This is a genomic window from Gardnerella sp. 2492, assembly GCF_050320365.1.
Lineage (GTDB): Bacteria > Actinomycetota > Actinomycetes > Actinomycetales > Bifidobacteriaceae > Bifidobacterium.
The window spans coordinates 1211102-1268772 of sequence record NZ_CP186952.1 but is presented as its reverse complement, the minus strand read 5'-3'; the positions used below and the strand labels follow the sequence as shown (position 1 = coordinate 1268772).

The 57671-nt window shown below is 43.5% G+C and carries 45 protein-coding genes, 4 tRNA genes and 2 pseudogenes (2 of these 51 running past the window's edge); 13 read left to right on the top strand and 38 right to left on the bottom strand.

What is annotated here, in order from left to right; all coding sequences use genetic code 11:
* The 7 genes from ACPFYS_RS04980 to pgi all read right to left on the bottom strand — a co-directional run.
* Window positions 1-358: the 5' portion of a ribonuclease HII gene (locus ACPFYS_RS04980; protein ID WP_427876368.1), read on the bottom strand. It extends 350 nt beyond the left edge of the window; only the first 358 of its 708 coding nucleotides appear in the window; it begins with the start codon at window positions 356-358; its stop codon lies beyond the left edge, outside the window.
* 11 nt (window positions 359-369) lie between these two features.
* A complete protein-coding gene (gene lepB, locus ACPFYS_RS04975; protein ID WP_427876366.1) occupies window positions 370-1152 on the bottom strand; it encodes a signal peptidase I in 783 nt (260 codons plus the stop codon).
* A gap of 81 nt (window positions 1153-1233) precedes the next feature.
* Window positions 1234-1599, bottom strand: coding sequence for a 50S ribosomal protein L19 (gene rplS, locus ACPFYS_RS04970; RefSeq protein ID WP_004105329.1), 366 nt, complete (start codon window positions 1597-1599; stop codon window positions 1234-1236).
* A 241-nt stretch (window positions 1600-1840) separates the two neighbouring features.
* Window positions 1841-3355: an ATP-binding cassette domain-containing protein gene (locus ACPFYS_RS04965; protein ID WP_427877667.1), complete on the bottom strand. Its 1515-nt coding sequence runs from the start codon at window positions 3353-3355 to the stop codon at window positions 1841-1843.
* 83 nt (window positions 3356-3438) lie between these two features.
* Window positions 3439-5187 (bottom strand): ABC transporter permease, encoded by a 1749-nt coding sequence (locus tag ACPFYS_RS04960; protein ID WP_427876363.1) that lies wholly within the window; start codon window positions 5185-5187, stop codon window positions 3439-3441.
* 188 nt (window positions 5188-5375) lie between these two features.
* Complete coding sequence (locus ACPFYS_RS04955; protein WP_427876361.1) at window positions 5376-5504, bottom strand: hypothetical protein; 129 nt, start codon at window positions 5502-5504, stop codon at window positions 5376-5378.
* Between the two features lie 157 nt (window positions 5505-5661).
* A complete protein-coding gene (gene pgi / locus ACPFYS_RS04950; protein ID WP_427877666.1) occupies window positions 5662-7356 on the bottom strand; it encodes a glucose-6-phosphate isomerase in 1695 nt (564 codons plus the stop codon).
* Between the two features lie 274 nt (window positions 7357-7630).
* Here pgi and ACPFYS_RS04945 point away from each other — a divergent pair.
* Together ACPFYS_RS04945 and ACPFYS_RS04940 are read left to right on the top strand one after the other, a co-directional pair.
* Window positions 7631-7703 (top strand) — tRNA-Thr (locus tag ACPFYS_RS04945).
* Window positions 7704-7794: 91 nt separating this feature from the next.
* Window positions 7795-7875: transfer RNA gene (locus tag ACPFYS_RS04940), tRNA-Leu, on the top strand.
* A 117-nt stretch (window positions 7876-7992) separates the two neighbouring features.
* On the opposite strand, the gene ACPFYS_RS04935 is transcribed toward ACPFYS_RS04940, so the two are convergent.
* The 4 genes and pseudogenes from ACPFYS_RS04935 to ACPFYS_RS04920 all read right to left on the bottom strand — a co-directional run.
* Window positions 7993-8676: a non-canonical purine NTP pyrophosphatase gene (locus tag ACPFYS_RS04935; RefSeq protein WP_427876359.1), complete on the bottom strand. Its 684-nt coding sequence runs from the start codon at window positions 8674-8676 to the stop codon at window positions 7993-7995.
* A gap of 22 nt (window positions 8677-8698) precedes the next feature.
* Window positions 8699-9460 carry a ribonuclease PH gene (gene rph, locus ACPFYS_RS04930; RefSeq protein WP_427876357.1) on the bottom strand — a complete coding sequence of 254 codons (762 nt, stop codon included), beginning with the start codon at window positions 9458-9460 and terminating at the stop codon, window positions 8699-8701.
* Window positions 9461-9527: 67 nt separating this feature from the next.
* Window positions 9528-9761, bottom strand: a pseudogene (locus tag ACPFYS_RS04925) (ABC transporter C-terminal domain-containing protein); the annotation flags it as partial.
* Between the two features lie 137 nt (window positions 9762-9898).
* A pseudogene (locus ACPFYS_RS04920) lies at window positions 9899-11666 on the bottom strand (ABC-F family ATP-binding cassette domain-containing protein); the annotation flags it as partial.
* A gap of 149 nt (window positions 11667-11815) precedes the next feature.
* On the opposite strand from ACPFYS_RS04920, the gene rnc reads away from it, so the two are divergent.
* On the top strand, window positions 11816-12733 hold the full coding sequence (gene rnc, locus ACPFYS_RS04915; RefSeq protein WP_427876355.1) for a ribonuclease III: 918 nt from the start codon (window positions 11816-11818) through the stop codon (window positions 12731-12733).
* A gap of 520 nt (window positions 12734-13253) precedes the next feature.
* Here the strand turns inward: rnc and rpmF are convergent.
* The 4 genes from rpmF to coaD form a co-directional block, all read right to left on the bottom strand.
* A complete protein-coding gene (gene rpmF / locus ACPFYS_RS04910; RefSeq protein WP_427876353.1) occupies window positions 13254-13448 on the bottom strand; it encodes a 50S ribosomal protein L32 in 195 nt (64 codons plus the stop codon).
* Between the two features lie 107 nt (window positions 13449-13555).
* Window positions 13556-14188, bottom strand: coding sequence for a YceD family protein (locus ACPFYS_RS04905; protein WP_427876351.1), 633 nt, complete (start codon window positions 14186-14188; stop codon window positions 13556-13558).
* Between the two features lie 42 nt (window positions 14189-14230).
* Window positions 14231-15169, bottom strand: coding sequence for a hypothetical protein (locus ACPFYS_RS04900; protein WP_427876349.1), 939 nt, complete (start codon window positions 15167-15169; stop codon window positions 14231-14233).
* 91 nt (window positions 15170-15260) lie between these two features.
* On the bottom strand, window positions 15261-15821 hold the full coding sequence (coaD, locus tag ACPFYS_RS04895; RefSeq protein ID WP_427876348.1) for a pantetheine-phosphate adenylyltransferase: 561 nt from the start codon (window positions 15819-15821) through the stop codon (window positions 15261-15263).
* Window positions 15822-16186: 365 nt separating this feature from the next.
* Between coaD and ACPFYS_RS04890 the strand changes: the two genes are divergently transcribed.
* Entirely contained in the window at window positions 16187-16471 is a 285-nt protein-coding gene (locus tag ACPFYS_RS04890) for a DUF3039 domain-containing protein (RefSeq protein WP_427877665.1), read from the top strand.
* A 95-nt stretch (window positions 16472-16566) separates the two neighbouring features.
* Here the strand turns inward: ACPFYS_RS04890 and ACPFYS_RS04885 are convergent, their stop codons facing one another.
* Window positions 16567-17934, bottom strand: a complete 1368-nt coding sequence (locus tag ACPFYS_RS04885; RefSeq protein ID WP_427876346.1) for a nicotinate phosphoribosyltransferase — start codon at window positions 17932-17934, stop codon at window positions 16567-16569.
* A gap of 560 nt (window positions 17935-18494) precedes the next feature.
* Between ACPFYS_RS04885 and cysS the strand changes: the two genes are divergently transcribed.
* From cysS to ACPFYS_RS04860, 5 genes are all read left to right on the top strand, one after another.
* Window positions 18495-20105, top strand: coding sequence for a cysteine--tRNA ligase (cysS, locus tag ACPFYS_RS04880; RefSeq protein ID WP_427876344.1), 1611 nt, complete (start codon window positions 18495-18497; stop codon window positions 20103-20105).
* A gap of 169 nt (window positions 20106-20274) precedes the next feature.
* On the top strand, window positions 20275-21951 hold the full coding sequence (gene ffh, locus ACPFYS_RS04875) for a signal recognition particle protein (protein ID WP_427876342.1): 1677 nt from the start codon (window positions 20275-20277) through the stop codon (window positions 21949-21951).
* Window positions 21948-23096 carry an endonuclease/exonuclease/phosphatase family protein gene (locus ACPFYS_RS04870; RefSeq protein WP_427876340.1) on the top strand — a complete coding sequence of 383 codons (1149 nt, stop codon included), beginning with the start codon at window positions 21948-21950 and terminating at the stop codon, window positions 23094-23096. Before ffh ends, ACPFYS_RS04870 begins: the two co-directional genes overlap by 4 nt.
* 722 nt (window positions 23097-23818) lie before the next feature.
* Complete coding sequence (locus ACPFYS_RS04865) at window positions 23819-25189, top strand: MFS transporter (protein WP_427877664.1); 1371 nt, start codon at window positions 23819-23821, stop codon at window positions 25187-25189.
* A 9-nt stretch (window positions 25190-25198) separates the two neighbouring features.
* Window positions 25199-25780, top strand: a complete 582-nt coding sequence (locus ACPFYS_RS04860; RefSeq protein WP_427876338.1) for an RsmD family RNA methyltransferase — start codon at window positions 25199-25201, stop codon at window positions 25778-25780.
* Between the two features lie 23 nt (window positions 25781-25803).
* Here ACPFYS_RS04860 and trmD read toward each other — a convergent pair whose 3' ends face one another.
* From trmD to rpsP, 4 genes are all read right to left on the bottom strand, one after another.
* Window positions 25804-26670 (bottom strand): tRNA (guanosine(37)-N1)-methyltransferase TrmD, encoded by an 867-nt coding sequence (gene trmD, locus ACPFYS_RS04855; protein ID WP_427877663.1) that lies wholly within the window; start codon window positions 26668-26670, stop codon window positions 25804-25806.
* A 107-nt stretch (window positions 26671-26777) separates the two neighbouring features.
* Entirely contained in the window at window positions 26778-27431 is a 654-nt protein-coding gene (gene rimM, locus ACPFYS_RS04850) for a ribosome maturation factor RimM (RefSeq protein WP_427876336.1), read from the bottom strand.
* 10 nt (window positions 27432-27441) lie between these two features.
* The gene (locus tag ACPFYS_RS04845; protein WP_427876334.1) at window positions 27442-27678 is read right to left on the bottom strand and encodes an RNA-binding protein; all 237 of its coding nucleotides are present in this window, start codon (window positions 27676-27678) and stop codon (window positions 27442-27444) included.
* 2 nt (window positions 27679-27680) lie between these two features.
* A complete protein-coding gene (rpsP, locus tag ACPFYS_RS04840) occupies window positions 27681-28151 on the bottom strand; it encodes a 30S ribosomal protein S16 (protein ID WP_427876332.1) in 471 nt (156 codons plus the stop codon).
* 1784 nt (window positions 28152-29935) lie between these two features.
* On the opposite strand from rpsP, the gene ACPFYS_RS04835 reads away from it, so the two are divergent.
* Complete coding sequence (locus ACPFYS_RS04835) at window positions 29936-31360, top strand: hypothetical protein (protein ID WP_427876330.1); 1425 nt, start codon at window positions 29936-29938, stop codon at window positions 31358-31360.
* 387 nt (window positions 31361-31747) lie between these two features.
* Here the strand turns inward: ACPFYS_RS04835 and ACPFYS_RS04830 are convergent.
* From ACPFYS_RS04830 to mvaD, 5 genes are all read right to left on the bottom strand, one after another.
* Window positions 31748-31820, bottom strand: a tRNA-Arg gene (locus tag ACPFYS_RS04830).
* Between the two features lie 2053 nt (window positions 31821-33873).
* Entirely contained in the window at window positions 33874-35256 is a 1383-nt protein-coding gene (locus ACPFYS_RS04825; protein WP_427876328.1) for a hypothetical protein, read from the bottom strand.
* Window positions 35257-35689: 433 nt separating this feature from the next.
* Window positions 35690-36487: a DeoR/GlpR family DNA-binding transcription regulator gene (locus tag ACPFYS_RS04820; protein WP_427876327.1), complete on the bottom strand. Its 798-nt coding sequence runs from the start codon at window positions 36485-36487 to the stop codon at window positions 35690-35692.
* A gap of 288 nt (window positions 36488-36775) precedes the next feature.
* A complete protein-coding gene (fni, locus tag ACPFYS_RS04815; RefSeq protein ID WP_427876325.1) occupies window positions 36776-39493 on the bottom strand; it encodes a type 2 isopentenyl-diphosphate Delta-isomerase in 2718 nt (905 codons plus the stop codon).
* Window positions 39486-40637 (bottom strand): diphosphomevalonate decarboxylase, encoded by a 1152-nt coding sequence (gene mvaD / locus ACPFYS_RS04810; RefSeq protein ID WP_427876323.1) that lies wholly within the window; start codon window positions 40635-40637, stop codon window positions 39486-39488. Before mvaD ends, fni begins: the two co-directional genes overlap by 8 nt.
* Window positions 40638-40909: 272 nt before the next feature.
* Between mvaD and mvk the strand changes: the two genes are divergently transcribed.
* On the top strand, window positions 40910-42166 hold the full coding sequence (gene mvk / locus ACPFYS_RS04805) for a mevalonate kinase (protein ID WP_427876321.1): 1257 nt from the start codon (window positions 40910-40912) through the stop codon (window positions 42164-42166).
* An 880-nt stretch (window positions 42167-43046) separates the two neighbouring features.
* Here mvk and rplI read toward each other — a convergent pair.
* The 6 genes from rplI to ACPFYS_RS04775 form a co-directional block, all read right to left on the bottom strand.
* The gene (gene rplI / locus ACPFYS_RS04800; protein WP_427876319.1) at window positions 43047-43493 is read right to left on the bottom strand and encodes a 50S ribosomal protein L9; all 447 of its coding nucleotides are present in this window, start codon (window positions 43491-43493) and stop codon (window positions 43047-43049) included.
* A gap of 16 nt (window positions 43494-43509) precedes the next feature.
* A complete protein-coding gene (rpsR, locus tag ACPFYS_RS04795) occupies window positions 43510-43758 on the bottom strand; it encodes a 30S ribosomal protein S18 (protein WP_004105399.1) in 249 nt (82 codons plus the stop codon).
* A gap of 154 nt (window positions 43759-43912) precedes the next feature.
* Entirely contained in the window at window positions 43913-44524 is a 612-nt protein-coding gene (locus ACPFYS_RS04790) for a single-stranded DNA-binding protein (RefSeq protein ID WP_427876316.1), read from the bottom strand.
* A gap of 112 nt (window positions 44525-44636) precedes the next feature.
* Window positions 44637-44933, bottom strand: coding sequence for a 30S ribosomal protein S6 (gene rpsF / locus ACPFYS_RS04785; RefSeq protein WP_427876314.1), 297 nt, complete (start codon window positions 44931-44933; stop codon window positions 44637-44639).
* Window positions 44934-45099: 166 nt separating this feature from the next.
* Complete coding sequence (locus ACPFYS_RS04780; RefSeq protein WP_427876312.1) at window positions 45100-46116, bottom strand: ribose-phosphate diphosphokinase; 1017 nt, start codon at window positions 46114-46116, stop codon at window positions 45100-45102.
* 206 nt (window positions 46117-46322) lie between these two features.
* Window positions 46323-47435, bottom strand: coding sequence for a DMT family transporter (locus ACPFYS_RS04775; RefSeq protein WP_427876310.1), 1113 nt, complete (start codon window positions 47433-47435; stop codon window positions 46323-46325).
* A gap of 254 nt (window positions 47436-47689) precedes the next feature.
* Here ACPFYS_RS04775 and ACPFYS_RS04770 point away from each other — a divergent pair.
* Window positions 47690-47774, top strand: a tRNA-Ser gene (locus tag ACPFYS_RS04770).
* Between the two features lie 82 nt (window positions 47775-47856).
* On the opposite strand, the gene glf is transcribed toward ACPFYS_RS04770, so the two are convergent.
* The 6 genes from glf to ACPFYS_RS04740 form a co-directional block, all read right to left on the bottom strand.
* Complete coding sequence (glf, locus tag ACPFYS_RS04765; RefSeq protein ID WP_427876308.1) at window positions 47857-49116, bottom strand: UDP-galactopyranose mutase; 1260 nt, start codon at window positions 49114-49116, stop codon at window positions 47857-47859.
* A gap of 9 nt (window positions 49117-49125) precedes the next feature.
* Window positions 49126-50229 carry a glycosyltransferase family 2 protein gene (locus ACPFYS_RS04760; protein WP_427876306.1) on the bottom strand — a complete coding sequence of 368 codons (1104 nt, stop codon included), beginning with the start codon at window positions 50227-50229 and terminating at the stop codon, window positions 49126-49128.
* 10 nt (window positions 50230-50239) lie between these two features.
* Window positions 50240-51163, bottom strand: coding sequence for a glycosyltransferase (locus tag ACPFYS_RS04755; RefSeq protein WP_427876304.1), 924 nt, complete (start codon window positions 51161-51163; stop codon window positions 50240-50242).
* 1 nt (window position 51164) lies between these two features.
* Entirely contained in the window at window positions 51165-52262 is a 1098-nt protein-coding gene (locus ACPFYS_RS04750) for an acyltransferase family protein (RefSeq protein ID WP_427876303.1), read from the bottom strand.
* Complete coding sequence (locus ACPFYS_RS04745; protein WP_427876301.1) at window positions 52255-54162, bottom strand: rhamnan synthesis F family protein; 1908 nt, start codon at window positions 54160-54162, stop codon at window positions 52255-52257. Before ACPFYS_RS04745 ends, ACPFYS_RS04750 begins: the two co-directional genes overlap by 8 nt.
* Before the next feature lie 88 nt (window positions 54163-54250).
* The gene (locus tag ACPFYS_RS04740; protein WP_427877662.1) at window positions 54251-55573 is read right to left on the bottom strand and encodes a glycosyltransferase family 2 protein; all 1323 of its coding nucleotides are present in this window, start codon (window positions 55571-55573) and stop codon (window positions 54251-54253) included.
* 163 nt (window positions 55574-55736) lie between these two features.
* Here ACPFYS_RS04740 and ACPFYS_RS04735 point away from each other — a divergent pair, with 163 nt between their 5' ends.
* Window positions 55737-57407 carry a glucosyltransferase domain-containing protein gene (locus ACPFYS_RS04735; RefSeq protein WP_427876299.1) on the top strand — a complete coding sequence of 557 codons (1671 nt, stop codon included), beginning with the start codon at window positions 55737-55739 and terminating at the stop codon, window positions 57405-57407.
* A gap of 86 nt (window positions 57408-57493) precedes the next feature.
* Here ACPFYS_RS04735 and ACPFYS_RS04730 read toward each other — a convergent pair whose 3' ends face one another.
* A protein-coding gene (locus ACPFYS_RS04730) for a glycosyltransferase family 2 protein (RefSeq protein ID WP_427876297.1) crosses the window boundary here: on the bottom strand, window positions 57494-57671 show its 3' portion. Its footprint extends 794 nt past the window's final position; 178 of the gene's 972 nt are visible here — the last part of the coding sequence; the start codon falls outside the window, past its right edge; its stop codon occupies window positions 57494-57496.

The window sequence follows — 57671 nt, the reverse complement described above, 5'->3', positions numbered from 1 at the left end:
TTTCTGCTTCAGAAATTGCTTTAAGAGCTGCAACTCCAAGAGCATAACTTATACCCCACTCATCAATTTCACTATTAGTGCAAGAACCAACAGCCCACGAAGTGCACCAATTTTTTAACGGAGAAATTAGATTTTCACGACGATGCTCAGTAAGAAGTTTTGAATCTGCAAGTCCTTGAGGAATATCTTCTGTCTCAACTTGCTCACTTCCTACAATCGCAGCACCAACCATTACTACGCCCGCTAAAGAACCTCGCCCAACTTCATCGAGACCAATAACAAAATCGTATCCTTCAGCTAACAAATCTCTCTCAAATTGAAGAGAAGGAACTAAAGGAACGTTATCTGAATTTGACATAAAAACCTTAATTATTTAGACGAATTAGGAACATCGTCAAACGCATCAGTGTGATCCTCTAAAATACCAGCTCGGTTCAAAGGCCAGCAACGCACTAACGCAACGCCTTTAATCTTAGAAATAGGAACTAAACCATCGTCACCATCATTCTTATGGTAACGAGAATCTGCAGAATTAGAACGATTATCACCAAGCACAAATACGTGGCCAGGCTTAACTTTTATCTTAAACGGGAACGAACTAGGATCAACACCAGGCTTAATATAAGCAGATTCGTGCACAGCAACGCCATTAACTTTAACTGGCTCACCAGGCCCTTCGCACTCAACAACATCGCCAGGAAGACCAATAAGACGCTTAATTAAATCTTTACTTCCAGCAGCAGCTGACTCACCATTCAACCAGTGAGCAGGATCCTCAAACACTACGATATCTCCACGATGAAGAGGAAACATTCCAGGAGTCAACTTAGAAGTAAGCACATAATCGCCAACTTGAATAGTGTCCATCATAGAGCCGGAAGGAATAACATAAACACCAAAGACGAAAACGCGAAGCAAAATCACTAAAATTACTGGGCAAATAAACCACAGTAGCGAATCAAGAAAAGAAGACTTACGCGACTTTGCATGAAGAGCAGAATTAGAATGACGTGCGCGTAGACCTCTAGGTAGCTGGAAACCGGAAGACACATTAGTATCTTCCGGTTCCGGCGGCACAGGCGAAGGATCAATACCATGGCCAGCCACATTTACAATATGATTATCGCTTAACTGTGTGCCATCGGACGCCATAATAACCTTCAACCTTGTGTAAATAGTTAGGTAAAACTACCTGTGCTTATAGGCTTTACGAAAAAGCTTACGAAACACTGCTTACTTAGCAGAGTTATCGCGACGCTCGGCAATACGAGCAGCCTTACCACGCAAAGCGCGCAAGTAGTAAAGCTTAGCGCGACGAACGCGACCACTACGAACCAGCTTAATCGAATCGATAGCTGGGGAATGAAGTGGGAAGCGACGCTCAACACCAGTGCCGAAGCTAACCTTACGCACAACGAAAGTCTCGCGAACGCCAGCACCCTTACGAGCAATCACCACGCCGGTGAAGGTCTGAATACGAGTGTTGTTGCCTTCCTGAATCTTAACGTTGACATCAACGGTATCGCCAGGACGGAAAGCTGGAATTTCTTCAGCAGCCTTAAGATGCTTAGCATCAAATGCTTCTACAGCATTCACCATAATAATTCCTCCAACGCCGCCGCATACCAGCGCAAGTCACGCCGAAATCAAAACTAATGAAAAATCGGCTATCTATCCCAAAAAGTTTGCTCTTTGGGGGCTTTCGATCCGCGCAATCTCACTAAAAGAAGCGACTAGACATTAAAGATAAAAGAACTATGCGGCATCCTCTTATCGAAAGCATACAAATACCAAATTTATGCTCAATAATGGACATTATTGAGCATTATTCCGCACTATTTCAGCGCACAACTCCATCGAGAGGAGCAGTTTCAACAGTGCGAGTCAGCTCATCATCATCAGCATCATAATCGAACAGCTCACCGTAACGACCCCAGCTAATTGCAATATCGAACTGCTGACGAGCAAGCGCATCAGTATGCTTACTACGCAATAAATCTAAAATCAACTCACCGCGAAGCTTACCATTACGATTACGGCTTAATGCCTGATCAATAGCATGAACTAACGGAGCGTGCTCAATAGCTAAACGTGCAAACACCTGCTTACTGTGCAAAATATCGGCATTATGCCACTCTTCACCCTCCGGAGTAATGGTAATATGGCCGTTATCAGCAGTAAGAAGATTCAACATAGTTCCAGCATCAACCAGAGGGAACAAATCATCGATTTCAAACGACAAATCAGCAGCCAAATCAGCCAAATCAATGCCTTCAGGATTCTCAGAGATCACATCAAGCAAACCAGCCATACCGCCAGGAGTTGCGTTAGGGAGCAAATGCACGGCAACAGGTTCAGGCTTAGTTTCACCTGACTCATCGTCATCCTCATTTTGCTTATCTTCATCTTCATCATCGCGGTGACGTTGAATAAGCATATCTGCAATAGCTGCAGCTTCAGTATCTTCAGTATCTTCTGATTCAGTAGACTGATTCTGACTATTATCCTCACTCACATTCTGGCTTTCCTCTTCCGAAGTGCTATCAGGAGCAGAACCTGTCAAAATAGCGTACAAGTTATCAACCATTGACTCAAATTCAGCACTATGCTTGTCGCGCGGACGAGGCAAATCAACCTCAACATCAGCAATCAAATGACCCGGATGAGAGCCAAGAACAACAACACGGTCAGCCATTTGAACAGCTTCCTCAATATTGTGAGTCACAATAAGAACAGATTTAATATCTCGTTCCTCGCTAGACCAAAGCTTAAGAACTTCCTGACGCAAGTTTTCAGCAGTAAGAACATCAAGAGCAGAGAACGGCTCATCCATGAATAAAGCGTCTGGACGAAGTACTAATGCGCGAGCAATACCAACTCTCTGACGCATACCACCAGAAAGTTCCTTTGGATAAGCGGTTTCAAAGCCGTCCAAACCGATAGCATCGATAGCAGCTAAAGCAAGCTCTGTACGCTTCTCTTTACTAACTCCCCTAGCACGCAATCCAAGCTCCACATTATCTTGCACAGTAAGCCAAGGCATAAGCGCGAAGGTTTGGAACACGATTGCAACCCCAGGATTTGGTCCTGTAAGCTCGCGTCCACGATACGTAACAGTTCCTTCAGTTGGCTGAATTAAACCTGCCATAGTACGAAGGAAAGTTGATTTTCCAGCACCTGAACGGCCTAGAATTGCTACAATCTCGCCTTCTCGTAAAGTAAATGATATATCGTGAAGCACATGCTGGGTAGTTCCACTATCGGATGTAAAACTTTGGCTTATGTGTTTTGCGTCGATAATATCGCCTGTTATTAAAGATGGAGTTTTTACTGCATTGTTCTTGATGGTAGTCATAATATCCGCCGTTCTACTCATTTCATTCAGTAAGTTTATAAATTTAGATTTTTATTTAATACTTTTTAAGATTTATTTAAGATTTATCCCAAAACGTAACGTTTTTCGGAATATTTACGCAAAGGACTCCAGAATAGTCGATTACTTAGCACAACAATCAAGCTCATAACAGTAACGCCAACTAAAGTACGCGTAGAGTCACCAACTGTAGTAGCAGAAGTAATATACGCACCAAGACCCTGAGTTTCCATATGATTTTTGCCATATTCAACAATTTCAGAAACAATCGAGGCGTTCCAAGCACCACCAGCAGCAGTAATACCACCAGTGCACCAAGAACCAAAAATAGCTGGCAAAATCAAAGTCTTCCAACGCAAAACATTACTCAAACGGAAGCTACGAGTCATCTCGCGCAGATCATCAGGAATAGCACTCGCACCAGCAATAACATTGAATAAAATATACCATTGCGTTCCAAGCGCCATCAAAATAATACTTCCCCAACCCAAATCAATATTCCAAGCAAGGAACCACATCATAGCGAATGGGAAAATGAAGTTAGCAGGGAAACTAGCAAGAATCTGCACAATCGGCTGCATAATGCGAGAAATTTTAGGATTCATACCAATCAGCACGCCAACCGGAACCCAAATAATGGAGCTAACCACAATCAAAACAGCCACACGTAAGAAAGTTAAGCCGCCAAAAGCTGCAGCCTTCGCAAACTCCTGCAATCCAGAAGTAACAGCAACAAAATAAAGCAGCTGAGCAGCACCCACAATGACGAGCAGAATCATAACAGCGTTAAAAGCTAAATCTCCAAACTTACGTTGAGAAGCCTTACGAGGCCACTTAGCTCCAGTACGACCAAATGGGCGCGTAATCTTTTCTAACCATTCACGAATCGGAGAAAACAGTTTACTAACAACCTCATCAGCATGAGAATGACGAATCAAAGTTAAAATAGCACTATGACGCTCATCATCCGAAGCGCTCTGGGTAATGCGGAAACGTTCAGCCCAAGCGGTAAGCGGCTTCCAAAGGAAGAAATCAATGGCAAGCACAACAATAATCATTGAAGCGATAGCCCACCAAATATTCCCAAGCTTGTTTTGCGCAGCAGACTGAGCCACAAAACTACCAACTCCAGGAAGAGCATAAGTATGGTTGTTAACAGAAATCATTTCTGAAGCAGTAAGGAAGAACCATCCGCCGCCAACAGACATCATGCAATTCCAAAGAAGAGGAATCATAGCGTTCGGCATATCAAGAACCCAGAAACGCTGCCAATGAGTAAGCTGCAAACTACGCACAGCCTCATCAAGTTCCTTCGGCTCACTGAGCAGTGAACGATGGAAAGAGAACGTCATATTCCAAGCTTGACTTGTAAAAATAGCGAAAATAGACGCAGCCTCAACACCCATCATTGATCCTGGGAAAATTACGAGCCAAATCGTAACTGTAGCAGAAAGGAAGCCAAGAATTGGAACGGACTGCAAAATATCTAGGAGAGGAATAAGAACCTTACCTAGACGACGGCTGCGCGCTGCAAGAGAGCCGTAAATAATAGTAAAAATAAGCGATGCAATAAGCGCAAGCATCATACGGAATACTGATCTAAGAGTGTAATACGGAAGATTAATAAGATCAGTTGATACAGTGGATGGAATCCCCTTCGGACCAATAGGCTGATTGATACGCTGCAAAAGAAATGCTGTTACGCCAAAAACAGCAAGAATACCGATGCAAACAATAATATCGGACCAGAAACGAGTGTTCTCGTCAATCTGTGCACCAGCGGCTTCTTTGCGCGAAGTTGTGAATACGGTCATAATAAAATCCTCGAATAGGCAATAAGTGGGTTCGCCTTCGTCTATTTTGTTTATTTCTGTTTAATTATTTTTATTTAGATTTTTATGCAGCCGTATCACCATTGATCGCATTATAGGCGCAAATAGACAGAACCCACGTCTTTTAATTGCGCAATTTATAATCTTAGAAAGTTATAATTTCCGCAATTTTACAACCTAAATTCGGTGATTGCCGGCTTCATATATTCAGGAGGAACGTCCGAACTACTACTACCAATAGTGTCAGAACCTTCATCAGCACAAGTATTCGAATTATGGCTTTTACTGTCATGTTTCACGGCGAATCACCTCCTTAAGTTCGTGCTAATTATAAAATATCGACAATATCGTGTCAAGCGATAACAAAAGCAGAGAAACAAATAAAAAGCCTCTTGACGAACAGATACGCCAAGAGGCTTATAAATCAGCAATCAAACGAGATTGCTACGCACGCACTTACTTGCGGTGAGCGCGATAGAAACGAATCAAGCTCTGAGTAGAAGCATCCTGAGCTGCCAAAGCTTCATCATCCTTAGAAATTGCAGGAGTAATCTGCTTTGCAAGCTGCTTGCCAAGCTCCACACCCCACTGATCGTAGGAATCCAAGCCCCAAACAGTGCCTTCAACGAAGGTGATGTGCTCGTAGAGAGCAATCAACTCGCCCAAGCTAAATGGAGTCAAAGCATCGCCGAAGATAGAAGTGGTTGGACGGTTGCCTTTGAACACGCGAGCTGGAACAATCTCCTCTGGAGTGCCTTCAGCGCGAACTTCGTCAGCAGTCTTGCCGAAAGCAAGAGCCTTAGTCTGTGCAAGATAGTTGCCCAAGAAGAGCTCGTGCACATCCTGATCGCCATCCTTAGTAGGATTTGGCGTGTTCACGAAAGCAATGAAATCAGCTGGAATAAGCTGAGTGCCCTGGTGAATCAACTGGTAGAAAGCGTGCTGGCCGTTGGTGCCTGGCTCACCCCAGAAGATTTCGCCGGTTTCGCTTGTTACAGGAGTGCCGTCCCAGCGCACAGACTTACCGTTGGATTCCATGGTGAGCTGCTGCAAATAAGCTGGGAAGCGGTGCAAGTACTGATCGTATGGAAGCACAGCGTGAGAAGCAACCTTGTAGAAGTTGCGGTACCAAACGTTGAGCATACCAAGAAGAACCACAACATTCTTCTCGAATGGGGTCTCAGCGAAGTAAGTATCGATTGCGTGGAAGCCCTTCAAGAACTCTTCGAAGCGCTCTGGGCCGAGGACAACAGCCAAAGAAGTACCAACAGCGGAATCTACAGAGTAACGGCCGCCAACCCAGCTCCAGAAGCCAAAAGCGTTGGTTGGGTTGATGCCGAACTCTTCAACCTTCTCAAGGTTGGTGGAAACAGCCACGAAGTGCTTAGCAACAGCTTCAGCCTTCTTTGCGTCGCTTCCGTCAATAGCACCGCACTCCTGAAGCTTGTTAAGCAACCAGGTACGAGCAGTACGAGCATTGGTCAAAGTCTCCAAAGTGGTGAAAGTCTTGGAAACAATGATGAAAAGCGTGGTTTCTGGATCCAAATCCTTGGTCTTTTCTGCCATATCGTTTGGATCAATGTTAGAAACGTAGCGAGCGCTAATTCCAGCGTCAGCGTATGGCTTCAAGGCTTCGTAAACCATGACTGGACCCAAATCAGAGCCGCCGATACCAATGTTTACAACGGTCTTGATGTTCTTGCCGGTAACGCCCTTCCAAGCGCCGGAACGAACTTCGTTAGCAAAATCGTAAATGCGACCCAATACTTCACGAACATCAGCAACGGTATCTTGACCGTCAACGATGAATTTGCCTGCATCCTCTGCAGGACGACGCAAAGCGGTGTGCAACACTGCACGATCTTCGGTATTGTTAATGTGCACGCCGGTGTACATTGCCTTAGTGCGCTCGTCAAGCTTAACTGCCTTTGCAAGGTCGGCGAAAAGCTTAAGCGTTTCAGGCTTAATCAAATTCTTAGAAAGATCGAAGTGGAGATCTCCAGCTTCGAAGCTCAACTTATCCACACGGTTCGCATCTTCAGCGAACCACTTCTTCAGGCAAACGCCTTCAGACTGCAACTGATCGAAATGCTTCTGTAAAGCAGCCCACTCTGGAGTCTTTACGGCGTCAACTGGCGGATTGATGGCCATTTGTTTTGGTCCTTTCATATTCGGTAACGTGACGTGATGTGCGGTTTATGCCGCTACTATGACAGCTTTTGTTTTCACACGTATGAACAATGTGTGTAACGCAACTATCGCATCACAATCATCCACTTCACAAGATACTCACAAAAGAAGACAGAAGTACACGAGATTTACACGAAACATCACTTCTAACACGCCACGCCAATTAGACAAATTGCAAAAAACATGATATGATATTTGATTTGTGCGCGAGTCGCGAATGCGTCTCGGGCTACATGCCACTTTAGCTCAGTCGGTAGAGCGTCTCCCTCGTAATGAGAAGGTCGACAGTTCGATTCTGTCAAGTGGCTCTCTAACCCATTCGGGTGTATAAATGTTCTATTTGTATTGTCCGATAGGTTTTACTTAGCTGATTTGCTTGCTGCTGATTTGCTAACTGACGCGCGAGTGGCGGAATGGTAGACGCGCAGGATTTAGGTTCCTGTGTCTTACGACGTGTGGGTTCAAGTCCCATCTCGCGCACTTTGTGATTTTTAAGCAAATATACACGTTTGTATACTTACGCACGCAAAATTACACATGCAATAAGCAAAATATTTACTGAAACTAAAGTAATTTTATTAGTTTTATCTGATCAAACTATTTCATAAACATAGCTTGCAATTCCGGCAATAAAGCTCTCAAAGCGTATCCGCGATGTGAAATAGCATTTTTCTCGTCAGAAGTAAGCTGCGCGTTAGTAAGGCCTTCCATACGAACACCATCTCGAATAGGCTGCGAATCAGGCACAAACAAAGGATCATAACCAAAACCATTAGTTCCCTGCTCGGCTCGCAAAAGATGTCCAGTCATTTCACCAACACGTACAGTCTCAAAACCATGAGCATGAGACATAACACTACCTTCCGGAACTTCACTACAGTCATCTGGAATAGCTAAAGCTGCAGCACAACGGAAACGAGCTGTACGACACTGATCAGGAATATCAGAAAGCTGACGAAGCAAAAGCGCATTATTCGCATGATCGTCGCCATGAACTCCACTCCAGCGAGCAGAAAGAATGCCAGGAGCAGCACCCAAAATATCAACTATCAAACCAGAATCATCAGCTATCGCAGGATATCCAGTACGTTGAGCTACATCCCTAGCTTTCAACAGTGCGTTCTGTTCAAAAGTAACGCCCGTTTCAACAGGATCAGGTAATCCTAATGAAGCTGCAGTCATAAGCTCAATTTCATCAGCATGATCCGATAACTGTTCGGTTAGAATACGCTTAATTTCAACGAGTTTGCCCTCATTATGCGTTGCCACAACAAGCTTCACGCCCGCTCTCCCTTAATCTTAATTAATTTTCCAAAGCCTTACGCTGCATCTCCTGCAATTCAGTATTACCTTTTGCAGCCAAATCCAAAAGCACATTCAATTCATCGCGAGTAAAAGGACGATGCTCAGCCGTACCCTGAATTTCAATAAACTTACCAGATCCAGTCATAGCAACATTCATATCTGTCATAGCTTGACTATCTTCAATATACGGCAAATCAAGCATAGGCGTACCGTTAATAACACCTACAGAAACTGCAGAAATAGAATCTTTTATAACCTTATTCGCACTACTAATATGCTTATTCTTTTCTGCCCAACGAAGTGCATCAACTAACGCAACATAAGCACCAGTAACAGAAGCCGTACGCGTACCGCCATCAGCCTGCAAAACATCGCAATCAATCTGAATTTGCGTCTCGCCCATTGCCTTCATATCTACTACACCACGCAAGCAACGACCAATAAGACGACTAATTTCGTGAGTACGTCCACCAACTTTACCCTTAACAGACTCACGATCTGTGCGCTCTGCAGTAGCGCGCGGAAGCATAGAATATTCGGCAGTTACCCAACCGCAACCGGAATCTCTACGCCAACGAGGAACACCTACCGTAAAAGTTGCAGTACACATTACTCGCGTATTTCCGCACTCAATAAGCACAGAACCTTCCGGAACGTCAGTAAATTTACGCGTTATGCGTACAGGACGAAGCTCATCAACAGCACGTCCATCAACGCGAATTGGTTTCACAGATTCCAACATATCCTTGATTTGAGCCATAACTCAACAATTTAGCACGTGGCTGTTATCTTCTATTTCATCTTCTTAACGCTCAGTAATTTTTGCGTTAAAGCTGCTCAGAAAGCTCCATCCACTCTTCTTCAAGAACGCTAGTTTCTTGCGCATTTTGCTGCAATTGTTCATTAAGAGCCTGAAGACCTACGAAGTCACTCGGGTCGTAAGAAGCCATACGATTTTCAATATCAGACTTTTGCTCTTCTAATTTCGCAAGTTTGCGCTCAATCGCAGACACACGCCTTGTGGCGTCATGGTAGGCTTTGCCAGTAAGTTTTGGCTCACTTACTGTGTTTACTGAACTTACTGAACTTACTTTAGTTGCAGAACTTGCAGAAGCAACAGAACTAGCGGCGCTATTGTTTTGCGCAATAACAGTAGAGGATTGCGTTGCCCTAAGCCTATTTTCATGCTCACGCTGCAGATTCTCAACAATCTTCAGATACTCGTCTACGCCACCCGGGAGGTGACGGATTTTGCCGTCAATCAGCGCAAACTGCTGATCAGTTACACGTTCAAGCAAGTAGCGATCGTGCGAAACCACAATAAGCGTACCTGGCCATGTATCAAGCAAATCTTCCATAACAGCGAGCATGTCAGTATCGAGATCGTTGCCAGGCTCGTCCATAATCAGCACGTTCGGCTCGTTTAGAAGAATCAGCAGCAGCTGCATACGTCGCTTTTGACCGCCAGAAAGATCCGCAATCGGCGTCATAAGCTGCTCAGGCTTAAAACCAAGCCTTTCCATAAGCTGACCCGGAGTCACCTCCTTGCCGTCAATAATATAGCTTGGCTTATAGCGGCTTAAAACCTCTTTAACCTTATATTTTCCAAGCTTTTCGAGCTCTTCTAGACGCTGCGAAAGTACCGCGAATTTTACCGTTTTACCAATATTTACATGACCAAGTGTAGGCTTTAGCGAACCGTCAATAATGCTTAATAAAGTTGATTTTCCAGCGCCGTTAGCACCCACAATTCCAAAGCGATCTCCAGGTCCAATTAACCAAGTTTCATCGTCTAAAATCATGCGTCCTGTAATAGTTTTGCGAGACGCTGCTGCAGTTTCTGCAGCTTCTGTAAATTCTGTAGCTTCTGTACTATTGGCGGCACTATTGGCGGCACTATCAGAAGAATTTTTTTGATTTTCGTCAACCGAAATCGTAACGCTTCCTACGTGAGTTGGCTGCGCAAAAGCAGACTCCACTATATCGACTTTATTTGATCTTCCTGCAGCAGAATCACGTAAAACTGCAGTTTCTGCAATATCTGGATCAATATTTTTTAGCTGATGTGAATCGTCAAAAATTTGCGTAACGTCAATCAAATCAACAACTTGCTTACCAAGACGCGAAGTTGCCATTTTCTTCAATTCGAGAGTATCGCGCAATGGTGGCACATCTGCAATAAGCTCACGAGCCTGCTTAACGTGGAACTTCTGCTTAGTAGAGCGCGCACGAGCACCCCTGGAAAGCCAAGCCAACTCTTTCCTAGCCAAATTTCTGCGACGCTCCTCGCGAACATCCGCCTGACGTTCTCGCTCAACTCGCTGAAGCATGTACGCACTGTAGCCGCCTTCGAACGGGTCAATTACGCCGTCGTGAACTTCCCACATGGACGTGCAAACTTCGTCCAAAAACCAGCGGTCGTGTGTCACAATCAAAAGTGCACCCTGACCGTCCTGCCAACGGTTAAGTAAGTGCTCGGCAAGCCAGTGAATCGTCACCACATCCAAATGGTTAGTAGGCTCATCCAAAGCCAAAATATCCCAGTCGTGAAGAAGCAATCTCGCCAAATCCGCACGTCTACGCTGACCGCCAGAAAGCGTACCAACTTTCGCTTCCAAATTTATGCCGCCAAGAAGAGCTTCTACGATTTCGCGCGAACGCTGATCTGCAGCCCACTCGTAATCCTCACGATTTTCTAACGCAGCCTGACGAACAGTCGCGTTATCATCCAAAGGATCTCGCTGATCAAGCATGCCGAAAGTGAGACCTCCTCGCTTAGTCACGCGCCCAGAATCAGGCTGCATCTTACCAGCAAGCAAGTGAAGTAACGTAGATTTTCCGTCTCCATTTCGGCCAACTATGCCGATCCTGTCTCCTTCAAAGACACCTTGCGTTACGTCTGTAAAAATAGTTTTTGTAGCAAACTCTAGCGAAACTCGTTCTAATCCCAAATCATACGTAGGCATAATGCACAAATATAGTTGCAGACTTATACGAATTGCAGACTTATACGAATAAAAGTTGACGAGAACGAAGTCGACGAGAACGAAGTTTAGAAACGGAATATTATCGAAACTGACGCGTCAATAATACTGTGTTTGCAATACAGACTATAATGATGCGTGCTATGGCGACTCAAATTAATCAGGAAAATCAGCAGAACAGCGAAAAGCAGCAGGAAAATATGCAGGAAGATATTCAAGAAGATATTCAGGAAGAGCAGAAAAAGCCGGAAGAAAATGAGCAGAAAAATCACAGCCTGCCGACACAGCACAACGCAAGTAGAGTATTGAGATTGGACGGCAATGAAGCTCGCCCGGGAGACCCAACTCAGGAGCTTTTAAACGCTTTAGGTACGACAATTTCGCCAGATCTTTTGGTAGAAGCGCTAACTCATCGCTCGTTCTCACACGAACATCCTGGTACGCGAAATTATGAGAGACTAGAGTTTTTAGGAGATGCTGTTCTTGAGTTGGTTTCTACAGAAACGCTATTTTATGCGCATCCGGACATGACTGAAGGTCAGCTCGCGAAAATGCGTGCGAAAGCAGTGTCAGAATGGGCGTTGTCGGCTGTTGCGCGCAAAAAACTTAACGCGGGAGCTTATATTTTGCTGGGGCGCGGCGAAATGGAGCAAGGCGGAAGTAAGAAAGATTCGATTCTTTGCGATATTGTTGAGGCGCTTATTGGCGCTACATTCGTGGAACATGGCATTGATGAGGCGCGCCGAGTTGTTCATCGTCTAATTGACGACACTTTGGCGGAAGTGCTGACTGAAGGGCCGGCACTTGATTGGAAGACTTCGCTTACGGTTAAAGCGCATGGCATGGGTTTGAAAAATCCTGAATATCGTATGGCTGTTTCTGGGCCGGAATATGCGCCTGTATTTGAGGCGCGCGCAGTACTAGCGCACAAGGATGGCGACGAATTGCTGGGAATCGGCAGAGGTACTAGTAAGCGCAAAGCGCAGCTCGCGGCTGCAGAGAAAGCGTGGCATGCGCTCGATTCGCGCGCGAATTCCACTAACGAGTGAAACCTCCAAACACGAGAGAGCACTCTCGCGATTGGAGCAAAACACAAACCGACACGCTCCAAATACGAGACAGAGTTCTCGCAAATGGAGCGTATGACGGAAACAAACCCTCCAAACGCGAGACAGTCCTCTCGCAAATGGAGCAAAACGCAGACCAACACACTCCAAATACGAGACAAAGCTCTCGCAAATGGAGCAAAACACAGACGATAAACCCTCCAAAAACGAGACAAAGCTCTCGCAAATGGAGCGTATGACGGAAACAAACCCTCCAAACGCGAGACAGTCCTCTCGCAAATGGAGCAAAACGCAGACCAACACACTCCAAATACGAGACAAAGCTCTCGCAAATGGAGCAAAACACAGACGATAAACCCTCCAAAAACGAGACAAGGCTCTCGCAAATGGAGCGCTACGCAACGATAAACCCTCCAAACACGAGACAAGGCTCTCACGATTGGAGCGCAAAAAAAAAGAAAAACCCTGCCACCCGTCGATGGCAGGGTTTTATCAGTACAACCTACTTGGTGTGTGCCGAGCGAATGGCTTCTTTGTACACGCGACCGCGGAAGTTACCGCAGGTTGGGCAAGCCATGTGTGGAAATGCCTCAGAACCACAGTTCGGGCAAGTCACAGTCTGCACGGCAGACGCCTTCCAATTAGCGCGACGCGAATGCGTATTAGCACGCGAGGTCTTATACTTAGGCAGTGCCATAATCTTTCCTCTATTTCGTTCGAACGATTGAGCTTAAGCGTTCTGTATATTACAGCAAGTGCAGTACAATTGCGCAATTTCAACGTTTTCTACACTACTAAACAACGCTATTTTCCGCTCTGTGCTTTCTCAAGTTTCTCTTTCAAACCTTCTAACGCAGCAAAACGGATATCTGTAACATCATGATGATGATCCGGATGCTCGTTAAGATTTTCTCCACAAGTTGAGCACAAACCGCGGCAGTCAGGCTCACAAAGTGGCTGCAACGGCAACTCGCCTACCATCGTATCTCTAATAAGAGCTTCAATATCAGCAAAATCTCCGCCGCCTACTAGAGGGTAAACATTACCAGACTCATCATTATCTTCCCAAATATCCGCATCGCTCTCATCTTCTGTTCCGCGCTTCTCACGCGAATCAGAACGCGAATCAGAACGCGAATCATGATATGGGAAGAAAACACAAACATCCACTTTCCAATCGCGACGAAGAGGCATTAAACAACGCGAGCACTGAGCGTGCACAGGAGCCGTAATAGTACCCTGAAACATAAGACCATCGACAACAGCATCAAAATTACCGTCAACCATAACATCGCTGCCAGGTTTAACACCTATAACACTATCCCCAATGCCTTCTGGAGCCGGAAAAGCTCTATGCAACTCCATACTGCTACCAGCACGCGCAGCCATTTGCGCTACAGGCACCGCCCATAATGATTGGGAGGGATGCGAGGCCATAATACGTTCCTTTCACGAAATTTTAATTCGATTAAATATTTTCTAATCTTCGTCGTAATACATTTCGTCATCATCGTGCAAGCTGGCGCTCAAGTTACGCTGCTCACGTTCTGCATGCAAACGACGCTCTTCGAGCACTCGCTGACCCGCTTGAACATCCTGCTCGAGCTTATCAAGCTGCTGCTTCAATCCGTCCATAACATTAGTGCAATACTTATCCGCACCCTGAGTAAGCTTATCGGATTTAGCTTGAGCATCTGCCACAATCTCACGTGCCTTCTTCTTAGCCAAAGCAGTCACGTTTTCTTGACCAGCAAGGAATTGCGCACGCTCCTGCGCTTCTTCAACAATCTGCGCCGCTTTGGACTGTGCGGAAGTAACTATAGAGTTCGCCTGAGCTTGAGCTGTACGCAGACGACGCTCAGCTTCACGCATCAAAGCCGATGCGCGCTCAAGCTGAACTGGAAGCATATCCTTAAGTCTAGAAAGATGATCAGCAAAAGCATCTCTATCAATCTTCACCATTCCGGCAGCAAACAGAACGTTCTTAGCTTCCGAAAGATTCTCTTCCATAGTGTCAATAACGTCGTAAACAGTAGTAAATTCTGCACGGCTTTTAGAACGCACTTCGTCACTTACAGGATCAACAGTATCTTCAACCGGCTCCTCATCATCCTCATCATCGAAGGAAATAGCGCCGCCATCTTCGCGCTCACGCAAATCTGGCATAGGAAATAGAGGAGCTACAGGTTTAGACCCACTTTTAGAAGTAGAATTAACATCACTTGTAGAATTAGCCGCATTCATAACTGATTCTGCACGTACAGAAGAAGTTTCTGTATTATCGGCATCATCATCTACATTTTCAGCAAGAGTTGGGTGCAAAGGAAGTCTGTCTCCATTGCTGACTGCTCTTTCCATAGTATCGTCAGTTTCAAGCGTAGAATCACCGCTCAATGCTGCATCGTCTTCAGACATCATATTCATACTCCTGTCTTCTAAACTTTCGTTACTCTTTCTCAACTTTTACAGCTATTTATTTTAAGTTTACAAGCATTTTCGCAATTCGACGCTATAAACTACCGTCAACACTACGATTTGCAGCAAACAACTTATGTAATAAGGGTATTACGTTATCTGGAACCATTCCAGTTACGTCTCCGCCATGACGAGCAACGTCTTTAACAACAGAGCTTGAAACGTGTTCCAAAATAGGATCAGCAGGTAAAAATAGTGTTTCTATGTTAGCAAGTCTACGGTTAACTAAAGCCATACCCAACTCTGCTTCATAATCGCCATTCTGACGTAAGCCTTTTACTATAACAGTTGCACCAACTCGCTTACAATAATCAGTTACTAATCCATTTGTAGACGAAACTACTAATTTTCCCACAGTTTGCGAAGATGAGATATTTTCTTTAGAAAGATTATTGGATTTGTCTAATAGATTTATTTTTTTGATTGCCTCTTCTATTATTTTTACGCGCTCTTCCTCACTAAAAAGTGGGGTTTTGGCAGCATTTACTGCAACAAGTATGTGTACTTCGTCAAATAAGTGAGCACAACGTTGTATCACATCAAGATGGCCTTCAGTAACAGGATCGTACGATCCGGGACACACAGCTATAGTCATGCTTTTTAGATTAGCACCCTTATCGCTTATAACAAATTTGCAGACATGCGGAAAGTATATCTTGAGTTGATTAAATTAAAAAGTGTCTGTAATACACTATGCAATACACTAGAAATTAAGATAAAAAATTAGTATTAAAATTAAGATAAAAATCAATACGATATGTATTGAATTAAAATTCATACAACATAAAATTTATAAAGATTGACGAACAAACTTTATGCTGTTAAAACTATTGGTTAAGAACGATACTTAAACTACTAATTAGCGTTCAGCAATTTTGAGTTAGTGTTTCAGCTTAAACGAGGAAGGACGAGGCAATGTTTTCAGCATTTTCAAAAGATAGTGATACCCTCAACGCAACCATGGAAAACGCACAGTCCACTACTCCAGACTCAGGTTCAGGCACAAGTACTTCAGTTTTAGAACGTCCAGAAGTAAACGAAGATGCACGTATGGACGACGGCGGGAATGCGGATCGTTTTGCACACTACGTATCTAAAGATAAAGTAGAAGCTTCTCGCCTAACAGGACGACCAGTAGTAGCGTTATGCGGAAAAGTTTGGATTCCTAAGCGTGAAGCAAACGATTATCCAGTGTGCCCTGAATGCAAGCGAATCTATGAGAACATGGACAAATTTGGATTCTGATTCGGCGGACTAATGTTGTTGAGCTTTAATCACACTACGCGATTCAAAGCTCAACAACACAAACCGTAAAAACTAAAAATATAGAACAGGCTCAACTACAAAACACTTATATCAGTAGGAATTGCAGGATCACCCTTCATCAAACTTTGAGCCGAAAGCGGCAGACGCTGCAAAGCAGAAGCACAATAATCCTGAGCACGCATAATCGCATCGTGACCCATAAACTGTTCATCAGCCTCGCCGTCAATCATATAGTCAACCAGCAAATTCTCAAAATTATCTGCAGGAACAAACTTCGCGAGCGCAACTTCCGAGCCGGAAACTACGTGCTCACAGTCAGCAATACCACGCGAATCTTTTGAAAAATCGTAAGAACGGAATGCAAGCTTACATCCCGGAACAGTAGCCTTATTCTTAGAGCGCTTCGCAACAGGCTGCATAACACCATCAGCACCCTCGCGCTCAGTAAGCTTATAAACCATTGCGCAAGTTGGAGCACCCGAGCCAGTTACAAGCATTGTGCCAATTCCATAAGAATCAACCGGAGCATTTTGCAAAGCAGCAAGCGCATACTCATCCAAATCGTTAGTAACAGTAATCTTGGTGTTCTTTGCGCCTAAATCATCTAACTGAGCACGAACCTGGCGAGCCAAAGCGCACAAATCACCAGAATCAATACGAATACCGCCAAGATCAGAACCTGCAACTTCAACAGCAGTTTTCACAGCCTCTTCAATGTTATAAGTGTCAACAAGAAGCGTAGTGCCCTTGCCAAGAGCGGCAATTTGAGAAGCAAAAGCGTCGCGCTCGGTATCATGCACAAGAGTGAAGCAGTGAGCAGCAGTGCCAATCGCCTTCAAACCGTAAATTTTTGCAGCTAACAAGTTTGCAGTGCCTTTAAAACCGCCAATTACAGCGGCACGAGATGCAGCAACTGCGGAATACTCGTTCGTGCGGCGGCCACCCATATCCATGCAAGGACGGCCGGAGGAAGCAGAAACCATGCGAGCAGCAGCAGACGCAACAGCGCAATCGTAATTAAGTACGGAAAGCAGTAGCGTTTCAAGTAAGGTGCATTCACCAAAAGTGCCTTCTACTTGCAAAATTGGCGAGTTTGGGAAAAACATCTCACCTTCACGATATCCGGTAATTTTGCCGTGAAATCGGAAATTTTCCAGCCATTTAATGGTTTCTGGGCTAACAATTTTGCGATCACTTAGAAAACGCAAATCTTCTTCCGAAAGATGGAACTTCTGTAATTCTTCCAAGATACGACCCGTGCCGGCAACGACACCGTAACGACGACCTTGAGGAAGATGACGCGTGAAAATTTCGAATACACACTTGCGATTTGCGGTGCCATCTTTAAGAGCAGCGTCGAGCATAGTGTATTCGTACATGTCGGTCATAAGCGCAGAAGAGAACGGAGAAAATGAGGTTTGGTTGGATGGGGACTCAGTCATGATATTCCTTTCAACAATGAACAAATCAAAACTAAATATTAAGGAATGTCGTATTACGCGCGGCTAATTAATACGTAGCCACAAGGTAATGCTGGAATCATATTAGCTCTATCTGCTGAGCTTGATAATGGGAATGTGTGGGAAGCGCGGGCGCGACGACACGCTCCAAATGTGAGACGGCACTCTCACAAATGGAGCATTCAGTCGAATAAAAACCTCCAAACACGAGAGAGAGTTCTCACGATTGGAGCAACAAGCCAAAGAAAACCCTCCAAACACGAGAGAGAGTTCTCACGTTTGGAGCAAAACGAAGGCCGACACCCTCCAAATGCGAGAGATGGTTCTCGCAAATGGAGCAATAATCCAAAACAAAACCTCCAAACGTGAGACAAGGCTCTCACGATTGGAGCATTCAGTAGAATCAAACCCTCCAAATGCGAGACAGTGCTCTCGCAAATGGAGCAATAAGCCAAAGCAAACCCTCCAAACGCGAGACAGTGCTCTCGCAAATGGAGCGCAGCACAAAATCGCAGTATAAAGAACCATTTATAATTACATTTATGATGAATAAGACTTTGAACGAAGAAACCGCGAAACTTACTAAAGCAGCAGCAAACTTACGCTTATACAACACCGCATCACACACAACAAACACATTTACGCCTAAAAAACCGGGGAAAGTAGGCATGTACGTGTGCGGCGCTACTGTACAAAGCTCACCACATATCGGCCACATTCGCGCGGCAATAGCTTTCGACGTGATTCGCCGTTGGATGATGCGACTTGGCTACAAAGTAATTTTCGTAAGAAACGTCACAGATATAGACGATAAAATCATGAAAAAAGCCAGCGAATCTGGACAAACCTGGTGGGAACGCGCCTACATTTACGAACGCGAATTTACTGAAGCCTATAACACTTTAGGCGTTTTGCCACCAACTGTTGAGCCGCGCGCTACCGGCCATATTACGGATATGGTTGCACTAATTGAACGCCTAATTGAGCGCGGCCACGCGTACGTTATTCGTGACGCTTCCGGAAAACCCACCGGAAACGTTTATTTTGACGTGCCAAGCTGGGAGCATTACGGCGAATTAACGCACCAAAATCAAAACGAAATCAGTATCGACGAAGCTGCGGCAATTGCCGATTCAAAGGGACCTAGCGTTGATACTGCAGGAAACGATATTTATAATCCAACTGACCCAGCTGACGCATCCCCCGATAAGCACGATCCGCGCGATTTTGCACTTTGGAAAGCTCCTTGCGATTTCGATCAGCCGGACGCGCGCTGGAATACTCCTTTCGGCGAAGGTCGCCCTGGCTGGCATATTGAATGCTCAGCAATGAGTCATCGATACTTAGGAGATGATTTTGATATTCACGGCGGCGGATTAGATCTACGCTTCCCTCACCACGAAAACGAAATGGCACAGACCACAGCTGCTGGCTGGGAAAGCGCAAACGTGTGGATGCACTCAGCCTGGGTCACAGCAAAAGGTGAGAAAATGTCAAAATCTCTTGGAAACGGTCTTGCGGTTCCTGTAGTTTTGGCAAAAAACTCAGCTTGGGTTGTGCGCTACGCTTTGGGAGCTGTGCAATATCGCGCCATGCTGGAATGGTCAGATAAAGCTTTGGCAGAAGCGCAAGCAGCATACGAGCGTATTAGCAACTTCCTTGAACGAGCAAGTCGCGCATTGGAAAATCAACCAACTCAAGAAGAAGTGCAGTCTGTTAGCGCAGACGAGCTTCCGGAAGATTTTACACGAGCAATGAACGATGATATCAACGTTTCCGGCGCGAACGCAGCAATATTTACCGCGATTCGCCAAGGAAACGCTCTTCTGGATGATTTTGCTCAAAAACGAGAAAATAGCACAAGTCAGTTGCTTTACACTTCTGTTTTACAAGTGCGCGCAATGTTAGACACGCTTGGATTGGATCCGTACAGCGAACCTTGGGCTTCAAAAGCTCAACAATCTTTAGAAAATAGCGCAAATAGTAAAGAACATACTGCCCTAGATTCTTTGATTACTTCGCAACTTGACGCAAGAGCAAACGCTAGAAAATCTAAGGATTTTGCTACAGCCGACGCAATCCGAGACGCTCTTAATAATGCAGGAGTTGTTATTGAAGATAGCGCGCAAGGTTCATCTTGGCATCTAAAATAAAACCCTCAAAAACGAAAATCTGTATGATGCTTGTAAGCAGTAACGCGACAGTAACGCGCGTATAAGTAAGTAAGTAAATAAATAAATAAATAGGTAAATAAATAAATAAACGGGTATCGTATAGTAAAAAATTTTTTATGACAGAACACAAGGATATAATAGGAATATTATGGCAGCATTAAGTTCGTTAACAGACCGTCTTTCCAACGCGTTTAAACATTTACGCAGCAAGGGAAAGCTTTCAGAATCAGATATCGATGGCACCATTCGCGAAATCCGACGCGCTCTTCTTGACGCAGACGTTGCGCTGGAAGTCGTACGCTCGTTCACAGCGCGTATCCGCGAGCGCGCACTTGGCGAGGAAGTTTCGCGCGCATTAAATCCAGCTCAGCAAGTCGTAAAAATAGTGAACGATGAGTTGACTCAAGTTTTGGGTGCAGGTGTAGACAGGCCGCTTAATTTTGCAAAATACCCACCTACCGTAATTATGCTGGCAGGTTTGCAAGGCGCTGGTAAAACTACACTTGCAGGAAAACTCGGATATTGGCTTAAAGATTCGGGTCATACGCCGCTGCTAGTTGCAGCTGACTTGCAGCGTCCTAATGCTGTAACGCAGCTTCAGGTTGTTGGCGAGCGCGCCGGCGTGCCTGTTTTTGCTCCCGAAAAAGGCGTGCAAACAGGAGGAAACGCAATTTCTTTGCCATGGTCTACTAAAGGAGACCCGGTTAAAGTTGCGCGCAAGGCGATTGATTTTGCTCGCGCAAAAATGTACGACACTGTGATTATTGATACTGCCGGCCGCTTGGGCGTAGACGATGTTCTTATGAAGCAGGCTCGAGATATTCGCGATGCCGTACAGCCGCAGGAAGTGCTTTTCGTTATCGACGCAATGATTGGTCAGGATGCAGTCCGCACTGCTCAGGCTTTTAACGAAGGCGTGAATTTTACCGGCGTAGTGCTTTCCAAACTGGATGGTGACGCACGAGGCGGTGCTGCTTTATCAGTTGCTAGCGTAACCGGAAAACCGATTTTGTTTGCGTCAACCGGCGAAGGCTTACAAGATTTTGAGGTGTTCCATCCGGATCGTATGGCTTCGCGAATCCTCGATATGGGCGATATTTTGACGCTAATCGAGCAGGCGCAAAAGCAGTTTGATGAAGAAGAGTCGCGTAAAGCTGCTGCAAAAATTTCGGAAGGCACATTCGGTTTAGATGACTTTTTGGATCAGCTTCAGCAAGTACGCAAGCTCGGTTCTATGAAAAAACTGCTTGGAATGATGCCGGGAATGGCGCAGCACAGGCAGGAACTTGAGCAGTTTGATGATCGCGAAATCGATCGCACTGAAGCAATTATTCGTTCTATGACTCCGGCAGAGCGTAGAGATACGAAGATAATAAACGGATCTCGTCGCGCGCGTATCGCTGCCGGTGCAGGCGTAAGCGTATCGCAAGTTAACGCACTTTTGCAGCGTTTTGAGCAGGCTGCGAAGATGATGAAACGCATGAGCGGCGGCGCTGGAATGCCTGGAATGGGCGGCATGCCAGGATTTGGTGGTGCTGGAAGCAAGTCGAAACGCAAGGATAAAAAGTCAAAGAAGAAGGGCGGAAAGTCTGGAAATCCTATGCGTCGAGAAGCAGAAGAGCGCGCACTTCGCGAGCGTCTTTCGGGAACTGGTTCCGCAATGGGCGGAGGTTCTGAAGAATCTGCTTTTGCAAAACCTCAGCAGACAGATATGCAGGGTCTTCCTGCCGGTTTGCAGAATTTGATGAACTCTGACGCTGAATCCGAAGATGCTCAACTTCCACCTAACTTCGGCGGCGGATTAGCCGGTCTTTTTGGAAGATGATTCTTGTAGTAGTAATTTTGTGGGTTGTGTTTGCAGTGCTTCTTGCGTGGCAGCTACTTCGTTGGCTTCCAGCTGAAGTTGATAAACATAACCCACTTCCGTATGCTATTGCGTTACTGCCGCTGGCTACTTTCGTAATCGGAACGTTGTTTTTATGCTGTTGCTGTGCTGCAGTGTGGTACGAATTTTTCTACGGAAAGTATGTGCAAGCGCAATCGAGCGGTATTACGCAGTCTTACGCATATTTATGCGTTTCATACGCAGCGTTGTTTCTGATTTCGCTGCAGTCGTATATGCCGTATTGGATTGGAAAATTGCGCAGTTTTATTGGTGAATTGCGCAGTCAATCTACGGCAAGTTCTCCTATAAAAATACGCGTAATGACACTTAACTGTAGGTATGGAAGAGCAAACGCATCTCAAATAATCAAAATAGCAGAAAAATATCATATAAATACGTTACTTTTACAGGAATTAAGCGAATCTTTAGTAAATAATCTAAAAAAATTAGGAATTTGCGAAATTTTTCCGACTTCATGCATAGGCGCGCAAAGTGAGCATAATAACGGAGGATTTAACGCAATCTTTACGCAGTATTCCGCTATTGAAACTTGCGACGATTCCGTAGAAATTGAAGCGGCAAAAGTGCCGACTGTGACGACGGTAGGAACAGTAGGAACAGTAGGAACAGCGGGAACAGCGGGAACAGTAGGAACAGCGGGAACAGATTTCGCGACTTGTGCGAAAAATATTAGGATAACGTTCGCATCTGCTCACACGAAATCGCCTATGCGAAGTTGCAAAGCGTGGAGCGAAGGGATATGCACGCTCGCAAAAATTGCGGAAAGTAGAGGAATTGAAGAAGACAGAGCTTACTCAACTCTTACGATTATTACGGGAGATCTCAATTCAACAATTGATCACCCAAGTTTTCGTTCGCTTTTGAAAGCAGGTTTTACAGACGCAGGAATTTCGTTAGGAAAGCGTTTGCGCACATGGCCTACGTGGCTTAAATGGCCAAATTTGACGCTTGATCACGTGATTTTTTGCGCAAAAAATTGCAGAGCTGCGGCCGGTTGGCAGCAAAATGCGGTAGTTGACGGCACTGATCACCTCGCGTATATGGCAGAAATCAAAGTAGATTAGCGTAGCAATATGCGAATATCGTAGCGGACTCAAACCAACCTCCTCCATTTACGAGAGCACTCTCTCGCAAATGGAGCGTATGACGGAAACAAACCCTCCAAACGCGAGACAACACTCTCAGGATTGGAGCAGATAGCGATGACAAACCCTCCAAACACGAGACGGTGCTCTCGCAAATGGAGCAAAACACAAAAGTTAACCCTTCAAACGCGAGACAACACTCTCAGGATTGGAGCAGATAGCGATGACAAACCCTCCAAACGCGAGACGATACTCTCGCAAATGGAGCAAAACACAAAAGTTAACCCTCCAAACGCGAGAGAAAGCTCTCAGAATTGGAGCAGATAGCGATGACAAACACTCCAAACACGAGACGGTGCTCTCGCAAATGGAGCAATACGCAGGCCAACACCCTCCAAACGCGAGAGAGGATGCTCATGTTTGGAGAATTTAAAATTCGAATGGCTAATATTTATTATGCGAACGCACACTATAGCATTACACTTATTTATATGCTTTCATAAGCTTTTATACACTGTTTTATTGCACTGGATGTAAAGCGCTACGAGAGGTGATATATGACTGAAGATACGCATTCTAATAACTCACAAAGCGATTCTAAATTAATAAAAACCTCCGCACTCCCCTCATCCACACCAACCGCACCATCCACAACCTCCGCACCAACCGCAACATCCGCACGCGCTTCACTACTCTCCCTAATGATTGCACTATTTTCCGCCGTAATAGCCTTTCAACTCAACGTTTCCATGCTTTCCCCCGCACTCCCGGCAATGCAACGCGAGCTTAATACTACCGACTCATATATCGGCCTTACTCAAACCATTTTCTTCACTTCTGCAGCCTTATTTTCCTTATTTTTGCCGCGTTTAGCGGATATAGTCGGCCGCAAAAAAGTACTTTTTTCTATGCTTCTTATCGCAACTGTAGGATCTGTAATTTCAGCTTTGTCGCTTAACGCTAAGATGCTTATGTTTGGCCGCGTTTTGCAGGGTGCCGCCGGCCCTGTTGTGCCACTTGTGTTGATTATGTTGCACGTAAGAGTTAAAGATAAACGCCATTACGCTAAGCTTATGGCCGTGTTAACTTCAGTAAATGGCGGTATTGCTGGCATTGATGCGCTTTTAGGTGGCGCGATTGCGTGTAGTTTTGGTTTTAGATCTGTTTTTGTTTGCATAGCTTTAGCTTGTGCAATTGCAGCGATTTTGATTCTTGCAAAAACTGAAGATTCTTCCGTTGAAAATACGCCTCGCATGGATTGGCTTGGAGTATTCCTTCTTAGTTTGGCGTTTTTGTGCGCTTATATGTCGATTAATGAGTTGCAAAAGTTATCTAATTCTAATTTTGCTTTTGTACTGATTCTTGCTTTTAGCGCAATTGTTTTGTTCGCAATTTTTTGGAATGTTGAGCGCAAAAAAGAAATATCTGTTAGTAAATTAGTAAAGCCTATGATTTCGACTCACTACCTACGCCAACGCCGAACGTGGGGTTTGCTTTCAACTACTCTTTTCACTATGACCGGCGTTTTTGCAATTGCAAACGGAATTTTACCTAAGCTAGCTCAAGATTCGCATTTTGGCGCCGGCCTTGATTTAAGTGTTGTTTCTTTTGTTACACTTACCCCCTACGCCATAATCGGCTTCATTTTTGGCCCTGTTACTGGAGTGCTGGCAGGTAAGTTCGGTTATCGCATTGTGTTGCAATTTGGCATAATGTTTAGCATGTTAACTCTTTTCGCGAGCGCATTTTTGCTAAAATACCCTTCAGCACTTTCTTTGCTTGCAGTTTCTATCTGTCTCGGTATTGTTTATTCAGGTGTTACAAATATTATGCTTAACGGCTTGGGAATAGTTCTTTCTCCTAAAGATAATCCTGGTTATTTACCTGGTTTAAATGCTGGTGCGTTTAATCTTGGCGCAGGACTTAGTTTTGCTCTTTTGTATGCAAGTTTTACTGTTTTTGATAATCTTTTTGCTGGAAATTGCGGATATTTGGCATCTATTATTGTGGGTGCTGCTACTCTTGCATTGGCACTGATTTGTTCAATGTTTATTCCAAAGATAGAAGGCTAGTTTGTAAGTATGCGTGTTATTTCAGGTCGTTTTAAATCGTTGCCGTTGACGTCAGCTCAATCATGCACTCGTCCTACTACAGATCGCACTAAAGAGGCGATTTTTTCTAGACTTGATTCATGGAATGTTCTTGAGAATGCGCGCGTTCTTGATTTGTTTGCCGGAACTGGCGCTCTTGGAGTGGAAGCATTATCTCGAGGCTCTCGTGAGCTTGTGTCGGTTGAAGCGAATGCGCAAGCGGCAGCTCTTATACAGCGCACAGCTAAGCTTTTGCAAAATTCGCGCGAGTGGAATAGTGATCTTAGTATGCGAGTTGTTCGTAAACGCGCAGAACAGTTTGTAAATGACTACAGTGGCGCTGCTTTCAATCTTGTATTTATAGACCCACCTTACGCTTATGAGACTTCTGAATGCGAGAATCTGCTTAATAAAATGTGCGAGCGTGGAGTTATTAGTGTTGAAGCAGATACGCTTGTTGTACTTGAGCGCAGCGTTAGAAGCGTTTCGCCTAATATGCCTGATGGCTTGGAGCTATTTGATACTCGAGACTATGGAGAGACTGCTGTTTTGTATATTCAGCCTAAGCGTTAATCAGTTTTGTTAAGTTTGCCAAATTATTTGGTTTGTGTTTGGGTTTTAGGAACTCTTCTCTTTGGATGCTCTCCTGAAACTTCCCATCCGAGTGATATAAGTTTTTTCCGATCTGCCTTATCTAATTTACTGCAGTCGAGTTTCGTAAGTAAATCTGGACGTATCTCGTCAGTTCGTTCTAACGCTTCGTCTCTGCGGAATCTGTCTACTTTAGCGTGATTTCCGGATGTTAGTATTTCCGGTACGCTTATATCTCTCCAAGTGGTTGGTCTAGTGTACTGCTTGTGCTCTAAAAGCGCGTCTTTTCCTGTATATGATTCTTCAATAATCGATTCTGGATTTCCCATAAATCCTGGAATTAAGCGAGTTATTGCTTCTACCATTGCACAAACTGCCACTTCCCCACCATTTAATACGTAATCACCAATCGAATATTCACGCACATCATAGCCTTTAGAACGGTAATATTCTGGTATTCGCGCATCGTAACCTTCGTAACGTCCGCAGCCAAAAATCAGATGTTTTGCGCTACTTAAGCTTGTAGCTGCTTCTTGATTAAATAGCGGAGCAGATGGGTTTGGAAAGATTATAACAGGCTTCGTTAGTATAGCTGCGTTTTCGGGTACAGACGCACTTTCAGATACGGCAGCACTTTCGCAATTTTCTGCAAGAAGCTCATCTAAACATTCAGCCCAAACTTCCGGCTTCATAACCATTCCAGCGCCGCCGCCAACCGGAGTATCATCAACTGACTGATGAACGTCGTGCGTCCATCTTCGCAAATTGTATGCGTTAATCTTAAGTAATCCGTTTTCTTGAGCTTTTCCCAATAGGCTCAAATCAAGTATGTGAAAGTATTCTGGGAATACGGAAACGATGTCTATATTCATCATAATGAGTCTATTTCTGCTCGCTTAAGTACTTAAGTAATTTCTGTGTTTACAACTTGCGTATTGGCATAGCCGCGCAATTTTGCATAGCCGCGCAATTTTATACTTTAGAATCCAGGAATCAATCCGCCCGGAGGGTCTATAGTCAAATATCTGTCTTTTAAATTTACTTCCGGAACAATCGCTTCTACAAACGGTACAAGCGCAGTTTTAGTATCGTCTATCTTAGAATCTTCTTTATTGGATACGTTACTTTTAGTAGATGCGTTTTCCTTGTTTTCAATCTGATTAGATAGACGAATTTTTAGTAAACTTTGCGCTCCGTCGAGCACGTCGACGACTTTCCCAATAACTTGCGAAGATAAACCGAGCTGATTATTCTCGCACAAACGCGCTTCTAATCCAATTAAATCTTTTATATACCACGCATTTTCGTCAGCGAGCTTTTCAGCATCCTCTGCCGGCACATATAATTCCAAACCGTTAAGATTTTCAGCAGCGTTTCTATCTTGCGATTCTTCAAACAGCAGAATCCAGCGGTTCTTAAATGTTCGCGCGCGCTCAACAATGAATTCGCGAGCAGCATCTGAACTGTAAAGCACAGTGCCGGGTTTGAAACGTTCTTCGGGCTCGTCTGTAAAAACTTGTACAGTAACCTCGCCCTTTAGTCCTTGGGCTTTGCCGATACGACAAACCCTCAGCAGGTCGTTGCGACGTTGCTGAGGGTTGCCATAAGAATGTTGGTCTAATGCCACGTTCATCTCACTTATTTCACTTATTGCGTACGTCCATGATATCTACGCGTACATTGTGATCGCTTAACGCTTGCACAACGGTGCGGATAGCATTGGCTGTACGTCCACCTCGTCCGATAACTCGTCCGATATCCTCAGGATTCACGCGAACGCGCAGCAGCTCTCCGCGAGCATTTTCGTAGGAGCGCACTGAAACATCGTCTGGAAAATCAACGATGTTTTTAATGAGATGTTCCACAGCTTGAGACAGCATAATTACTCAGCCTTTTCCTCGGCAGCAGCTTCTGCTGGAGCTTCTGCTGGAGCTTCCTCAGCTTCGTTTGCAGCAGCCTCAGCTGCAGCCTGAGCCTTAGCAGCGGCTTCAGACTTAGCGGCCTTCAGCTTCTGAGCTTCAGCATCTACGGCTTCGATACGTGCTTCAGCATCTGGACCGGCTTCAGCGGTCTTCAAAGTACCTTCAGCACCTTCGAGACCCTTGAACTTCTGCCAATCACCGGTAATCTTCAAAAGCTTCAACACTGGTTCGGTTGGCTGTGCGCCAACGCCAAGCCAGTACTGCGCACGCTCAGAATTAATCTGAATCATGGATGGCTGCTTGTTTGGATCGTACACGCCGATCTCTTCGATAGACTTACCGTTGCGCTTGTTGCGTGAATCGGAAATAACCACGCGGTAGAAAGCGTAGAACTTCTTGCCCAGTCTCTTAAGACGAATCTTGGTTGCCAAAATGGCTCTCCTTATAACTAGAGTCGTAGAATTTCGCTTGGGTGTGGGGCACTCCTTGCGAGCTTCCACATGTTCCTCACGTGGCCGGGAAGAGGGCGCCGATTCCACGCGAATAACTTATCTATTATGTCGCTTTGCTTGGACGATTTTTCTGTGTAAGTCACTTAGGGCGCTTGATTGACGATGGGTATTAGAGCTGAGAAATAATAAGGTCGACTCCAAACGCGAGAGAGTGTTCTCGCAAATGGAGCAATACACAAGCCAACACCCTCCAAACGCGAGCGCGCGTTCTCGCAAATGGAGCAACCAACCTAAACTAAACCCTCCAAACACGAGACAAGACTCTCACAAATGGAGCAAAACACAAACCAACATCCTCCAAACGCGAGCGCGCGTTCTCGCGATTGGAGCAAAACACAAACCAACACCCTCCAAACGCGAGAGAGTGTTCTCGCGATTGGAGCACTACGCAACAATAAACCCTCCAAACGCGAGAACAACATCTCACGATTGGAGCAAATAATCTAATCAACAACTCCAATTACGAGAACCACCTCTCACAAATGGAGCAAATAATCTAATCAACAACTCCAATTACGAGAACCACCTCTCACAAATGGAGCAAATAATCTAATCAACAACTCCAATTACGAGAACCACCTCTCACAAATGGAGCAAATAATCTAATCAACAACTCCAATTACGAGAACCACCTCTCACAAATGGAGCAAATAATCTAATCAACAACTCCAATTACGAGAACCACCTCTCACAAATGGAGCAAATAATCTAATCAACAACTCCAATTACGAGAACCACCTCTCACAAATGGAGCAAATAATGGTTATTTCCCAAAATGTTTATACAGAATTTGACCTATAACCCCAGAATTTCTTGTTTTCGTTCTTATTTTCAGCGTGTCGCGTATAACACATATTAGGACACTACGCTTCTAAAACTCGTATTAATTACAGATTTAAAGAATTATCAGGTATTTTTATATCCCGTTTCACAAATAAAAAAGCCATTTACTTTCCGTTGGGCACATTCCCATCTCAATTGCATCCAAAGGAAAGCTAAATGGCTTAATTCAATAATACACTAATTTAGAAAAAGTACAATACTATTTTCAAATAATTTTTATAAAATATTTTCAAAACAAAATCAACAGTTGAAATTAAAACAAAATCACAAGAAAAGAACACATTAATTCTACCTGAAAATTAATTTCATCAATTATTAAATTATTAAATTAAGAGAATTTCAAATTAGATAAACGTAAAACCAAATTTACAGCAAAAAATGACTTGATTAATAACCCTCCAAACGCGAGAACAACATCTCACGATTGGAGCAAATAATCTAATCAACAACTCCAATTACGAGAGCAGCCTCTCATAAATGGAGAATTCAGTAGAATCAAAGCCTCCAAACGCGAGAAAGGGGTCTCGGGATTGGAGGAAAAGTAAGGTAGACAACTCCAATTACGAGAACAACATCTCGCAAATGGAGCGCTGCGCAACAAACAACCCTCCAAACGCGAGAGAAGAGTCTCGCAAATGGAGCAATAAGCAACAAACTAAATCGCAAAAAATCCGTAAAAAAAAATATAAAAAAAAATAAAAAAAATAAATAAAAATCCACAAATCCACATCTAAAAATAAGCAAAAACCTAAGTAAAATGCGGCCTCACATAGGCTGTATCCACAATGCACATTTTTTCTTTTTTTCCACTTCTACGCTCAGTATCATCTATTTACAAAAAAGCGGAAAGGCAAAATAATATGATAAAAAATACACTAAATAATAAATTAAGCGAATTAGACATAGCACTAGACGCTGCAGAAAACGAAGGCTCCTGCCTTATGGCATCGCATCTTCCGTATCGCAACGGCGTACGACACAGCCTAAAATCAGGGGATCTGGTCGAACCATATTATGGATTGTATGCGCGCAAACTGTTTTGGTTAAGCCTAACGCACAAAAAGAGAATTACGCACATCGCAACGCGACTTGCGCAAAAAATAAAAATAGGTGTGTGGAAGTTTACCGGCGAAACAGGCGCAGCCTTACTTAATTTTGAAACGCCTAGTGCTCCAGATACCTGTGGAAAACCCATAAAAATATATGTCTCATGCCCCTATGCAGACAAGCACGCTGCCGAGGCGCGTTCTCACGACTCTTACAAGTCCGCAAAACGTCAGCTTCGGCGCGTGCAATTACCAGATATTATTGAGGACGAGGATGGGATTCGTCTCGAAGAGTGCGATTTCAAACGTGAAAAATATGGAGGAAAACGCAACGCAAATAAAAACGCAGATAACGGCGCGGATAACGGCGCAAGTAACGAGAAGCCAAAAAATCTAAATACAACTAATTTTGGCCATGTTGCAACGTTAGAAGAATCTGCAGTGAAAAGCGTGGCAAGCATTTATAACGTTTTGTTTGTATGCGCGTGGACTCTTCCTTTCAGATGCGCACTGCCAATTTTTGATTCTGCGGCTCGAAATGGCGTAAATCTTGAAAAAGTTTACCGCGTTTGCAGTAAATTTTACGCTGATTACCGCTATCAGCAAGAGGCAGCGGATTTTCAAGACCTGCCATATTTTAAGCAAAAAAATTCTCTTCTTACATACGTTGACGAAAGTGATGTTTTATCTCGACTGCGCACACTTTGCCAGCTTGCTGACGGCAAAAGCGAGAATGGCGGAGAGTCGTTGGCGCGCGCTGCGATGATTGAGCTTGGTTTTGTGCGGCCTGAGCTGCAGCATGAATTCCCTAATGAGACTAATCCAAAGTGGCCGTATAGGGTTGATTTTGCGTGGAAAGTTGGCGGAAAATTGATTGTTGGAGAGCTTGATGGTGCTGATAAATATTTAGTTAACGCTGGAAAAAATATTGATTTTACTGATAATGACGAAAAATTTAACGGAAATAATGAAATTAAGAGAAACATCGACACTATTGATGCAGCGAGCAGCGACATATCTTATGACACTTCCAACAACTCGTCTAATTCCAACAGTTCGAATGAATTCATACTACGCAATTACGATAGATCTGCTGTAATACGCGAGCGCGATAGGGAGCGGCATTTGTACAGTTGCGGGGTTGATACTATAGTGCGATTTGACTTCTCCCACGTGATTTCTCCAGCAAAGCTTGAGGAGCGTTTGCTGGGCGCCGGGGTGCCTAAAATTACGTTTTGATATTACGAAAGTTACACGTGTGCAGGTTACGATTTAATTTTGCATTATAAAGATGTTGTTGAGGCGAATTTATGTAGTCCTTCGCCGTTATGTACTGTTTAGTCGCTATGTACTTTTAGTCGCTATGTACTGTTTTGTCGTTATATACTTTTAGTCGCTATGTACTTAGCTAGAGCGCGCAACGAAGCGCACATCAAAACGCGCATCAAAACGCGCATTTCTGCAAACTAACGCGTTTTCACTGGTATTAATAGATAAGTTTTATGCGAAATTTTATATTATTCGCATATTTTATAACTTCACTTATGAAAAACTGTTTACTCACTTAAACTGTGATAAAAACGAAAGATAAACGGAACGAATATATCTGCTCAAGACTTCACAAAGTGGGCTTAATGGGATTCGAACCCACGACCTTCTGCTCCGGAGGCAGACGCTCTATCCACTGAGCTACAAGCCCGCAACTCGTGAAAGTATACACGTTACTAGGGATTGTAAGTAGAGGACGATAATAAACCCTCCAAAAGCGAGAGAGTGTTCTCGCAAATGGAGCACTACGCAGCAATAAACCCTCCAAACACGAGAGAATGTTCTCACGATTGGAGCACTACACAACAATAAACCATCCAAACACGAGAGAATGTTCTCACAATTGGAGCACTACACAACAATAAACCATCCAAACACGAGAGAATGTTCTCACGATTGGAGCACTACACAACAATAAACCATCCAAACACGAGAGAATGTTCTCACAATTGGAGCATTCAAAGGCAGAATTAACTCCAATTACGAGAACCACCTCTCGCAAATGGAACAATAATCCTAAGCTAAACCTCCAAAAGCGAGAGAATGTTCTCACAATTGGAGCAAATAAGGGAGTTATTCCAAAAAATGTGTGTACAAAAATTTTTTGTTTCTGTTCTTATTTTTGGCGTGTGACAATAGCTCATGTTAAGACTACACACCATAAAGCTCGTACATGATCACAGAAACAGAGAACTTAAATAATCACACGGTATGCTTTACATCTACTACGGATTAGAATTGGTTTTATCAATAAAAAAAGCCATTTACTTTCCGTTGGGTGCATTCCCGAATCAATCGCATCCAAGGGAGCTAAATGGCTTAATTCAATAATACACTAATTTAGAAAAAGTACAATACTATTTTCAAATAATTTTTATAAAATATTTTCAAAACAAAATCACACGAAAAGAGCACATTGATTCTACCTGAAAATTAATTTCATCAATTTTAAATTATTAAATTATTAAATTAAGAGAATTTCAAATCAGATAAACGTAAAACCGAATTTACAGCAAAAAATGACTTGACTAATAAGCCTCCAAACGCGAGAGAAGAGTCTCACAAATGGAGCGGAGCACAACAAACAACCCTCCAAAAGCGAGACGATGCTCTCACGATTGGAGGGAAACGAAACAAGCAACCCTCCAAAAGCGAGAGAAGAGGCTCGGAAATGGAGGGAAAAGCAAGGTAGACAACTCCAAATGCGAGAACAACATCTCACAAATGGAGCAGAGGGAAGAAATAAAACCTCCAAACGCGAGAACAACATCTCACGATTGGAGCAGAGGAAGAAAATAAAACCTCCAAAAGCGAGAACAACATCTCACGATTGGAGCAGAGGAAGAAAATAAAACCTCCAAAAGCGAGAACAACATCTCACGATTGGAGCAAAACGCAGGTCGACACCCTCCAAAAGCGAGAGAAGAGGCTCGGAAATGGAGGGAAAAGCAAGGTAGACAACTCCAAATGCGAGAACAACATCTCACAAATGGAGCAAAACGCAGGTCGACACCCTCCAAAAGCGAGAACAACATCTCACAAATGGAGCAGAGGAAGAAAATAAAACCTCCAAAAGCGAGAGAAGAGGCTCGGAAATGGAGGGAAAAGCAAGGTAGACAACTCCAAATGCGAGAACCACCTCTCACAAATGGAGCAAAACGCAGGTCGACACCCTCCAAAAGCGAGACGATGCTCTCACGATTGGAGCGGAGGACGGAAATAAAACCTCCAAAAGCGAGATAGGGGTCTCGGGATTGGAGGGAAGGAGGAAAGAATAAAAGAATATAAAAGAGTAAACAAAAATATAAATATAAATATAAATATAAATATAAATATAAAAAGTAAAAGAATATAAGAATAAAAGAATATAAGAATAAAAGAATAAAAGAATAAAAGAATAAAAGAATAAAAGAATAAAAGAATAAAAGAATAAAAGAATAAAAGAATAAAAGAATAAAAATATAAGAATATAAAAGAGTAAACAAAAAAACAAAAACAAAAAAACAAAAACAAAAAATATAAAAATATAAAAATATAAAAATATAAAAATATAAAAATATAAAAAGTAATAAAAAACAAAAAAGGGGCTGAGAACTCAGCCCCTGTCTGGTTGTAAAGCGAATGCTTTACAACCAGACTAAGTTAGCAGGCTCAAACTGTGATTAAAACGCGAACGCTTTAATCCACAGTTAGAGCAGATTTGCTTAGTGGCGGACCTTACGGACAGCAGCACCCATACCAGCAAGAACAGAAGCAGCCAAAGCAGTCAAAGCAATAGCAGCACCGGTCTTAGGAAGGTTCTTACCAGCCTTATCCTTACCCTTCTCAACAGTAATCTTACCCTGCTTATCAGCCTTCTTATCAGCAGCAGCAGCGGCAGCAGCACCCTTAGCAGCAGCGGCAGCAGCAGGACCAAACTTACCAGACTGAGCATCACGATAAAGCTGCTGAGCATCAGCAAAACCAGGGAAAGTCTTATCCAAAGGATCCATAGCTACAACAACTGGAAGCTTAGTAACATCGACACCAAACGCAGCAGCCACATTCACAGCAGCCTTGTAAGCATCATAAGCCTTCTGAGCCTCAGCATTAGCAGCATCGAAAGCAGCCTGCTTCTCAGCATACTTAGCAGCAGCAGCCTTAAAAGTATTCTCAGTGAAAGTCTTCTTAGCCTTAGCACGATCTAAACGATCATTAAGATCCTTGTACTCCTTAGAAGTCTTATCACCAGCGAACAAGTCAACAGCCTTCTGAGCAGCATCAACCTCAGCCTGAGCAGCCTCATCAGCCTTCTTAGCCTTAGCAGCCTCTTCATAAGCCTTCTGAGCATCAGCCTTAGCAGCAGCATTCTTCACACGAGCAGCATCATAAGCAGCAGCCTTAACCATAACATCAGCCTTAGCAGCATCAGCATCCTTCACAGAACCTGGCTGAGTTGGGGTAGTAGGATCATGCTTTGGAGGATTCTGCTCACTACCACTGGCCTGGCAAGCAAGCTTAGCAAGATCAGCCTTAGCAGCAGTCAAATCAGCATCCTTAAGGAAGACATTATACTTAGCCTGATTCAATTCATCCTTGCTAGCAGCGAAAGTATCAGCATTAACAGTTGCATCTAAAGCATCAGCCTTAAGAGTTTTAGCCTTAGTAGCATCAGAAGCATCGAATGCGGCAGCAGCAGTTAACTTCTTATCAGCCTTCACCTTAGTTACAACGTCAGCAAGACTCTTACGTGCATGTTCTGCAGCATCATCAAGAGCACCATGATCCTCGTCTGCAGCTTTAGCGTCTTCAGCCTTTTTAGCAGCAGCCTTGTAAGCGTTAACAGCAGCCTTATACTGACCAGCCAAAGTCTTAGCGTTATCAAACAAGGCTTGTGCAGCATCATATTCAGACTTTGCAACAGTTACCTTAGCCTCAAGCACGGCCTTCTCCTGCTCAAGCTTTGTAACATTGTTCTGAGCAGTAGCGCACTTCTCGGCCTTTGGATCCTTAGCAGGCTCAGCAGCGAAAGCTGGAGCGGCGAATGCCATACCGGAGAGGAGGGTGGCGCCAGCAGCGAATGCGGCGATAGCCTTCTTATTCAACATAATAATTTCCTTTCTTCTTCTCCTTCGTGCTAGGAACACGAAGAAAAAATGCTAGATGCGGTTTCCCGCGTGTGCTTCAGAAACTAGGGATTTCATCCGCAACAGGATTAACTATACGACCCGCTCTCAGAAAACTCAATAGTAATTCTCAGGTTCGCAAGCGCAAAATAATTAAAAATATTGAAATATTTTCTCTATTTTTCTGCAGATACTGAAATATTTCCTGCTTTATTTTGTAAATATAGAAAATATTACAAAACACGCCGTATTAAGACTTTTTTCATAAAATTCTCAGGATTCTTTAAGGTTTGCGCTAATGCACTAAAAACAAGCGAAGCGAAAACAACAAACCCAACAAACGCAACGCGGCACAGAAAATGCGCAACAAACCCAACGCGCCGCAACAACAAGCGAAAACTAAACTACCACTCACCTACTCGGCAACAGGTTCCACAGTCGGCGCCAAAACCAAATCCTTAACAAGCTCGCGCGTACGAAGCTGCGAATCCGCATCCAAACCGTCATCAGTAATAACGGTATCAACCTGATCAAAACGCGCAAACAGCGAAAGCGACGTGCAACTCCACTTAGTATGATCCGTCAAAATAATCGTGCGGTCAGCAATATCCATTAAAGCCATATCCGTAGCAGCTTCCAAAGAATTCGGCATTAAGAAGCCGCGCGGAAGAGACACAGAATGCGTACCCAAAAATACAGTATTCACACGAAGAGAAGCCACAACTTTATCCGCAATAGGCCCAACCAGCGAATTCGAGCGCGTAATCACACCGCCAGTAACAATAACCTCAACATCCTTAGACTCAAGCGCCTGCACAAGCTCCGCAACAGGAATCGAATTAGTCAAAATCGTAATACCAGAAGCCCTACGCGACTCAAGCAAATGCTGCGCAAAAACGTAAGCCGTAGTGCCGCCGCCAATAGCAATCACATCTCCTGGAGACACATAATCCACAGCCAAACGCGCAATTGCATCCTTCAAACCAATATCCATCTGCGACTTAACAGAAAACAGAGGCTCCGAAAGAAGCGTATTAGTTGTTACAGCGCCACCGTGAACGCGCTTTAACAGACCGCGATCCGAAAGTTCCGCAATATCCCTACGAACCGTCATAGCAGAAACGTTCAGCTCTTTAGAAAGAGCAGTAATACGCACTGCACCGCGAGTACGAAGACGACTTAAAATCAAATGCTGACGCTGTGAAGAAATCATACGAACATTATCGCACACGTAAACGCAAAAAACAAACGTAATTGAGCGTTTCTAAACGAAAAATGACGCATATTTCACAAAAATAACGCAAAATTCAGTAAGCAATGTGAGAATGCACAAAAATAAGCGCAACCAAAGATACAAAACGAACATTGCCGGCGTAAAACACACTTACTTAAAACGCAAGAAACACGAACAGCACAGCCTTACACCTTAGCGATTAACGGCTTAGAGATTAACGGCTTAGAGATTAGCAGCTTAGTAATTAGCAGCCTAACAATTAACGTCTTATCGATTAGCTAAATCATGCAGATTTACACCACGCAATTTAGCAAAATCAGCAGCTGCACCAGAAAGTAACAGTGACGTATGCAAACGAACATCGTCGACAGTTTTACACCCAAGCAAAGCCATAAGAGTGCGTATTTGCGACTGCCAAGACGTAATCTGCTGCAAAAGCGCATCCTCGCCGCTGCACATAAGCGTATGCAAAAACTCGCCAGCAACGCCGGCAGCCCTAGCGCCCAAAGATAAAGCGCGAAGTACGTCAAGAGGATTGCGAATACCGCCGCTTGCGAATACGGAAAGAGAATTTAGATTAGATGATGATTTGCAGACGCAACTCGAATGAAGCACATCCAGCAACGATTCAACAGTGCTAAACCCCCAATCAGCTAAATAACCAAAATCGCCAAACTCGCGACGAGCATTCTCAATAGACACAAAATTCGTGCCGCCTCTGCCACTTATATCAACATAACGAACACCAACATTGAGCAGCATCTCCACATTTTTAGCGCTCAAACCGCATCCGGTTTCCTTCACCATAACAGGCACGCCAGCAGCAGACACAGCCGAAGCAGCAGACACAATCTGCTCAATATTCTTAAGCCAAGAGCTTAAATCGCGATCTCCTTCAGGCATAACGAGCTCCTGCGCAGCGTTCAAATGCACTTGCAAAGCGTTCGCCTCAAGCAAATCAACGGCACGCATAGCATCCGAAACGCTAGCGCCAGCACTAACATTAGCCATAACAAAGCCGTTCGGATTTTCCTCACGAATTACGCTAAAAGTGCTAGCAAGCGAAGAATCACGAAGAGCAGCACTAAGCGAACCAGATGCCATAGCAACACCAGTTTTCGCAGCAACACGAGCTAAAGACGCGTTAATATTACGAGTACGCTCACTGCCGCCCGTCATTGCGTTGATATAAAGCGGATAAGACCATACGGCAGCATTATCAAAAACACTTACGCTAGTATCAACAGACTCAACTGACAGCTGCGGCAATGCGTTCGGCACAAAACGAATATCGTCGAAGCCAGCGTTTGCATGCGAATGATACTGTTCTTGCGCGAGCGCAATGTGCGCATCCTTGCGATTTTGCGTAATTAAATTTGCGGAAGATGGAGATTCGTTTGTGATTTTTGACGCGGAAACTGCGGAAGCTGCTGAAAGTGCGGAAGCTGCTGCAGGCGCGTTTGCGGAAACTGCTGCAGGCGCAGACTCCCCCTCATGCGGCAATCTTATATCATCAAATTTCGTACCAAAACGAAGCAAATTCATATTTTCACGCGTACGCTTTTTCGCTCTTTCATCAGACTCGTATTCCGGAATATCATCGAGCCAACTTTGAGAATCACAAATCACAGCGCGATCCGCATTCTTAAGCACTATATTTTCAGACTTACTACCAGTGCTATTAATTTTAGCAACATTAATATTAAGAGGACGAATTTTATTATCCTTCCAAGCGCATTTAACGAAATCAATTCGCTCTTTATCGGTTGAGTACAGTAACGCAATACCGCAATCGCCGCCGCCAGCGCCGCTAGTTTTTGCAGGAACGTCGAAAATTAAAGCATCTTCGATAAGACGCGTAAGCTGCGGAGTTTCTATAACGGTGCCTGTAAGTGCGCTTAAATCTTTCAAAAGCTGACGCGCGCAAGCAAAACCGTTTGCAGCGCCAACGAGATCACCATTTTCAAGCGTAAATATAAGACGCTGCACCAAAGCCTCGCTTTTTGCGCAAAAATCTTTATACGTAAAAAGTTGAGGTGCAGATAGTGAAGGTGCGGATAGTGAAGGTGCAGATGAGCGAGTAGTGCTAGCGCCGCTGCCAGCGCTCGACTTTACGCTACTGACAAGCTCCGCACTAGAAGCAGGAGAACCTGTCCAACCAGCCAAAAGCTTAATATCAGATCTAATATCTAATCTCTTAATCTCAAGACGCGGCCACTTTTTGCGCAAAAGTTTGCCAAAACTAGAGTCGCCAGATTTAACCAGCTCAAGCTCAGCACTAAGCCAATCGCGATCGTACGCTCTGTACATAATCCAGCCGCCGTACACGCTAGCTGCCACATCTCCTCCGCTACCCGACTTCTTAACAAGAGATGATGCAATCAGCGCAAGCTTGCAAATATTTTGAATGGAAAGATTGAGTTTATAAAATTCACAAAGCGCGCGCACTGCAGCAACAGTTACAGCTGCCGAAGAGCCGAGGCCGAATTTTCTGCCGCTTTTAGCGTCGTACAATTCGCTGGAAATGTGCAAATTATATGAGGGAAGAATGAAAGTTGAGCCGAATTCGATTGCGTATGCGTCAACCACGCGCATTGCGGAAAGTACGTAAGAGTAGGATTTTATTATTTCTTCGATATTAGACGGGGATGATGCGGAAGATGCGGGAGATGCGGTTGATGCGGTTGCGGAAGTTTCTATAACAATACTTTTTCCGTTACGCGCGCGGCTCCAAATAAGCGGCTTATAATTTTCAGCTTCAGAGACGATACTTCCGTAAAAAGTACTGCCGTAAAAAGTACTGTTTTTACTTAAATTAGCGTCATTTTTAACAGCAGTCTCATCTTTTTTCAAAAGATTTTCGTCGTCAACTGTAACAGTAACGAAACGATTTACTGCCGCAACTATCGCAGCAGCACCATCAACTACAGCATATTCTCCAGCAATATACAATTTTCCAGGAGCACTCGCCTGAGCCTTAGTCATTTTTCACACCCCTATTAACAATCAAACCGCTACCAGGAAAAGCCAAAATAAAATCCGGTTCCGAAGTACTTATAGAACTGCTTGCAGAACTGCTTGCAGCGAGAGCAAACTCGCGCTTAACGCGATCTACGAGCTCATTCAAAACTCGCTCGGCAGCAGACGCAGAAGTAATTACCTTCACATTAGGACCCGCATCCATAGTCGACCAAACAGGCCAACCGCAATCGCGCATAGACTTAACAACCCCAAGCACAGCGTGAGTTTTCGCAGTCAAATAATCCACAGGCGGCACCGCATCACGCATAGACTTATGCATACCAAAAGAATTACGTTCAACAGCGTCACCCAACATCTCAATATCACTGCTCTTAACAGCACAAAGCGCCTGCCGGAGATCTTTAGCAGACTGCTCAACCCACGGCATATACGACGGCGAAGTTTGCACAGTGCGACGCATGGCATCACGACTAGAAATCGACTTCTTAGAAGAATCTAAGACAACAGCAATCATAGCAATATCAAAGTCTTCGGGAACATCAACAGGCTCCGCGAAAGAAGCCTCGTCGCCGGAAGCATCGCCGGCAGAAGTATCAACAGAAGTATCAACAGAATTATCAACAGAACCAGCATGCCAAAGGACAATACCGCCATAAACAGAACGGCAAGCAGAACCGGAACCTCTACGGGCAAGCCTAGAAAGATCACGCGAGCTCAACTCCAAACCGGCAGCGTAAGAAGACGCAGCAGCAAGCGCCGCAAAACCAGAAGCGCTGGAAGCTAAACCTGCCGCAGTCGGAACATGATTAGTTGAAATAACACTAGCTTTCTTTGAAATACCAGCCATTTTGCGCACTAAATCAAGCATATTCACTATTCTGCGGAAGGAAGAATCATCTAAACTAAGATTCTTGCCATCAAAAGTAACACAATCTTCAGTAAGATTGTCGTCGAAACTTACGCTAGTAGTAGTCCATAAATCCGAAAGAGTAAGGGAAAGAGAAGAAGTATAAGGCAAAATCAAATCTTCATTACGCTTACCCCAATACTTAATTAGCGCAATATTCACATTCGCTCTAACTACAGCTGTGTTAGATGAAAGATTAGAGTCAAACTTTATTTTCGGCTGAATCTCTACTTTTTGCATGCTAACCCTTCGGAATAAATAATGAAATAAGATAGCTCCAAGTTGATATTCTACCAAAATCGCGCGCTGAAACATACGCGGAATAAGAAATGTGAATGTGTTGTGAGCGTAAATCGCATATCGTAGCCTTTTGCGATTAAGACGACTAAATTAGAACAGTCGGAAAATGCGGAATTAAGCGATTGGCAACTTGATAAATCTGTTAAAATAGTGCAAATCCGCCTTGGCGACGACTCTGCAATCAGTAAGGAGTCAGTAAGGAGATACAAACTGTGCCTCAGACTCAGCCTCAGAGCAAATGCGATCTTGCCGAAAAACTTACTGCAGAAAATGTTGGGGAAATTATTGCAAAACCTACTGGGGAAAATGTTGGGGAAATTATTGCAAAACCTACTGGGGAAAATGTTGGGGAAATTATTGCAAAACCTACTGGGGAAAATAAATGCAGTAGAGGAAGAAGCGCGGTAGATCGTGCGGTAGGTCGCAGAGGAAGCAGAGGAAGCAGTGTTGTAAGTCGCGCAAAAGTATCTGAAACTACACGAGCAGGATATGGCGAAACTTGTGCAAAAGTAATACTTTTCGGCGAACATTCTGTAGTATACGGTCATCCAGCGGTAGCATTGCCATTAAAAAATCTAAAAATGCGCGCAACCGTAACGGGCTGCAAATCTAGTAAAAATAATGAAAATGGTGCAAATAACGCAGATGTCACAAATAACGCAGACTCGCGAATAACGCTCACTTGCCTAGATTTTACGGGGCCGCTTTGCGAAATACCTCAGCGCTTGTACAGTGTGCGCACGGCAATTAAAGCCGCGCTAGAGTTTGCAGAATGGGACGGGCAGGCACTACATATAACAACAAAAGCAGATTTTCCGCCGGAACGAGGGCTCGGATCTTCTGCCGCAGCTGCAGGCGCAGTGATACGGGCGATTCTTGACTATTACAACATAAAAGCTAAAGAAAAGCAGATTTTTGAGCTAACTCAGACAGCTGAGCGCATAGCGCATGGTCATCCTTCTGGGCTGGACGCAACTGCAACAGCAGCGTCATGGCCGGTACGTTTTCAGCACGGAAAGTTTTCGCGCATGGACATTAATATGCGCGCTTGGATTATTCTGGCGGATTCTGGGCACAAAGGTATGACTCGCGTAACAGTCGAAGCGTTACGAAAATATTTGAAATCGCAGCCTGAAACTGTTAGCAAATTATTAGAAGAACTTGGCAGACTCGCCGCCGAAGCAGAATACGATTTGGCTAATGGCCGCGCAAAAAATATGGGCGAACGAATGACTCGCGCGCACAAGATTTTGGCGGAACTTGGCGTTAGTACGCCACAACTTGATTCGCTCGTGCGCACGGCATGTGAACACGGAGCGTTGGGTGCAAAGCTAACTGGCGGCGGTGGCGGCGGATGCGTAATAGCGTTGGCAGAAAGTGCGGAAGATGCGCGAAAAGTTAGCGCAGCTTTGCGAGAGGCTGGCGCTCGAAATACGTGGATTGTGGATATAAGTAGCGGACGCGAGTAGCGGACGCAAGCAGTGGACGTGAGTAGCGATTTTCACAGTTTTAATTAATAATGTACCGCTCCAAATATGAGACAGTCCTCTCACAATTGGAGCAAAACGCAGAACAACACGCTCCAAACACGAGACAAAGCTCTCGCGATTGGAGCAATAATCCTAATCTAAACCTCCAAAGACGAGACAAAGCTCTCGTGATTGGAGCAAAACGCAGAACAACACGCTCCAAACACGAGACAAAGCTCTCGCGATTGGAGCATTCAGTAGAATCAAACCCTCCAAACACGAGACAAAGCTCTCGCGATTGGAGCAAATTACGAAGATAAACCCTCCAAATGCGAGACAAGACTCTCGCAAATGGAGCAAAACGAAGACGATAACCCTCCAAACGTGTTCTAACGCTCGCGCTATAAGCGCTCGCTACGAAACTCGCGTTGGAAGTCCACTGGACTTCCAACTTGAGCGAGTTTCCGCTCCGAGTTGCTTTCGCGCGCTAAATCGCAGCGCTCAAGCAGGTCGTCGCGCCCGCAAATGGAGCAAAACGCAGACCAACACGCTCCAAATGTGAGACGATGCTCTCGCAATTGGAGCAATAATCAACAATAAACCCTCCAAAAGCGAGAGAAGGGTCTCGCAATTGGAGCGCTACGCAATAAATAACCCTCCAAAAGCGAGAGAAGGGTCTCGCGATTGGAGCAAGAGGCAGCATTAGCAGCTACAAAAGTCAGCAAATAAAAAAACTCCGCGAAAGTTGCGGCCAAATAAAACTAGACCACAACTCACGCGGAGTAAATGCTTAAGTTCAATCCACATGGATCGCAAGCGGAAAACACTAAACGTGAAAAACCGCCTGCTGTAACACGTTTCGTAAAATTATTACAAATAACTACTCTGCAACAACCTTCACAGTGAAGGAAGCAGTGATTTCTGGATGCAACGCAACGGTTGCAGGGAATTCACCAGTTGTCTTAATAGTGGCAACCTTGATTGTGCGAGCATCGACCTGAGCCTTAGGAGCCAAAGCTGCAGCGATCTTATCGGCAGAAACACCACCGAAAAGCTTGCCGGACTCAGAAACCTTAGCAGAAATCTCCACTACAGAGCCTTCAATCTGAGCCTTCTGAGCAACAGCCTCTTCACGAGTAGCAACAGCCTTTGCCAAACGAGCACGACGCATAGCCTCAATCTGAGCTGCAGCGCCCTTGTTCCAAGCAAAAGCAAGACCCTGAGGAATCAGGTAATTACGAGCATAACCAGCCTTAACCTCAACAACGTCACCAGAGTGACCGAGGTTAGCAACAGTCTTGGTAAGAATAACCTTAGTTTCAGCCATTGTTACAACCTCTCAATCAGCGACCGGTAGTGGCGTATGGAAGCAAAGCCATTTCGCGAGCGTTCTTCACGGCCTTCGCGATCTTGCGCTGTTCCTGCACAGTTACGCCAGTAATACGACGTGAACGAATCTTGCCGCGATCGGAAACGAACTTGCGCAGCAAAGCAACGTCCTTGTAATCAATTTCAGTAATTTTGGCAGCCTTCAAAGGATTTGGCTTCTTCTTGAAAGGCTTGACCGGTGGTTGCGGCCTCTTGCGTGACATAAGATGTCCTCTCTAAACAAAGCGATACGAACTTTTCTAAACGTTTCTAAACGCATTTAATATAATTTTTAATTTTCGTAACGCTTATAACCAATGAATAATAAATAAAATAAAGTTACAAGTTTAAACAGCTGAAATAAACTAACTATTAGTATTAAAACTCTGGTTCGTCACTACCACCGAAATCGGAAGTAGCGCCAAACGAAGCGAAACTATCGTTAGTTGGAGCAGAAGCACTCCACGGATCTGCAGCAGGAGCCGCAGAAGCAGCAGACGCAGATTGCGCTTGATTATTAGCATAATTTGCGCCACCAGCATAAGAGCTACCACCATGATAACCGCCGTTACCACTACCGTTAGCGTTACCCGCAGCACGCGATGCACCAGCAAAACCGGTAGCAGAGCTTTGACGAGTAACCTGAGCAGTTGCATAACGGAGCGAAGGACCAATCTCATCAATTGTTAGTTCAATAACCGAACGGTTAGAACCATCTTGAGCTTGGTAAGAACGCTGCGATAAGCGGCCTTGCGCAATAACACGCATACCCTTGGAAAGAGTGTTAGCACAATGTTCTGCCATGTCTCGCCACGCAGAGCAGCGCATAAACAGTGCAGGACCATCCTCAAACTGGTTAGAATTACGATTGAACGTACGTGGAGTGGAAGCGATAGTAAAACTTGCCACTGCAGAACCGTTCGCAATAGTTCTTAACTCTGGATCAGCAGTAAGATTACCCACTACTGTGATAACTGTTTCACCTGCCATACTGTGCCTTTTCTTTCCCGTAAAACTTAAGTTATTTGTGAAAGTCTTAAAGTCTTAAACTCTTAAGTTATTACGACGATTATCGAGCTTAATCAGCTGACTATAAGATTATTTACTTGGCGTCCTTGCGAAGAATCTTCGTACGGATCACAGACTCGTTCAAGTTCAACACACGGTCAAGCTCGTCGCTTAAAGCTGGCTCAGCAGTGTAGTTCACTACAACGTAATTGCCTTCAAACTTGCCGTCAATTTCGTAAGCAAGCTTACGACGACCCCAATAATCGGTGCCATCAACGGAACCGCCCTCATTGGTGACAAGCTCAAGATACTGCTCGGTCAACTTCTTAAGACCGCGCTCATCAAGCTCTGGATCGGCAATGAACATTAGTTCATACTTATGTGCAGACATCACCCACCTCCTTCGGACTATCGGCTGTGGTATTTCCACAGCAGGAGTGTGTTTGCAAAATTACCCTACGATTAGAGGGCAACTTTGACATTCTAACTTATAGACACGACTCAAACATATACGCTTAGATTACAGTCAACAAACAGTCAACAAGCAGCCGTCAAATCTAATGCGCATAAATACTACGCTGTTTCATATCCTCCGGAAGAGCATTACGCAACGAAACCAAAGAACCAGAGCGGAAAACAGAACGAATACCAGCAGCCAAAAGCGGAGCAATTGAAAGAACAGTCATATTATCAAGACGCTTTTCTTCTGGAACAGGCACAGTATCAGTCACAATAATTTCTCTAGCACCACAAGCTTTAAGTCTTTCAACAGCAGGACCTGAAAGCAAAGCGTGAGTTGCAACTAAAGTTACAGAATTAGCACCAGCCTCTCGCAAAGTACGCACAGCTTCACAAATAGTGCCAGCAGTATCAATCATATCGTCAACAACAATGCAGTCACGACCACGAATATCGCCAATAATTCCGTGAGCAACAGCGCAATTAGGCCTAGTAATATCGCGAGTTTTGTGAATAAAAGCAAGAGGCAAACTACCAAGTTTTGCAGCCCACTGCTCAGAAACCTTAATTCGCCCAGCATCCGGAGACACAATCGTAGCATTGTCGAGTTTCATAGAGTTGCGAACATAATCAATGAGCACAGGCATTGCTGTTAAATGATCAACTGGCCCATCAAAGAAACCTTGCTCTTGAGCAGCATGCATGTCTACAGTCAAAATACGAGTAGCACCAGCAGAACGGAACAAATCAAACATCAAACGCGCAGTAATCGGCTCGCGACCCTGATGCTTCTTATCTTGACGCGAATACCCAAAGAACGGCGCAACAACATTAATACTGCGCGCGGAAGCACGTCTCAAAGAATCAACCATAAGCAGCTGTTCCATAATCCAATTGTTAATAGGATTAGTGTGAGCTTGCAAAACAAAAACATCAGAACCACGTACAGGCTGAGTGAAACGCACATACATTTCACCGTTTGCAAAATCGTAAGCAGTTGTCTCCAAAACGTCAATACCAAGGTATTGAGCCGTTTGTGAAGCAAGTTCCGGATACGCCCTACCGGTAACCAACATCATCTGTTTTTTAGGAGTACCCTCAAGAATCGTTGACATATCTGCCTTCCCATTTTGCAAAATTTTTAGCGCAAATATGCGTATTTGCACATATAGATTTTATTCTACCAGCCCGTCAAGCCGTACCAACACAAAAATAATAAGATACGCAATTAAATAGAAAATTAGATAAAAAATTGCGCAAAAGTTACGAAAAATAAAAAAGATACGAAAATTTGTTAGCAGATAACAAAAAATTAGTAAAACTATCTAATCAAAGTCATCATAATAAATATAAGCAAGAAGCCTACAAAATCAGCCCAAGAGAACACAGCGCCAGCGAATATAACGCCAGTAATCGCAGCCAAAACAGGTTCGCTTGCACCAAGCAAAGTAGCTCTAACAGAACCAACTCGCATAACACCAGCAAGAAATAGCCAATACGCTCCAAAAGTTCCGCCAACAACAGTAAAGACGAATAAAGAGATAGCAAAAGCGTCAAGCGGAGGAAGCGTAGCCCACGGTCTAACAAACGGCATCAAAATAGAGCCGGCAATAATAAAAGTAATACCGTTAATGACAAAACTACCCCATTTAGCTACGAGTTTCATAGGCATAATAGCTAAAGCAGCAGTCGAAAAAGCGTCTCCTAATCCCCAAACCAAACCCATAATAGGCAAAGAAAGAGAGTTGATATTACCGCCAGTAGCCATAAGAGCAGTTCCAGCAAAAGCAAGAATCACACCAACGTTTTCGCGCATAGTAGGAGTTCTGCGATTACGCAAGCACACGTATAAAAGCACAAAAAGCAAGTTAAGACTTTGCAAAACTGTAGCAGTTCCAGAATTAGTCCAATCTATTGCCATCAAATATGTGATTTGCGCAAATAGCACGCATACCATTCCCGTAGCTACGATCATGAACCAGTCACGTCCTGCGCCGAAAACTTTTACAAGCTGCTTAGGTGTGAATATGACTGCGATAATTATAAATAAGATTCCCGTTGCGAACTGTCTTACGCACGCTATTTGCATTGGCGACACGTGATAGTTCATCATTAAAATCTTAGAAACCGTTGCGTTTGTGCCCCAAAGCGCTCCTCCAAGAAGCGTAAGAATCATACCGATTACTATGCTTCCAGCGGAATGATTAAATGAAGGATTTGGTTTTTCTGGATTTTCTGCGATTGCGGCAGCAGCAGCTTTTGACTCGTCGAAAGTTGAGGAAGCTGATTGAGTTGCGGAATCTGCGGAAGTTACGGAATCTGCAGAAGTTGCAGAAGTTAGCGTATCCGAAGCAGTAGTATCTGACGAAGTATCAGCAGAATTACCCTGACTATCGGCAATGCGTCGTTTGCGATGCAATATAAGCATAGCCATAGTCTACTTCTTTCATTTAAAACCCCAAAACTAACAATTTGCAACAATTAGCTTGCAACGTATTAATGTATTATTGCACGTTAAGTCAATTAATAAAAATATAAATGCAGAAAACTTCGAAAAATTTTGTATGCGTGTCGCAATAAGTAATAATTTATAAATCCGCCACGCAGAGTTTGCATTATCTAGAAAACGTGTTATTCTGTTTAAGTTGTTTGCTTAATGACGTTAAGTCTTTTCAGCTGTACAACATTGGAGAATTCGCCTAGTGGTCTATGGCGCACGCTTGGAAAGCGTGTTGGTGTAACAGCCTCACGAGTTCGAATCTCGTATTCTCCGCGCGTGTAGGGTTCTGGGCACTTCGGTTGCCCGGAACCCTTTTTCGTATTATTTACCGTATTATTTACGATTATATTTACGATTATCGCGCAATTAGTGGCGCTACTTGCGATTCGTAAGCACGCAAAGCCATATCGATCACATTGTGCATATCGTAGTAGCTGTAAGTGCCGAGTCTTCCGCCAAAAACAGTGCGAGGCTCAGCCGCCGCAAGCTCCGCATAGCGCGCATACAAGGCTTTATCTGCATCAGTATTCACAGGATAGTAAGGCTCATCGTCGCGAGTTGCAGCGCGAGAATACTCCTGCCATACAACAGTCTCCCCTGCTTTCACGCTTTTGCCAGGCACGAAATCAGCCTCGCCAGTCTCACAACCAGTCTCTCTGCCATCCTCACAGCCAACCTCCTCGCGCTCTGGATTAAAGTTCTTAAACTCAATCGCACGCGTAAACGGCACATCAGCATCCGAATAGTTCATAACTGGGCAACCAAAGTGGTCACTCTCCTGGTAACGCACTTCCTTAAAGTCAACGGTACGCCACTTTAACTCACCAAGCGCGTAATCAAAATACCTGTCCACTGGCCCCGTGTAAACAACAGGCACTCCAGCTTTCGCCAACGCGCGCTTATTAAACGGCTGTGATTCGTCGAAAAAGTCTACACCGAGCGAAACGTGAATTAGCGGATCGTCAATCATGCGCTGCATCCAAGCCGTGTAGCCGTCCGTTGGCAAGCCTTCCCAAGTGTCTTTAAAGTAACGATTATTGTAGTTAAATCGCACCGGCAAGCGCTTAATAATTCCTGCTGGAAGCTTAGAAGGATCCGTTTGCCACTGCTTTGCCGTGTAGTTTTTAATAAACGCTTCATACAAAGGCCGCCCAATTAAACTAATGCCCTTATCGTTTAGATTTTGCGGATCTTTGCCAGCCAACTCCCCTGCTTGGCTTTCAATCAAAGCCTTCGCTTCTTCCGGCGTGTAGTGCGCGTGGAAGAATTGGTTAATCGTGCCTAAGTTTATTGGCAGCGGATAAACTTCGCCGTCGTGAGTTGCGTACACGCGATGCACGTAGCTAGTAAACGACGTAAAACGGTTCACATAATCCCACACGCGCTTGTTGCTTGTGTGGAAAAGATGCGCACCATACTTGTGAATTTCGATTCCCGTGCGCTCGTCAAAATACGAGTAAGCATTGCCGCCGATATGATTACGCACGTCAATAATTTCAACGCGAGCGCCAGCGCGTTCTGCCGCTTGCTGAGCTACAGTTAAGCCGAATAAGCCAGCTCCAACAACTACTAAATCTGGATATTCTTGCGATTTTGCATTATTGTTTTCGTTCATTTTGCGCGCCTACTTCATGTTTTTGATTTTGCAATCGTAGATTATTTTTTCAAGATTTCGCACACACGCCATAGTAAAACATTGCGCGCGCTGTAAAATAGTAAGCTTTTTAACTGCTGATTTAGCAAATTTTACGTCTTCAGCATAATTTTTTTCGTATATTTTTTGGATTTTTGCGTCGATATTTACCGTGCTATTTTTTCCACTTTTCAGCGCGCATCGCTCGTACCTCAAGTTTCCAACCATCGTGTAATAGCTTCTTGCTGGCACAACGTTGTGCTCTAAGCACAAATCCCAATTTGCTCGAACTGCGTCTATATGATCGTGATAGAAGCTCGCGTCTCGCATTTTGTGAGTTACAGAATCTGCGCGCTGCAGCCAGTAGTACAGTACTGCGTCCACGTGCGCCACGCAATTCATGCGCGAGTACAGCACGCTTGCCATCGCAGTGTCTTGCGCAAACTTTCCTTCTGGGAATCGCACTCCTTCCCAAACCTCTCGCTTGTACAGTCTGCACCAGTTTGCTTCGTTAAAGTAACGCGCTTCGCTGCACCTGCCAAGCTTGTTTCCTATTATTCGCAATATTTTGCAAAATACGGTTTGGTACGCTTTTAGAGGATTTTTTACGATTTTTATTTGAGGAATATTTTCTAAGCGCTCGGTTGCTTGCGACTTTTCCGCGTCCAAACCAGCTTCTTTTTTAATTTGTTCTAAGCTACTTATCCCGAATTGTTGCCATTTTGCTTTGCTCATATCCGCTCCGCTTTGCAAAATAGCGTTGAGTAGAATCTCAATATTTTTGCAGTCTAAAATATCGTCGTTGTCTGCAAACGCTATAAATTCGCCACGAACTGCATCGAGTCCAGCGTTTTGCGCGCGCGATATTCCGCCGTTTTGTTGGTGTATTACTTTAACTCGCGAATCTTTTGATGCGTATAAATCGCAAATTTTACCCGAGTCATCTTTGGATCCGTCGTCTACTAAAATCAGCTCTATGTTTTTGTAAGTTTGCGCAAGAATCGAGTCCACGCATCCGCTCAAATATTTTGCAGAATTGTAAACTGGCACGATTATAGAAACTAGCGGATTTTCGTTTTTAGCGTAATTTTCCATTGCTATCCTTTCAAACCGCGTTTTGTTCTGCTTTGCGCTTTATACATTCGTCTTTGTACTTTACACATTCGTATTTGCGCATTTGACGAATTTTTTTCTGCCCATCCTTAAATCCGCGTATCATTGCGCGAATTTTCGCAAACTTATCCTTTTCCCACAACGCCACGAAAATCATATCTCGCACAACCGCACGCAACGACTTAGCATACGAGTATGTTCCCATTTTGTAATCCACTACTTGCATATTTCGCGCTATGTAGTACTTGCGATTTGCGTTGTGATTCCACACGATTGGGTGTTTTATAATCAAGTTTATTGAGCGCGCTTTGCCGATTTGGTGTTCCATTATAACGTTTTGGCACTCTACGATTTGCCAGCCAGCGCGCGCAAGTCGCCTTGAAAAGTCGAAGTCTACTCCGTCAATTTCCAACCATTCGTCAAATCCGCCGATTTTCTGCCACGCTTCTACGCTTGTTAAGCTTCCAGACGTTATGCATTCGTCTTCGTGGCACTTGCTGTGTAAAATCGTGCCGTCTAAACGGTTTTTTAGCAAAGAGCATACAATTGCAATTTTTGAATTTTTTGCATTTTTTTGATTTACAAGACTTTCCTGATTTTCCAGGATTTTCTTGTATTCACTAATCATGTTGCTTGGCACAACAGAATCGTCGTTAAGCGTTAGAACCCAGTTGAAACCTTGCGATTTTGCCCATTCAAACACTTGCGTTAATGCTTTTGCAAAACCAATATTTTGACTGTTTTTAACTAAAGTTACGTTTGCGTATTTGCTTACAACTTCTTGTAAGCTTTTAACGTTTTTAGAAGCATTATCTACGATTATTACGCGCTCTACTTGATTACATAACGCTTCTAAACACGTATCTACATCCGTTAAAGTTGGATTATAGGTGATTATCCCTGCACAAATACGCATTTTAATCCAAACTGCGATTCTTACTGCCGATTTTTACGCAACATTTGCTCACAAAACCAACAATCAAGTTTGTAAAACGCTTAAGCATTACAGAAAGCACAAGAATTACCGCAAACTCTGCGATTAGCAATCCGTACGCTTGCCAGCGATTAAGCCACACTGGATATATTACTGTAAATACTTGCATTATTAACACGTGGTGAACCAAAAAAATTGGGTATGAGTAAGCAGACACAAACTTTGTGCACTCACTTAATGGCTTAAAACTTTTAACAAGTTCGCCAATATAAGAAAGCAATAGGAATGCTAATATGCCCACAACCGTAACTGCAATATTGTCCTTTAATATATGCGTTAACTGTTGTGCTACAAGAATCACAAAAGATACTGCTGCAAGCCAAGACGGCACTTTTTTAATAAACTTAACAAAAATCATGCCAAATACTAGTTCTGGCAGTCTTGTTGTTAAAAGAATATCGGATGGAACTCGTGGAATTTGATAAAACTTAAAGAACACAACTGTTGCAACATATAGAGCCAACACAACGCACACTGTAACTATTGGCATTTTGTTTATGCCAACTCTTAAAAGCGGGAACACTATATAAAACAGTATTATGAATCCGAGGAACCATTCACCTAAAGTGTAAAATGTGCCTACACCGAATGCTGCAGCATAACCATCCATTCCAAACAATGAAAAAATTGCTGTTATTCTGTGTCTTGGCACAAAAATATAACCGTTATTACGAATAAACAGTAAAATATTCGCCACTACAAACGCCACCCAAAACATTGGGTACAGTGTTTTTGCGCGCTTTGTGTAGAACGTGCGCAAATCAAGACTTTCTCTATCCCCATAGTTGTACATAAGAGCAGCGCCAGAAATAATCAAAAATAGCGATACTCCTAATCCGCCAATGTAAATTCCAAACGGCCTATTTACAAAGAATCGCGTAGACTCCAAATATGGATTGTTAAAATGCGTTACAACAATCAGAATCGCAGCTATTGCGCGAATCCAATCCAAGTAGAAAAGTCGCGGTTTCCTTACTCGCGCGAGTTTTGGCGACGATGTATTTACACTTATATCACTCATCTTCTTTACCTTTACGACCAATATGCACAATTCTTTGACCTATATACAAAGTCTTATAAAATACGCGTTTTGCAATACTTTTTAGCACTCTTAAAACAGTGTAGCGGAAGCGCTTTCCGCGCATTACTTCTCTACAAGTTTCTTCCAAATTGTGCTTAATCCACGGCGTGCTAACAGATTTTGATAGTTCTCGAACATCGAATTCTAGATTCGTCATTTCTATTCGCGCAAAGTGATCCGAGAATATGTATGCGTCGTAGTAGCCGTTAGATTGCGGCACGTATCCGTATGCTCGCTCTATAAAGTGCAGCAATGTTCCGTCTATTTTTAGCGGCTCTGCTGGAAAATCTTCGTAAGTCCACTTTTTATCTAACAGCCCGCGCAGTGCTTTTGTGCGGAACCAGAACATTGTGCCGAGCGGTGCTATAGCGTCTTTATTTTCGTCTAACGGAACGCTAATTCCTAACTTTTTTTCTAGGAATTTCTTTGTGCCTTCAAAATTTGGACCCCAAGTGTATGTAAATCCTGGGAAGTAGTCTGCATGATTTGGCGGCGTTGGCATTGCCATTCCGAGACGCGGATGCGTTTCAAATAGATTTATAACGTTTTGCACGTACTCTTTGCTTGCAAGAATATTCTCAAAACACTTGTATGCAAATCCATCACCTATGCTTCTAGGCGATAACTGCGTAACTTTTTTATCGTGCGCAAAACATACGTAATCGTACTTCATAAGGTCAGCACCGCCGCCAACTAAGAATGCGCTCACATCTCTACCGCGATTTTCAATCAACCGTACGTCTACGTTATACGGAAGATGTTCCACGCGTTGTTTCACAAGTTGCTGGTTTTCTTTTGAACCTACAGTTAAAATAACGTCACATCCTTGCGGCATGGATTGAATATAGTGCAAACTTTTATCTAGCAAATCCATGTAATACAAGTGCATGCACAACGCAACTTTTGGCTTAACTGTTGATGTTGATGTTGACGAGTTTTCCACAATCTGATTTTGCGGCAAAATGTATCGCAAATGAAGATTCTTCATCAAATCTGCCATATTCATGCTTCGTAAAGCATTTTCCCAAATCAAATCCGTGTCATAATCTGTGTGGTCACGCAAATACTCGTATAAGTCTAATGCAGGATTTCCAACGGATTGTGTAGAAACGTCGGAGTAATCGTGGAAGAAAGACCTGCGCTTAAAAATCGGGCAACGCTTATATTCCACAATCTGCCTTGCAGCATACGTTATTGGACCGTAAGAGTAGCCTTCTAAATCACTCGTATCAACATACACATCCCACTTATAACCCTTATCTGCAAATCGCTTTGTAAATACGGATTCATGCAATCCAACAGACTCAAAGTAGCTGTTAATTTGTGGAAGATTATTCCAATAATTCTGAAAATCCTTAGATTGAATAAAACTTTTTCTGTATGCGTGGAAATGCGATTGAATATGTTCTGGCAAGTATCCGTACGGACTGTAGCCGAACGGATCGCCATTAACCTTATGAAACTTTGTTATACCCCAAAAATCAAGGTCTTTTGCGTTCATCGCATTAAACATTTCGCTAAATGGGTACACAGGACCCATAATTGTTGCGTTAAACAGCACTACTTCATCAAACTTTTCCAGTTCATCCCAACCGTAAGAGTCCATTGCTGTTTTGTACGCCCAAACGTCAAAACCTTTGTTTTCGCGCAAAATAAATTTATCTGCGTAGCTTTTAAGCATTGCTTTGCTTGGTTCGTCTATTTTTCCGTTTACTACAATCGCAAGCTCATTGAAAAATGGCTTAAATCCGTCAAGCAACGTAGACACATAGTGGTCTGCGTGACCTTGCGCATCATAGAAGAAGAAAATGCCCAAGCGCTTTGGATTTTCCAAAATCATGTTATCTCCTGATTTACCTTTAATTATCTTTGATTATTCTATTGTGTAATTTTGTATTTTGTTTAATCTCAAATTTATTTTTTAGACTTTATTTATCATTCTTTGGTTTAGTTAAGTTTTTAACCATATTTTTTATCTTTAGTGCAGCACGCTTATACGCTGGCATAGCGTCGTAACGTTTTTGCGCTTCAATTTGCAAACGTTTTTGTTCTTCTTCATATTTTTGCTGATGAACCTGCATAATATGCAAAGACATTAAGTCTACTTGCTCAGCATAAGTTGCGTTCTGTGAATCATTAAAACTATCTGGTTTAATGTTTCGGTAAACGTTAAGAAGAGCATCACAAACAGATCCGTGTTTTATTACGCAATCATCTTCTACAACCTGATTCATAAGGTATACAAGCTCTTCGAGCACAATCAAGCACGCACGCTCTAATCCCCATGTTTCAATAACAGCGTTTATGGCTTCTTGAAAATCCTCAACTTTTAGTCTTGTAAAGAACTCATCTTTTACTATTTTCAAAGCGCGATTATTAAACCATTGCGCAGCTTCGTTAACGGTCTGCTTGCGACTTTTCAACTCGGAATCGTCGAAAGAATCATTAACAAAAGCACCGTTGGAATCGTCAACAAAATCCTTAGCAAAATCACAAAAAGCATTCACAACATCTTTAATATATTTCTGCTCTGTGCTAAATCTTTCAACGCTTATTTTAGATCTTCCAGAAATTCCTCTGCCAATATGGTATTTAAGCGCGCGGAACGCCGTTAAGTCCTTCAAAGTCTTAGCAGAAGATGCTGTTACAAAGTATTCGTATGCGTCTTCGACTTTAGTGAGTCTAGCAGAAACTGTTTTTTCAAAAGAATTGCGTATTAAATCGCCATTAAAAAGTGCTGTTATTACATTCCAAGGCATCCAATGCGGAAGATCGCTAGAGAACGACGATTTTATAATATTGTCTCCCGATTGATCACCATTTGTTTGCGCATACATTTGATCGTAACTGTATGCAAAATCTTCGTCCGATTTGCCTTCTGGATGAATAGAAACACCAAAATGCAATATATCCGCTGGATGACTACTAACGTACGAGTAAAGAACTTCGCAAGCTTTAAGCTCAATCTCATCGTCTGCGTCAACAAAAAGAACGTAATCTCCGCTAGTTGCCTGTACAGCGGTTTTACGAGCCATATGCAATCCGCCGTTCAAAGTCTTAGCAATAATTTTTACTCTAGAATCTTTTTTCTCGTAATCACGCAAAATCTGCAAAGTATTATCTGTGCTAGCGTCGTCAACAACAATAATTTCAATGTTTTTAAGAGTTTGATTAACAAGCGAATCCATGCACTGTTTAATATACGGTTCCTTGTTATACGCAGGAACAACCACAGAAATTGCAGGATTCATAAATCGTCTCCATTGCACACTAAACGGTAAAATAGCACAAATCATGTCTATTGTACTACTAAACACAATCAGTTTTTAGATTGTTGTCACGCATTAAAATCTTATAGTATATTTTTTAGTAATGAGTAGCACATGCATATCAAACGCATAGAAGGGTTGTAGTATGAATCAAGCAGACTCTAGTTGCATTAAAGAATTAAACACTAATCAACTACAAGATTCAGCTACACTTGCAAAATGCGGCAAAAAAAGCAACTCAACTAGCACAACTGTAGCAATTATAGAAAAAACTTATTCTTGTAAAGACTTCATTTATTTTTGCAAATCTAATGTTGCTGAACTTGCAATAAGCGCGATTTTTTTGATTATTGCATACGGTCAAAAAGCTTTTTCTAACACTTTTTCTATAGACACAGAAGAGATGATCTCTAGATCTAAGGCTCTTTACAATTCTTGGATACGCCTAGAACGCTTCGGCTTGCTGGCTTTTAAGTACGTTACAGGAAGATACTGGTATAACAATTCATTAGCTGGAATCTTAATGATTCTTGCGCTTTTTGCGGCAGCAACAACGTGGGCATATTTGTTTAGCAAAGTGCACAATTTGAGCACAAAATTCCACCCAGCTTTATTTATGATTCCGTTTATAAGCGCTCCTATTCTTGCAGAAATGCTTGGATTCTTGCTTATGGGAGATGACGTAGCTTGTGCGCTAATGTTTGTTAGCATATCGCTTATGTGCACGCATAACGCGTACCAAAATCGTAAAGAACTTAAAACTCTTTCAAAATACGCACTAATGGCTTTTGTTTTTGCAGTTTTTGGTTTCACTATTTATTTGGCAATGACTACTGTTTTTGTTGCTGGAACAGCCATGATTGCGCTAATAGTTAAAGGCAACTATGCGTGCAAATTCAAGAACATAGTAGCGTATGTTTTTACGTATATTTGCGTGTTTATAGCAAGCTACGCATGTTACGCAATTTTGAACAAAATTGTTATAGCTACCAACCACACCTTCACGGATCCGTACATTAAAGAACAAATGCGCTGGGGCAAAGACCCTATATCAACAATCACTCATGCTATACTTTTGCATGCAAAAAATATGTATCTAGGAAGAACAATATTCCATAGCGTATTTATAACAATTGCATTCATTGCTTTAGTGTTATTAACTATTGTTCAAGTGATTCGTAAAAAACTTAACGCTTTTACTATTATTTTTGCTATTGCTATAGCTGCAAGCCCTATAATGATGAGCGTAATACTTGGCACATCTGGAATGGCGCGAACGGAACTAACTTATCCTCTTGCTGGAGCTTTTGCATGCATGTATTTGTTGCATTACATTATGCAGTTTGGCAAAAAGACTTTAACAACGATTATTGCGTGCATTCTTATTGCAATTATTGGATTAAGCCAATCGTTTACAGTAAACCGCTTGTATTATACGGAATACATGACTTACAACCAAGACTATTACATTGCTCAAGATGTTGTTAGAAGAATAGAAGCAATACAAGCAAATCATAAAAATCCGCTTAAAGTAATATTCGTTGGAAATCATGTAGCAGACTACAATCCTAGCGAGTTTAAACCAAATCAACTTGAGCTTATTGGGCGATCAATGTTTGAGATTGGATTCTCAACTCTTCACGGCACATGGGTAAAAAGTGGGTTCATACGCGCAACTACTGGATTTAAGATGGAAACACCTGTATCAGAATCAGCTTATATGAGTGCAGAAGAGGCCACACAAAATCTACCTTCTTGGCCTTCGGATAAATGCACTACTGTTTTAGACAACAAGTACATAATCGTAAAATTCTAAATTACTAACTAAAAATAAAATTGCTCACGCTTTATAAATGACCTAATAAATGAGTATAAAGTGTGAGCAACAAACTGTGAGCAAACTTAGATAAGTGTTTCGATCTCGTAACGTGGGCGATGCTTAGATTCCATGTAAATCTTGCCAATATATTCGCCCACAATGCCGATTGAAAGCATAATCAATCCGCCAATAAACCACATTGAGAACATAATAGAACCCCAGCCTGCAACTGCTTTTCCTTGCAAAACGGAAGCTATTACA

Bases quoted from the DNA above. Each gene is read 5' to 3' on its own strand.
- ACPFYS_RS04905 (WP_427876351.1), bottom strand. From the start codon at position 14,188: ATGGCCTCGCATCCCTCCCAATCATTATGGGCGGTGCCTGTAGCGCAA.
- ACPFYS_RS04780 (WP_427876312.1), bottom strand. From the start codon at position 46,116: ATGTCAACGATTCTTGAGGGTACTCCTAAAAAACAGATGATGTTGGTT.
- cysS (WP_427876344.1), top strand. From the start codon at position 18,495: ATGATGAATAAGACTTTGAACGAAGAAACCGCGAAACTTACTAAAGCA.
- ACPFYS_RS04745 (WP_427876301.1), bottom strand. From the start codon at position 54,162: ATGATTTTGGAAAATCCAAAGCGCTTGGGCATTTTCTTCTTCTATGAT.
- ffh (WP_427876342.1), top strand. From the start codon at position 20,275: ATGGCAGCATTAAGTTCGTTAACAGACCGTCTTTCCAACGCGTTTAAA.
- fni (WP_427876325.1), bottom strand. From the start codon at position 39,493: ATGACTAAGGCTCAGGCGAGTGCTCCTGGAAAATTGTATATTGCTGGA.
- ACPFYS_RS04775 (WP_427876310.1), bottom strand. From the start codon at position 47,435: ATGGCTATGCTTATATTGCATCGCAAACGACGCATTGCCGATAGTCAG.
- ACPFYS_RS04870 (WP_427876340.1), top strand. From the start codon at position 21,948: ATGATTCTTGTAGTAGTAATTTTGTGGGTTGTGTTTGCAGTGCTTCTT.
- rimM (WP_427876336.1), bottom strand. From the start codon at position 27,431: ATGAACGTGGCATTAGACCAACATTCTTATGGCAACCCTCAGCAACGT.
- coaD (WP_427876348.1), bottom strand. From the start codon at position 15,821: ATGACTATAGCTGTGTGTCCCGGATCGTACGATCCTGTTACTGAAGGC.
- ACPFYS_RS04865 (WP_427877664.1), top strand. From the start codon at position 23,819: ATGATTGCACTATTTTCCGCCGTAATAGCCTTTCAACTCAACGTTTCC.
- rplS (WP_004105329.1), bottom strand. From the start codon at position 1,599: ATGGTGAATGCTGTAGAAGCATTTGATGCTAAGCATCTTAAGGCTGCT.
- ACPFYS_RS04760 (WP_427876306.1), bottom strand. From the start codon at position 50,229: ATGGAAAATTACGCTAAAAACGAAAATCCGCTAGTTTCTATAATCGTG.
- ACPFYS_RS04885 (WP_427876346.1), bottom strand. From the start codon at position 17,934: ATGACTGAGTCCCCATCCAACCAAACCTCATTTTCTCCGTTCTCTTCT.
- ACPFYS_RS04960 (WP_427876363.1), bottom strand. From the start codon at position 5,187: ATGACCGTATTCACAACTTCGCGCAAAGAAGCCGCTGGTGCACAGATT.
- rplI (WP_427876319.1), bottom strand. From the start codon at position 43,493: ATGGCTGAAACTAAGGTTATTCTTACCAAGACTGTTGCTAACCTCGGT.
- mvaD (WP_427876323.1), bottom strand. From the start codon at position 40,637: ATGCAAAAAGTAGAGATTCAGCCGAAAATAAAGTTTGACTCTAATCTT.
- ACPFYS_RS04965 (WP_427877667.1), bottom strand. From the start codon at position 3,355: ATGACTACCATCAAGAACAATGCAGTAAAAACTCCATCTTTAATAACA.
- ACPFYS_RS04735 (WP_427876299.1), top strand. From the start codon at position 55,737: ATGAATCAAGCAGACTCTAGTTGCATTAAAGAATTAAACACTAATCAA.
- ACPFYS_RS04740 (WP_427877662.1), bottom strand. From the start codon at position 55,573: ATGAATCCTGCAATTTCTGTGGTTGTTCCTGCGTATAACAAGGAACCG.
- rpsF (WP_427876314.1), bottom strand. From the start codon at position 44,933: ATGTCTGCACATAAGTATGAACTAATGTTCATTGCCGATCCAGAGCTT.
- rpsR (WP_004105399.1), bottom strand. From the start codon at position 43,758: ATGTCACGCAAGAGGCCGCAACCACCGGTCAAGCCTTTCAAGAAGAAG.
- ACPFYS_RS04825 (WP_427876328.1), bottom strand. From the start codon at position 35,256: ATGTTGAATAAGAAGGCTATCGCCGCATTCGCTGCTGGCGCCACCCTC.
- ACPFYS_RS04820 (WP_427876327.1), bottom strand. From the start codon at position 36,487: ATGATTTCTTCACAGCGTCAGCATTTGATTTTAAGTCGTCTTCGTACT.
- rnc (WP_427876355.1), top strand. From the start codon at position 11,816: ATGATGCGTGCTATGGCGACTCAAATTAATCAGGAAAATCAGCAGAAC.
- ACPFYS_RS04750 (WP_427876303.1), bottom strand. From the start codon at position 52,262: ATGAGTGATATAAGTGTAAATACATCGTCGCCAAAACTCGCGCGAGTA.
- rph (WP_427876357.1), bottom strand. From the start codon at position 9,460: ATGGCTCAAATCAAGGATATGTTGGAATCTGTGAAACCAATTCGCGTT.
- ACPFYS_RS04755 (WP_427876304.1), bottom strand. From the start codon at position 51,163: ATGCGTATTTGTGCAGGGATAATCACCTATAATCCAACTTTAACGGAT.
- ACPFYS_RS04845 (WP_427876334.1), bottom strand. From the start codon at position 27,678: ATGCTGTCTCAAGCTGTGGAACATCTCATTAAAAACATCGTTGATTTT.
- ACPFYS_RS04835 (WP_427876330.1), top strand. From the start codon at position 29,936: ATGATAAAAAATACACTAAATAATAAATTAAGCGAATTAGACATAGCA.
- ACPFYS_RS04900 (WP_427876349.1), bottom strand. From the start codon at position 15,169: ATGATGTCTGAAGACGATGCAGCATTGAGCGGTGATTCTACGCTTGAA.
- lepB (WP_427876366.1), bottom strand. From the start codon at position 1,152: ATGGCGTCCGATGGCACACAGTTAAGCGATAATCATATTGTAAATGTG.
- trmD (WP_427877663.1), bottom strand. From the start codon at position 26,670: ATGAATATAGACATCGTTTCCGTATTCCCAGAATACTTTCACATACTT.
- ACPFYS_RS04890 (WP_427877665.1), top strand. From the start codon at position 16,187: ATGGAAAACGCACAGTCCACTACTCCAGACTCAGGTTCAGGCACAAGT.
- rpmF (WP_427876353.1), bottom strand. From the start codon at position 13,448: ATGGCACTGCCTAAGTATAAGACCTCGCGTGCTAATACGCATTCGCGT.
- ACPFYS_RS04860 (WP_427876338.1), top strand. From the start codon at position 25,199: ATGCGTGTTATTTCAGGTCGTTTTAAATCGTTGCCGTTGACGTCAGCT.
- pgi (WP_427877666.1), bottom strand. From the start codon at position 7,356: ATGGCCATCAATCCGCCAGTTGACGCCGTAAAGACTCCAGAGTGGGCT.
- glf (WP_427876308.1), bottom strand. From the start codon at position 49,116: ATGAACGAAAACAATAATGCAAAATCGCAAGAATATCCAGATTTAGTA.
- ACPFYS_RS04790 (WP_427876316.1), bottom strand. From the start codon at position 44,524: ATGGCAGGTGAAACAGTTATCACAGTAGTGGGTAATCTTACTGCTGAT.